This window comes from Peribacillus frigoritolerans, assembly GCF_030676415.1.
GTDB lineage: Bacteria > Bacillota > Bacilli > Bacillales > DSM-1321 > Peribacillus > Peribacillus frigoritolerans_A.
In genome coordinates, this window is the sequence record NZ_JAUUTW010000008.1 from 1 (window position 1) to 57,671 (window position 57,671).

Here is a 57,671-nt window from a genome sequence, read left to right on the forward strand (position 1 = left end):
CGTCCTGAGCCAGGATCAAACTCTCCGAAGAAATGTTTGACTTGCTCATTTTGCTTTTTTGATAGTGTGTGCTCACTTAAAATTTAACGTTGGCGCTTTGTTTTGTTCAGTTTTCAAAGAGCAATTTATGTCGTTCGTTTGGAAACGACTTTAATAATATATCAACTATATTATTTTTTGTCAACAACTTTATTCTCTCGATGTCGACTTAGTTATTATATCTAGTATCAGGAATAAAAGCAATAGTTATTTTAAAATAAATAATATACATGAATTCATAGAATGCAAATACTATGACTGCACCCCTAATCAAGAAGAAAAAGCCTAACTTTTAAGAGTGAAATTTTTCTTTAAACATTATAGTATTTCTTCAATATATAATTCCCGATTAAACCCTAAATTGATAATTTGCTCACTATCCATCACCTTTATGACCGGCTTGTTTGCGAGCCGGCATCAATAAAAAAGATTTCAGTGATGAATCCATTGTTCAGTTTGACCCTGCTTCCTATGGGAAAATTAGCGTAGCTTGATGACAAGGTTTTAACTACCCCAATATCAAATTTACCAAAGTCATCATGTAAGATCATTTCCAATACCTTAAACGGTGACTGTTTCTTTCTATATGTCCTTTCGGAAGTCATGGCGTGAAATACATTCGCAACAGCAATGATTTTTGAGAATAAGTTCTTGAGGTAGAATCTATCTTTATTATGATTAAAGACCTAAAAAAATGAATTTAATATTAGCATCATTATCTTAGGTTCTTCAAAATCGATAAGTCTTTTTGCTCATACCTGAACACTCTTGATATCAGTTTGAAATTCATCTTATGCGCAAAAGAAAGACCCAGCTTAATTGCCTGGGTCTTTTTTTTGGAAAGATTATTCTTCCGTATCTTTTTCAGTTTCTTCATTTGCTTCAATTACAGTAGGTTCAGAATCAGAATCCGTATCTAGAGTCGTGACCGTTTCTATATCATCCATGTCTTTTTCCTCTTCTTCTTCTTCTCTTCCTACGATGGCTACCGTCGAAACATATTCATTATCTGCGGATTCGAGTCGGATGAGCTTAACACCCTGCGTATTACGGCCCGTTTTAGAAATGCCTTCGACTTCCATTCGGATCAATACACCAGCTGCTGTAATCAGCATCAAATCTTCATCTACACCCGTAACTGTTTTCACGGCTATAAGTTCACCATTTTTCTCAGTGACGTTACATGTTTTTATTCCTTTGCCTCCACGGCTTTGAATACGGTATTCTTCCGCAGAGGTCCGTTTTCCATAGCCGTTTTTCGTAACGATCAGGACTTCTTCATCATCTTCAAGAATTTCCATTCCGACAACTTCATCATTCGTCCCTAAGGAAATCCCTTTGACTCCCGCTGCAGTACGTCCCATTGTCCGTACATCCGTCTCAGGGAAACGAATCATCATCCCGGCTTTCGTTCCAATTATGATCTGTTTCTCTCCATTCGTAAGACGGACAGAAATCAATTCATCATCTTCACGTAAACCTAGGGCAATTAAACCATTATTACGGATATTTGCAAAAGATGACAGAGGTGTACGCTTCGATATCCCATGTCTGGTCGTGAAGAATAAATACCAATCGTCAGCAAATTCCTTCACCGGTATGATTGCATTGACCCACTCGCCTTTATCGACTTCCAACAGGTTGATAAGCGGCAATCCCTTTGCCGTTCTACCATATTCAGGTATTTCATAACCTTTGGAACGATAGACTTTACCTTTGTTAGTGAAGAATAATAGAGTGTCATGAGTCGAAGTGGTTAACAAGTGACCGACAAAGTCATCTGTATTCGTTCCCATACCCTGGATTCCGCGCCCCCCGCGTTTTTGACTGCGGTATGTGGTTGCAGGCAAGCGTTTAATATAACCATTATGCGTAAGTGTCACGATTATATTTTCCTCTGGGATTAAATCTTCATCTTCCAGACTTTCAAAGCCCGCTAATGTGATTTCAGTTCTCCGTTTATCATCAAAACGTTCTTTAATTTCAAGAAGCTCTTCACGGATAATTTCAAGAACCTTTTCCTCATCAGCAAGAATTGCTTTATATTCTGCAATTATAGCCATTAATGCCTGATATTCATCTTCAATTTTTTCACGTTCCAGACCTGTCAAGCGTTGTAAACGCATATCAAGGATAGCTTGCGCCTGTTTTTCAGAAAGTGAGAATTGTGTCATTAAGCCTTCACGGGCAATTTCTGTCGTTTGGGAACCGCGGATTAACGAAATGACTGCGTCCAAATTATCAAGTGCAATGCGCAAACCTTCCAAAATATGGGCACGGGCTTCCGCTTTCCGTAAATCAAATTCAGTCCTGCGCCGTATGACTACCTGCTGATGCGCCAAGTAGTATTGCAGGCATTGTTTTAAATTCAGCACTTTAGGCTGACCGTCCACCAAAGCAAGCAGATTGATTCCGAAGGTGGTCTGCATCGCAGTATGCTTATACAGGTTGTTTAAAAGGACATTCGCATTAACATCCTTTCGAAGCTCCATGACAATACGCATGCCATTGCGATCCGATTCATCCCGTAAGTCGGTAATGCCTTCGATTTTCTTATCTCGAGCAAGTTCTGCAATTTTTTCAATCAATCTTGCTTTATTCACTTGATAAGGGATTTCCTTAACAAGGATTACCTGTTTACCATTGGGTTTCTCTTCAATCTCGACTTTCGCCCGTTGAATGATAGACCCTTTTCCGGTTTCATAGGCCTTTCTGATTCCACTTCTCCCTAAAATCAAACCGGCTGTCGGAAAGTCCGGACCAGGGATATATTCCATCAACTCTGGAATTGTAATTTCAGGATTCTTGCTTAAAGCCAATACGCCGTCAATTACCTCACCTAATTGATGGGGCGGAATATTGGTTGCCATCCCTACTGCTATTCCTGATGAACCATTCACCAACAAGTTCGGGAAACGGGCAGGCATAACGGCTGGTTCTCTTTCTGAACCATCGTAGTTATCCTGGAAATTAACCGTATCTTTATTTAAATCTCGGAGTAACTCCATCGAGATTTTTGACATTCTCGCTTCGGTATACCTCATTGCGGCAGCTTGGTCACCATCGACTGAACCGAAATTCCCATGACCATCTACAAGCATATAGCGATAGTTAAAAGGTTGCGCCATCCGTACCATCGTTTCATATACAGCCGAATCACCATGCGGGTGATATTTACCGATTACTTCCCCGACAATACGGGCTGATTTCTTAAATGGTTTATCCGAAGTCATTCCAAGGTCGTTCATTGCATAAAGAATTCTTCGGTGTACCGGTTTTAAACCGTCCCTTACATCAGGCAAAGCCCGTGACACGATAACGCTCATCGCATAATCCAAAAACGATGTTCGCATCTCGGTACTTATATTTATTTCTTTAACGCCTGATCTTTCATTTTCTGACATGGAGCCAACCTCCTATTAAAAGCTTATACTCTCATTTAATTTAACTGTTCCGTGCACTATTTAAAGAACAGGATGTAAAAAGCATCCTGTCAAAAATCAGATATCAAGATTTTTTACATAAATTGCATTTTCTTCAATGAAGTTACGTCGCGGTTCCACCTTGTCGCCCATCAGCATCTCGAAAGTTTCATCTGCCTCGGCAGCATCTTTCAAACTGACTTGAAGCAGCGTTCTCGTTTCAGGGTTCATGGTCGTTTCCCACAATTGCTCCGGATTCATTTCCCCCAGCCCTTTATAACGCTGCAGGTTAGGCTTTGGAGTACTTGGCAAACTCGCCATGATTTCTTCAAGCTGGCGGTCATTATAAGCATAATCCACTTTTTTCCCTTGCTGAATCTTGAAAAGTGGCGGCTGAGCAATATATATATATCCATACTCGATGATTTTTCGCATATACCGGTAGAAGAATGTCAACATCAGTGTTCTGATATGGGCACCATCCACATCCGCATCGGTCATGATAACAATTTTATGATATCTAGCTTTTTCAGTATTGAATTCATCACCAATGCCTGTTCCAAGTGCTGTGATGATCGTACCTATTTCTTCATTATGCAGGATTCTGTCCAATCGCGCTTTTTCAACATTAAGGATTTTACCCCTTAGCGGCAAGATAGCTTGGAAATGGCGGTCCCGCCCTTGTTTTGCCGATCCTCCCGCAGAGTTTCCTTCAACGATGTACAATTCGCTGATACTCGGGTCCTTGGAAGAACAATCTGCCAGTTTACCCGGTAGATTGGATACTTCCAAAGCACTTTTCCTTCGGGTCAATTCACGTGCTTTCTTCGCTGCCATACGGGCTCTCGCTGCCATTTGACCTTTATCTACAATTTTCCGGGCCACGGCAGGATTTTCGTATAAGAAGGCATCAAGCCTTTCCGAAAGAACGGAATCGGTAACAGTTCTTACTTCAGAGTTTCCAAGTTTGGTTTTCGTCTGACCTTCAAATTGTGGATCAGGATGCTTAATCGAAATGATTGCCGTCAATCCTTCCCGGACATCTTCACCTGAGAAATTGGAATCAGCTTCTTTTAAAAGACCATTTTTCCGCGCATAATCATTGATGACACGGGTTAATGCAGTCTTGAATCCTGATTCATGTGTACCGCCTTCATAGGTATGAATATTATTGGCAAAAGAAAAGACATTACTGATATAGCTGTCATTATATTGCAAGGCTAATTCAACAGAGATTCCATCTTTCTCGCCTTCCATGAAAATCGGTTCCTCATGCAATACCTCTTTAGAACGGTTCAAATGCTCAACATAAGATTTGATACCGCCCTCATAGTGGTAATCCCTGATTTTCTCTTCTTCTTCACGTTTATCTTCAATGATCAGTTTCAACCCTTTATTCAGGAATGCAAGCTCACGGATTCGTGTGGCTAATGTATCGAAATCATATTCCAAGGTTTCCGTGAAGATTTCACCATCGGGAATGAAGTGTACAGTCGTTCCAGTATGATCGGTTTCCCCGATAATTTTCAAATCTTCTTTAGGGATGCCGCGATTAAACTGCTGATAATGGATTTTACCTTCACGATGAACATAAACTTCCAATACCGTGGATAAGGCATTAACTACTGAAGCCCCCACACCATGAAGACCACCGGAGACCTTATAACCTCCGCCGCCAAATTTTCCGCCCGCATGAAGGACCGTCATGATTACTTCTACAGCTGGGCGTCCCATTTTTTCATGGATGCCTACCGGGATTCCCCGACCATTATCGACTACGGTAATGCTATTGTCTTCCTCGATCGTCACTTTGATTTCCGTACAGAAACCAGCTAGTGCCTCATCAATACTATTATCGACAATTTCCCAAACAAGATGGTGAAGTCCTTTTGCAGAGGTAGTACCGATATACATCCCCGGACGTTTACGAACTGCTTCTAAGCCTTCTAAAACCTGTATCTGATTCTCATCGTATGCCTGAGCTTGTACTTCTCTTTGTTCCATTGTCATACGTATCACCTACACTTTTCTTTTGGCATTTATCAATTTTCAGAAATAATTATAACGTTTAGCTACAATTCAAAGAATATCTATATCATCGATTAAGAGCGATGGCTGCAGTGAACGCTTTTTCAAAGTGGACGACGCAAGCGGTGAATAATATACCTGCTTATCCGTCACTACAATCGATTTAACCGAGTTTTTTGCTAAATGGTAAGTTACAGCAGACTTTTTCTCCAAAAATTCACTCATGATTGGAGAGGCCTGAAGCAGCTTTTTATCTAAAATGGCTATGACATCGTCCGTTTTCACAAGAATGTCTTCACCAATATGGAGATACATACATTCACCTCATCATTTAACCTTTTTTATACTTCCTTGACTAACATAAAAGGTGGACGCTTCTCTTAGGGTTTGATGATCGATTCCATCAACGGAGGGTGTCGTCACAAATGTTTGCACTTTCCCTTGGATCGTATTCAGTAAATGGGATTGACGGAAATCGTCAAGTTCCGATAACACATCATCCAATAATAAAATGGGATACTCGCCGATTTCTTCATGGATCAGCTCAATTTCGGCAAGTTTCAAAGACAGGGCAGTCGTACGCTGTTGTCCTTGTGAACCATATGTCTGGACATCACGGTCATTCACAAAAAAAACCAGGTCGTCTCGATGAGGACCTACCAGTGTAACACCCCGTTCAATTTCCCTTGTTTTTATTTTATCAAATTTTTCTGTGTATACTTCTATCATTTTCGTCAAATCCATAGATTCTGATACATCAAGCGACGGTTTATATTGGATTTTCAATACTTCTAGATTTCTGGAGATCCCCGAATGAATCGGCTCTGCCCATTGCTGGAGCTTTAAAAGAAACTCGTATCTTCTTTCGACAATTTTCGCTGCATACTGAATAAATTGATCAGTCAGCACGTCAAGCATCGTCGTATCCGTTTGTTTCCGGGTCTGCAGAAGCTTTAAGTAATGATTTCTTTGTTGAAGTATTTTATGATATTGGCTCATATCATGAAGGTATACGGGAGAAACCTGGCCAATTTCCATATCTATAAAACGGCGTCTGACTAGAGGACTCCCCTTTACAAGGTTAAGATCCTCAGGCGCAAACATGACCACATTCATATTTCCGACATATTGACTCAACTTTCTTTGTTCAATATGGTTGCATTTCGCCTTTTTCCCTTTTTTTGAAATGGTCAGCTCAAGTGGTATTGAGGTATTTCTCTTTCTAACTCTTCCTTCTATTTTAGCATACTCTTCATCCCAGCGAATAAGTTCTTTATCATTTGAGGTCCGATGGGATTTTGCCATTGCTAAAACAAAAATGGATTCCATGACATTTGTTTTTCCTTGAGCATTTTCGCCGAGGATTACATTGACTTTATTCTCAAAAGTCAGATTCAATTCGGTATAGTTGCGGTAATTTTTCAAACTTATATTTTCAATATACATATTCCGCTCTTCCCTTATGTTTTAGCTTGTAATTGTGTAGGTGCCAAATCCAGGAATCTCTATTTTATCACCTGATCTTAATTTTCTGCCTCTTCTCACGTCTAATTCGCCATTAATGTAAACCTCGTATTCACCTAAGAACCATTTCGCCATTCCGCCGCTTTGGATCAAATCGGCCAATTTCAAGAATTGTCCAAGCGTAATATATTCGGTACTGATTTTTATGGAGTCCATTTCATACCTCACTCATTTCTAAGTAGTCTTTAATATTTCATTTTACTAAATTAATCCCATTAAGACAAAGTATAGCTTTTTCAGTTCTTGTTTTTAGCAATTCAGGGTTCCGTACAGCATTAAAAAAACACTAAAAAACCTTTGGAAACCTATGTTTAAATATAAAAAAATTAAAGGCCTGCTATACAAGCCTTTAATTTTTTTGAAATATTATTTTAGCTTAATAAGTCCTTACCGGGAGAATTAATTGCAGCATGGAATCATCATGTAGCGGGCGAATGACAAACGGACGCATTGCACCTGTGAAATTAATTTTTATATCGGAACCTTCCAATGCTTTTAGAGCATCCATTACAAATTTGGCACTGAATGAGATTTTCAGGTCTTCACCTTCAATGGCTTCTGCCTGAACCTCTTCAATTACTTTACCAATTTCAGGAGTATTGGAAGAGACTTCGATTATACGGCCTTCCAGGGTCGTCAATTTGACGACATTATTTCTTCCTTCTCTCGCCAATAAAGAAGCCCTGTCGATCGCTTGAAGAAAATCCTTAGTGTGAACAGTCACATCCGTTTTGCTATCTGCTGGAATCAAGCGTGATGTATCAGGATAATTCCCTTCAAGCAGTCTTGAGAAGAATAATAAATTTTCAGCTTTGAAAAGTACTTGGTTTTCGGTAATGACGATTTCAATGAGTTCGTTTGTATCATCAAGGATTTTACTCAACTCATTCAGGCTTTTACCTGGGATTACAACGCTATAGGTCCCGTTAATTTTATTTTCTATTTTGGCTGTTCTCATTGCAAGCCTATGACTATCTGTTGCAATACAGGTCAATTCGTCATCTTGAACCTTTAAGTTTACACCTGTTAAGATGGGGCGTGTTTCTGACGTGGACACGGCAAAGCCAGTTTGACGGATAAGGGTCTTTAAAAGGTCCGTTGGCAGTTTGAAAATATTTTCTTCTTCAATGATCGGAAGATGTGGATATTCCTCAGGATCCAGTCCATTTAGATTAAATTCAGCTTTACCTGAGCGAATAATCGTTTGAAAGTTATTCTCCACTTCAATTTCAACAGTATCCATCGGCAGCTTTTTGACAATTTCACTGAAAAAACGGGCATTCAGGACAATACCGCCGCTACTTTTAACTTCAACGATCTCGTCTCCGTCAACCTCAGCCGGAATGAATGATTGGATGGAGATATCTGAATCACTTCCTGTTAAAGTGACACCCTCACTAGTAACGCTTATTTTTATCCCCGTTAGAATCGGAATCGTCGTCCTTGATGTGACTGCTTTCATTACTTCTTGGACACTATGAACTAATCGATCTCTTTGGATTATAAATCTCATGTTTCATCCTCCAATTTTTTATTGCCGAATAGGCATATTTATTAATAATTTTTATTAAAAAAGATAGTAGTAATAGTAGTAGGGCCTGTTGATATGTGGATAAGTCCACTCAACCTAAGGAAAAACAGTCTATCCACATGTGGACAGACTGTGTGTAAGTAGTCGTCAGTTATTCACATTATCCAGAATCCATTATACCCTCAGCTGGTCCTGGATTTCTTTAACCTGACGTTGTAGCTGGGTGTCCGTTTGCATGAGTTTGGAGATTTTTTCATGCGCATGGATAACGGTCGTATGATCGCGACCTCCAAATTCATCACCTATCTTGGGCAGGGATGAGTCCGTTAACTCCCTGGAAAGATACATGGCAATCTGTCTTGGAAAGGCTACGGATTTAGTCCGTTTTTTCGCCTTGAAATCCTCAAGTTTGACACTATAATGTTCACCGACCGTCTTCTGGATTTCCAAGATGGTGATTATTTTAGGTTTTGAGCTAGGGATGATGTCTTTTAATGCTTCAGCTGCCAAATCGGCATTTATATCTTTATTAATCAATGAAGAATAAGCGACGACACGAATAAGTGCACCCTCAAGCTCACGAATATTGGAATCGATTTGGTTGGCAATATAGAGCATGACTTCATTCGGGATATCAAGACCCTCAGCTTTTGCCTTTTTACGCAATATGGCAATCCGCGTTTCTAGATCAGGAGGTGTGATATCCGTGATCAAGCCCCACTCGAACCTTGAACGGAGGCGATCCTCGAGTGTAGGTATCTCTTTTGGCGGGCGGTCACTCGAGATGACGATCTGTTTGCTTTCTTCATGTAACGCATTGAATGTATGGAAAAACTCTTCTTGAGTTTGTTCTTTTCCCGCAAGAAATTGAATATCATCAATTAATAAAACATCCACGCTTCGGTATCTATCACGGAATTCCCCAGCTTTATTGTCCCGGATCGAGTTGATGAATTCATTCGTGAACTTTTCAGACGATAAATAAACGACCTTTGCATTCGGATTATGCTCAAGAACATAATGCCCGATTGCATGCATTAAATGAGTTTTTCCAAGACCTACGCCCCCGTATATGAATAAGGGATTATAGGCTTTGGCCGGAGCTTCTGCGACAGCGAGAGACGCGGCATGGGCAAAACGATTGCCGGAGCCGATGACAAATGTATCGAAGGTATTTTTCGCATTCAGCATATGCTGTGGAAATGCAGCATGCTCTTTATCCTGTTTTTTTATCTTTTTAGGCTGAACAGGAACGGTAAAATCATCATCTTCTTGATTGGGGGGAATGATGAATTTTGCTTCCAATTCCTCACCGGTAAGTTCAAACAATACATCGGAAATAAGATGGGAATAGCGTTCTTCAAGCCAATCCCTGGCAAATTCATTGGGAGCGGTGACTGTTAATGTATCACCTTGCAGTAAATAAGCCTTGGTTGATTTAAGCCAAGTTTCAAAGCTTGGTTTACTGATTTTTTTTTCGATTTTTCCGAGCGCCTGGTTCCAGAGGCTATCGATGTTATCCAAACTTATCCCTCCTTTGCAAAATATTTTTAATAATTGTATTTAAATGTATAGGCACAAATAAACTCATCGATTGCCGTCTTTATATTAATTTTGACAGCAAAGGTTCGGTGAGCTGTATAAGGGATTTTTGTGTTGTGTAATGTGAAGTGCCTAAAAACTATATCTTGCGCTGTACAACCTTTGTACAGACTACATCTGGTGAGCCAGTGTAGATTTGAATGTTTATTCATCAACAGGTATTTTAAGAAATATATAATAAAGAAGAAAAAAGGGTTTTCGACAATATCCACCATATGTGGACAGATTAATATACACAGGTCGGATAAACTATCCACAAGTTATACACAGTCTGTGGATAAACGTTACCTGTTGATAAAGTTATTCAGAGTGAAAACACAAATATAATATCAGAAATTCAGGCGTCTTGCAATGGGTTAGAAAACTTTATCCACAACTTACCGAGCTTGTGGGAAAAACTTTTCCACAGGCTATTGTTATGTGCAAAAGTCTATAAAATGGGTTGTGGATAGAAAAAAACATGTCGAATTTTATCCACAGACCGTGATTATAGGCTCGAATAATTTAACTTAAATCTAGTTGTTCAAGCCAGAAAACCTGCATGAGACAGATCTAAAGTGATTCAGGTTCATTTTTATTATTTGTCGAATGTTGTGTCGATCAAGGGAGGATTCTTCGCGAATCTCATATTTGTGCTAATGGATAAAATGATGGAAATTTCCCTTTCCCCAAAAATTTCTATATCAGTTCGGAGCAAAATCATTTACAATAGGCTAGGTAGTAAAAAAAGGCCTACTGGACATTGAGCATTAAAAAAGAAATATTTTTATGGATGAGGTTGACAAGTAGAAACCTCCATCTATATAATTGTAAAGACTGTCTTTAACTGTTATTCCTCAGGGAGGTGTCATATAATGAAAAGAACTTATCAACCGAATAACCGCAAACATAGTAAAGTTCACGGTTTCCGTGCACGTATGAGCACGAAAAACGGACGTAGAGTAATCGCTGCACGTCGCCGTAAGGGCAGAAAAGTATTATCTGCATAGACCACTGAAAAGTCTCAGTGGTCTTTTTTCGCAAAATAAGAGATTTGCTGAGACTCAATTCATGTAATGAAGGTGTAAAAATGAAAAAAAAGTTAAGGATTAAGAAAGAGGACGAATTTCAGCTTGTGTTTAAAAAAGGTGAATCTTCTGCTAATCGGCAATTCGTTGTCTATGTCCTTGAAAAGCCGGGTCAGGATTATTTTCGGATCGGCCTTTCAGTCAGTAAAAAAATCGGGAACGCCGTTGTTAGGAACCAAATTAAAAGATACATACGGCAAGCGTTTTTGGAATTGAAAGAAGATATAGAAGAGGGTAAGGATTATATTGTGATTGCTCGAAAACCAGCTGCGGAGATGGACTTTTTCCAGGTGAAAAGCAGTTTGATCCATGTCCTGAAACGTTCTAAATCACTAAACTTTAAAATGAAAAAACAATAAAGTCCCCTTAATATCGAATAAGCACTCCTCGGATCATGTGGTTACTTGAGAAAGATGACATAGAAAATTCCGATTGTAACTGTGGAAAAAGTAGATTGCTTTTCCTTGAAATCTTCTAATAAACAGTTCACAATTGTTTCAAAAAAGATTGATTGCAGTTAGGAGGAAATTACGGTTGAAAAAACGAATATTACTCATTATTGGACTAGCCTCGATAATGATGTTGTTAGCAGGGTGTACGGAAATTAAAGAACCTATTACTGCGGATAGTGAAGGTTTTTGGAATTCATACATTGTCTATCCATTATCAGCCCTGATCATTTGGCTTTCTGAAGCATTTGGTGAGAACTATGGTTTGGGAATCATCGGAGTTACACTAATCATTCGCTTTGCATTACTTCCATTAATGATCAAACAGGTGAAAAGCTCGAAAGCAATGCAGGCCATTCAGCCTGAAATGAAAGAACTTCAAGCTAAATACAGCTCAAAAGATGCTGCCACACAACAAAAACTACAGCAAGAAACAATGGCTCTATTTTCAAAATATAATGTGAATCCATTGGCGGGATGTTTGCCGATATTGGTACAAATGCCAATTTTGATCGGATTTTACCATGCAATCAGCCGTACGGAAGAAATTGCTTTACATAGTTTTCTTTGGTTTGATTTAGGTTCCCCGGATCCTTATTATATTTTACCGGTCGTTGCGGGTATCACGACTTTTATCCAGCAAAAGATGTCCATGGTTGGAATGAACTCCAATCCACAAATGGCTGCACAAATGACGATGATGCTTTACATCATGCCAATCATGATTGTTGTTTTTGCTATTAATTTCCCCGCTGCTCTTTCTCTTTACTGGGTAGTTGGTAACATTTTTGGTATCGTTCAAACATATTTCATCAAAGGTCCGGATCTTAGAAAAGCAGCTGCGGAAAACGCGGGAGGGGCAAAGAAAAAGTGAAAAAAGTAACTGCTACAGGACAATCTGTCGAAGAAGCAGTAAATTTAGCTTTAGCTCAACTGAACAGCACTAAGGATCGCGTGGAGATTGAAATAGAAGATGAAGGCAAAAAAGGATTTTTTGGTTTATTTGGTGCAAGGAAGGCAATTGTCCATGTGACATTGCCCGCCGATCCCATTGAAGAGACACTTGGATTTTTGAAGAATGTCAGCGTGGAAATGGGAGTCAATGCACAAATTGATGTCACCCGTAAAGGTAAGAACGTAACATTCCATTTATCAGGTGATAAAATTGCATTATTGATTGGAAAAAGGGGTCAAACACTAAATTCACTTCAGTATTTAGCGCAGCTGGTTGCAAATCGATATTCGAAGCAGTTTTTGAATATTACTGTAGATGCAGAAGATTATCGAAATCGCCGCAATGACACTTTAATCCAGTTGGCTGAAAGGATGGCAAATAAAGCCATGAAAACAGGTAAAGCTGTTTCACTGGAGCCGATGCCATCCTATGAACGTAAGGTCATCCATAATGCTCTCTTGGATTATCCAAAAATAAAAACAACTTCAAGTGGGACGGAGCCATATCGCCACTTGGTCATTACTCCACTTAAATGAACCTTCTGCTTTTAAGCAGGGGTTCTTTTTTTTGGTCATGATATCGTTGTGTGTCGAATATTTTTTTACCAAGTATCAATTCAACAAGAAGTGACATATTTCTTTATATATTCTCTTGATTCGTAAAGGCAATGAAAGAAAGGGAAGTGGGGGATATTTGTTATTCACATGTGGATAAGTTAGAATGGATGTTACAGAATATGGATTAATTGCATGTGGATAACTCTTGAGAGGTAGGAGTATCTACTTTTTTTCATGAATATACTGTGGTATTGTAGTAATTTAGGGATTCGACGATTTTATTATCAGAAAAAAATAGAAACATCAATATATAAGAGGTGAAAGCATGGAATTCGATACAATCACCGCTATCTCTACTCCCTTAGGGGAAGGGGCAATCGCCATCGTTAGGATCAGCGGTGATGAGGCCATAGAAATAGCCGATAGGATCTTTAGAGGACCAGGTGGAAAAGGATTGCTTGAAGTGAAATCACATACGATTCATTATGGCCACCTTATCCAGCCTAAAACAGGTGAAATCATAGAGGAAGTCATGGTTTCGGTCATGATGGGTCCAAAGACATTTACAAGGGAAGATGTAGTTGAAATAAATTGTCACGGTGGGATCGTTTCGGTCAATCGGGTATTGCAGCTTATTCTCTCACAAGGTGCTCGTTTAGCGGAACCTGGTGAATTTACGAAACGGGCTTTTTTGAATGGCAGGATCGATCTTTCTCAAGCTGAGGCCGTTATGGATTTAATCCGCGCTAAAACGGATAAAGCCATGAATGTTGCATTAGGTCAAATGGAAGGCCGGCTTTCAAAATTAATCCAAAACCTGCGTCAAGAAATTTTACAGACCCTCGCTCAAGTCGAGGTAAATATAGATTATCCGGAATATGATGATGTCGAAGAAATGACGCATCGTTTATTTTTGGAAAAGGGCAGTTATGTGAAGAATGAAATAGAGAAACTGCTTCACACGGCCCAACAGGGGAAAATACTTCGGGATGGGCTTGCGACCGTTATCATAGGGCGCCCTAATGTCGGAAAATCTTCTTTACTTAACAGCTTAGTTCATGAAAATAAAGCGATCGTCACTGATATTCCAGGTACAACACGTGACGTAATTGAAGAGTATGTCAATGTTCGCGGTGTACCGCTTAAACTTGTCGATACGGCAGGAATTCGCGAAACGGAAGATATCGTCGAACGAATTGGAGTTGAACGGTCCCGTGCAGTATTAAAAGAGGCTGATTTAATATTGCTTGTATTGAATTATTCCGATGATTTTACTACTGAAGATGAGAAACTATTTCAAGCGGTTGAGGGTATGGATGTTATCGTTATCATCAATAAAACCGACCTTCCACAAAAAATCGATATGGCAAAGGTTAAGGAAAAAGCGGCATCCCATAAAGTTGTTACGACTTCATTACTGGAGGATCGAGGGGTCGATGAATTGGAAGAAGCCATCGCTTCTTTATTTTTCGAGGGTTCTTTAGAAACGGGAGACCTGACCTATGTTTCCAATGCCAGGCATATAGCGTTACTGGGACAGGCATTACAGTCTATCGAAGACGCAATCGAAGCTATTGAAATGGGTACGCCGGTTGATTTGGTTCAAATCGATTTCACAAAAGCATGGGAGCTCCTTGGAGAAATCATTGGCGAAAGCGTTCAGGATAATTTAATCAACCAATTGTTCTCTCAATTTTGTTTAGGAAAATAAGCGTAAAAGGAGGAAAAGGATATGCAATACGAAGCAGGTAGCTATGATGTCATTGTTATTGGTGCCGGTCATGCTGGCAGTGAGGCAGGCCTTGCAGCTGCAAGAGTCGGAGCTAAGACGCTGATGATCACCATTAACTTGGATATGGTCGCCTTTATGCCATGCAATCCCTCCGTTGGTGGGCCGGCAAAAGGGATAGTCGTTAGGGAAATTGACGCTTTAGGCGGTGAAATGGGAAAAAATATCGACAAGACCCATATTCAAATGAGGATGCTCAATACGGCTAAAGGTCCGGCTGTTCGTGCGTTGCGGGCGCAGGCAGATAAATTTCTCTATCAACAAGAAATGAAAAAGACGATAGAAGACCAAGAAAATTTGACATTGATTCAAGGAATGGTAGAGGAATTAATTGTTGAAAACGACGTATGTACGGGTGTCATCACTAAAACAGGCGCGGTGTACCGTGCGAAAACTGTCGTCATCACGACGGGAACATATTTACGCGGTGAAATCATTTTAGGGGAACTGAAATATTCTAGCGGTCCTAATAATCAACAGCCTTCCATCAGGCTTTCTGAACATTTAGAGCAGTTAGGATTTGATTTGGTCCGTTTTAAAACAGGAACGCCGCCACGTGTAAATAGTTCTTCCATAGATTACAGCAAAACTGAAATTCAGCCTGGCGATGAAGTGCCGCGTGCATTTTCTTATGAAACAACAAAGTTCATAACGGATCAATTGCCATGCTGGTTAACGTACACGAATGAGGGGACACATCAGCTCATTGATGAGAATCTACACCGTTCACCAATGTATTCCGGAATGATAAAAGGAACTGGACCGCGTTATTGTCCATCGATAGAAGATAAAGTCGTACGTTTTAATGATAAACCACGGCATCAAATCTTCCTGGAACCTGAAGGTCGCAATACAAAGGAAGTTTATGTGCAAGGTTTATCCACCAGTCTGCCTGAAGATGTACAAGTGAAAATCCTGCAAACAATCCCAGGACTTGAAAAGGCGGAAATGATGCGTGCTGGATATGCAATTGAATATGATGCTATCGTTCCTACACAGCTATGGCCTACACTTGAAACGAAGAAAATCAAAAATCTCTATACTGCTGGTCAAATTAACGGGACATCCGGCTACGAGGAAGCAGCAGGACAAGGATTGATGGCCGGTATTAATGCAGGATTGAATGCAATGGGTAAAGAAGAACTGATTTTAAGCCGTTCGGATGCCTATATTGGTGTTCTCATTGATGACCTTGTAACGAAAGGCACGAATGAACCATACAGATTGCTGACTTCACGTGCAGAATATCGTTTATTATTGCGTCATGATAATGCCGATTTACGCTTAACGGAAATTGGATTCAACATCGGAATGATCAAAGAAGAACGCTACAATCGTTTCCTTATGAAAAAAGAAGCGGTTGAAATGGAAAAGGAACGACTGAAATCAAACTTCATCAAACCGACCAAAGAGGTACAAGAAGTCATTACTGCAAGTGGCGGCAGTGAGTTAAAGGATGGTATCCGTGCCTCCGATTTATTGAAACGGCCTGAAATGGATTACTCCCATATTCAGAAGTTGGCGCCAAGTGATGTCGAACTGAGTGATGAAGTGACGGAACAGGTCGAAATCCAGATCAAGTATGAAGGATATATCGAAAAATCCTTGCAGCAAGTCGATCGCCTGAAAAAAATGGAGAATAAAAAGATTCCAGAGAATATCGATTATGATGCAATTTCTGGTCTTGCAACGGAAGCACGTCAAAAATTAAAGCAGGTCCACCCGCTATCAGTAGCTCAGGCTTCAAGAATTTCCGGTGTGAATCCCGCTGATGTTTCCATTTTGCTTGTTTATTTGGAACAAGGTAAGATTGCCAGAGTATCTCAGTAGTGGAAATACCCGAAAAGGATTGAAGAAAACATGAATATTGAACAGTTCCAACAAGCACTGCTGGAGAAAGGGATCAAGCTTTCTCCTCAACAGCTTGATCAGTTTGACACTTATTATCGATTATTGGTGGAATGGAACGAAAAGATGAACTTAACAGCCATCACTGATAAAGAAGAAGTTTATCTTAAGCATTTTTATGATTCAATCAGTGCAGCCTTTTATTTTGACTTTAACAAAACGTATCGAATTTGCGATGTTGGGGCTGGAGCTGGATTTCCGAGTATTCCATTGAAGATTTGTTTCCCTGATATCCACGTCTCGATTGTGGATTCCTTGAATAAGCGAATTTCTTTTTTGAATCACCTTGCGGATTCCTTGCAATTAAAGGGAGTTTCCTTCTATCACGACCGGGCGGAAACCTTCGCCCAAAAACAGGAGCATCGCGAATCCTATGATATTGTCATGGCAAGGGCGGTAGCCAGGATGTCGGTTTTAAGTGAACTATGTTTGCCGCTCGTTAAACTGGATGGGACGTTCATTGCCATGAAAGCGGCTAGTGCACAAGATGAAATGGACACAGGGAAGAAGGCCGTTTTTACGTTAGGCGGAGAAATCGAAGAAATTCATCCTTTCACATTGCCAGAGGAAAATAGTGAAAGAAACATCATTACTGTAAAAAAAGTGAGGAAGACTCCTAAAAAGTACCCGAGAAAACCAGGGACACCGAATAAGCAGCCTATAGAATGACCTCTGCACGATGAGTATGTTTTCATAGTAATCGTAGATGATTCGGATATATGCTGGTACTGGCCCTTATTTTCTTTTACTATAAATGTATGACCTTATTCTTTTCACGCAATACTGCATTTGCCAACAAAAAGGCATTTTCGGTACATGTTAAAACGTGTGCCCTGTGCTGGCTGATTCAGGGAAATAATCTTGGGCAAGCCGGCCGATATTTATAATAACTGGCCAGCCATTCCTCATTATTGCCTTGATGGCGCCAGTCGACATGTTTTTTACAGTGAAGGGCCATATGTATAACCATGTCGGGAAATGTATGCAGGACTTGTCCTTTAAATAGAGAATATGTTATTTGGGAGTTTTAAAAGGTGGTGTAGGAAGATGAAGCATCCTTTTTCGCGGTTCTTTGGGTTTGGCGAAAAAGAAGAAGAGCAACTAGAGATGGAGACACCTAGCAATAATAATGAAGAGATAAGAAAAATTTCCATTTCTGATATTGTGCCTAATCGATTTCAACCAAGGACCGTTTTTAATGACGATAAAATTGCCGAATTGGCTCAAACGATCCATACACATGGGATCATTCAACCAATTGTAGTAAGGGCTCATGGTCAGGGGAAATATGAAATCATTGCAGGTGAGCGTCGTTTCCGGGCCATGCAAAAGCTTGGCTGGGAATTGGCACCTGCTATAATCAAAGATTTCACTGATACAGAAACGGCTTCCGTTGCGCTGATAGAGAACCTTCAGCGTGAAGAGCTGACACCGATCGAAGAAGCTTTGGCTTACGGAAAACTATTGGAGCTGCATAGTTTAACCCAAGAAGCTTTGGCACAAAGACTGGGAATAGGTCAATCTACCGTGGCGAATAAGCTTCGGCTGCTTAAGCTGCCCCAGGAGGTTCAGGATGCACTTCTTCAAAAGCAAATTACGGAACGTCATGCCCGCTCGTTGATACCGTTGAAGAGTCCTGAAAAGCAGCTAAAACTGCTTTTGGAAATCATCGAAAAAGGGTTAAACGTCAAGCAGACCGAAGAGCAGGTCGTCAAGCTCTTAACGGGTACTGTGCAAAAGCCGAAACCTAAACGAAAAGCGTTTAGTAAAGACATGAGGATTGCCGTGAATACCATACGCCAATCACTCAGTATGGTTACAGACAATGGAATAAATTTGGATGCAGAGGAAGAAGAATTCGAGGAGTATTATCAGTTCACGATTAAAATACCCAAGAAAAAAACTTGATTCCCTATCCTTAGCCCGCTTGGTAGTCTCTGATTACCAAGCTTTTTTTATTTGCTTTCCAAAACTGGTATGTCACCTTAAAAACATTCAGCTTTTCCCGAATTTTTAATGCTTTTAGATAAATTTCTAATTTTAAGAGGAATTTCAGAAAACGATTTCTTCCCGTAACATTCATGATAAAATAGAAAGAAATAAATGGATTTACGGTAAAATTCAATAGATATAGCATGATGAAGATAGTTGAAAGCAGGTGAATTCGTGGGTAAGATTCTCGCCATTGCCAATCAAAAGGGCGGTGTTGGAAAAACGACAACTTCTGTCAGTCTAAGTGCCTGTCTTGCATACATAGGACAGAAAGTCTTAATGGTCGATATTGACCCGCAGGGAAATGCGACAAGCGGTGCCGGTATTGACAAAGCAGATGTGGAACAATGTATTTATGATGTATTGGTTGATGATGTCGAGGCCAGTACCGTTATCATGGAAACAAAGGTAGAAAACCTATATGCTATACCTGCGACTATTCAACTTGCAGGTGCAGAAATTGAACTTGTTCCAACCATCTCAAGGGAAGTCCGATTAAAAAGGGCGTTAGAAGAGGTGCAAGGCCAATATGATTACATTGTGATTGACTGTCCTCCATCATTGGGTTTGCTTACGCTTAATGCCTTAACGGCCGCTGATGCAGTTTTGATTCCGGTACAATGTGAATATTATGCATTGGAGGGTTTGAGTCAACTATTGAATACGGTCCGCCTCGTCCAAAAGCATTTGAATCATGATTTGAAAATTGAGGGTGTGCTATTGACGATGTTGGATGCAAGAACAAATTTAGGTCTCCAGGTCATAGAAGAAGTCAAAAAATACTTCCAGGATAAAGTCTATCAAACCATCATTCCCCGCAATGTCCGTTTGAGTGAAGCACCGAGTCATGGAGAACCGATAATTATATATGATCCAAAGTCACGAGGAGCGGAGGTCTATCTAGAACTGGCAAAGGAAGTGGTATCAAATGGCTAAAGGGCTTGGCAAAGGACTTAACGCACTTTTCAATAGTGGGGAGATCAGTAAAGATGAAATCGTGCGCGAAATCAAATTAAGGGAATTAAGGCCAAATCCTTATCAGCCCCGAAAGAGTTTTCGGCTTGAAGCTATAGAGGAATTAAAGCAATCCATCTTGGAACACGGGATATTACAGCCGATTATTGCCCGGAAAAGTATTAAGGGATATGAAATCGTGGCTGGGGAAAGGCGTTATCGTGCTGCCAAGGAAGCTGGGTTGAAGACAGTTCCGGTCGTTGTGAGGGAATTGAGTGAACAGCAAATGATGGAACTGGCGATTTTGGAAAACCTGCAACGGGAAGATTTGAATCCGATCGAGGAAGCTGCCGCTTATCAAACGCTTCTTGAAAAATTGGAGTTTACCCAGGAGCAGTTGGCCAATCGACTGGGTAAAAGTCGACCCCATATAGCAAACCATGTTAGATTACTATCTTTGCCTGAAGGGATTAGGAGATATATCTCTGATGGGGAAATTTCCATGGGGCATGGCCGGGCATTGCTAGGTTTAAAGAAAAAAGAGATGCTTAAGCCGGTAGCGGATAAAATCCTTAGAGAAGGTATGAATGTCAGACAGCTAGAGCAATATATACATCAATTGAATGATACCGTTTCACGTGAAACCAAAACTAAAAAACAAGAGAAAAAAGATATCTTCATAAAGCAACGGGAGACAAGTCTGCGTGAAAGACTAGGAACGAGCGTAACGATAAAACAAAGCAAGAAAAAAGGAAAAATAGAAATAGAATTCTTTTCAAAAGAAGATTTAGAGAGAATTTTGAACTTGATCGATCAAGAGAACCTTTCCTCTTAGATCCCCTTTATGAAAAGATCGTCACGACATATGCAGAAAATTAGGTGGATGAGATGGTATTATTAGGGGCTTTGGTGAATGGTGCCTGCATTTTAATCGGCTCGATTTTAGGAAGGTTTTTACAACATATACCTGAAAAGATAAAAGAAACGGTCATGAGCGGTATCGGTTTAGCCGTGATGGTCTTAGGTTTGCAGATGGGGTTTAAAAGCGATAATTTCCTTGTTGTCATTTTAAGTATTGTCGGAGGGGCTGTCCTGGGTGAATGGATGAATCTTGAGGGCAGGCTTAATTCTTTAGGCAATTGGATTGAACGCAGGATGAAAGCGAAGGAAGGAACCTCGATATCCCAGGGGTTTGTAACGGCTACGCTCATATTTGGCATTGGGGCAATGGCCATTATCGGTGCCCTGGATAGCGGTATCCGGAATGATCATGATGTTTTGATAACAAAAGCGATCATCGATGGATTTACAGCACTGGTCCTCGCCAGCACGCTAGGCATAGGTGTACTTTTTTCAGCATTTCCGATCATTCTTTATGAGGGATTCCTGGCGGTTTTTTCAAGGCAGATCAATACGATGATCCCAACTGCTTTAATGGATTCCTTCATATTGGAAATGACGGCAACTGGGGGAGTCATGATTTTGGCGATTGGTTTGAATATTATCGGTGTCACCAAAATCAGGGTGGCGAATCTGCTTCCGGGCATAATGATCACTGCCATTCTGGTTACTTTCATGTATTATGTATAAAAAAGAAGGAAGGGGATGGCCCCTTCCTTCTTTTTTATGATAAGTAAAACCGATCAAAGGGTTTTTTCTTGCTCGAATGACCATGTGAAAGGAGTGATGGAAGGTTTTATTGGATAATGATTTTGTGCTTCATAAATTCCCTGGGCAATGGTTTTGGCCATTTTTAGCACAAGATTAAGACGCGTGTTCTGCAAGACCATGAACTCCATGAATCCACTTACATTCACGATTCCTGTAATATGGGCATTTCCAACGGAAGGAAGATCTTTATTGACCCCGGCACCTGGCTTTACTGGTCCCTGGCCGATTTGAACGATGCCGACACTTTTCATTTTCCCTAAGCAAGCATCGATTCCGACTATAAAGGGATTGGCATGAATCTTTTTAATTTCATTTAATTTCTCCTGTAAATTCATCGCATGTATAGGGTCATCCAGAGTGCCATAAACATGGAATGAAGAAGAACTGTTTTCAGCTTTTTCACTAAGCAGAGTGCCGACAAGTGGTCCGAGTGAATCGCCTGTGGAACGGTCTGTGCCTATACAGACGATGACGATTGGTTGAAGCTTTCCGGTTGGTAGGAGGTTGATTAATTCCTGGGAAATTTGTTTGGATGCATCCGTATCTTCATGCAGGATGCGACTCAATCTATTTTTATTATTATTAAATAGACTAGAATTCAGATTCATCGGCTCAACTCCTTTACTTTATTTGGTATTACAGTATACGGATAAAAAGGGAAAAATATACGGTATTTAACATGATGGATGAGGGATTTTTTTGTAGAACATGCAAACAGGTGAAGGGGAAATGAATCGACGTTCTTCCTCTACCAATTGCTTTCATTTATACTTTCTAGTAAATAATTACTTGAATATCTGGGGGAAACCTTCTAATTCTTTTACCTATATACCCATAATTTTTTTGTACAGAAACCATTATTTATTGATAAAATAGAGAAAATCTCTCTAACTCATGGTTATCTCAATGCATGATGGGTAGAGGAATACGTCTATATGGGAAAAAATCATATAGAAGATATAGAAGTTTTGCAGTTATTTGCATGAGGCAGGAGGAAAATATGGATCGCATTTATGATAACGTTTCAAAAGAGATATTGGATGAGAAGATATGGCTGCTGATGGGCGAGGGCATTATTAAAATCTTCCTTGTTCTGTTGTTATCGCGTATTATTATTACAATAGGAAAGACTATTCTGAATAAATTTTTCAAAGCACGTTTAAGAAGTCCCATTCGGGTATCGGAGCGCAGGGAAGCGACACTCATTAAATTGCTGGAAAATATCATTACCTATGTCTTCAATTTCATTGCCTTGTTGATGATTCTGGAGATTCTTGGTCTTCATGTAATGCCATTACTCGCTGGTGCCGGTGTTCTCGGTTTGGCCATTGGTTTTGGCGCACAAAGTTTGGTCAAGGATATAATTACCGGGTTTTTCGTTATTTTTGAAGATCATTTCTCGGTTGGGGATTATATTAAAATCAATACTTTTGAAGGGGAAGTCATTGAAATCGGGCTTCGTACGACGAAAATTAAAAGCGGTGCAGGGGAATTGCACTTCATACCCAACGGCAGCATCATCCAGGTTACGAATTATTCCATTTTAAACAGTGTGGCTGTGGTTGACGTGACCATACCTAACGATGGATCGGTCGAGCGTGCTGAGAAGGTGCTGATTGATCTTTTAAACAGTATGGAAGGTAAATACGAAGCCTTGATCAAAGCACCTGAATTTTTGGGAATTGAAAAAATCAGTCCTGAAGAAATCGTCTTTCGGATTAAAGCGGAAACAAAGCCGATGCATCACATTGAAATCAGTAGGATATTAAGAAAAGAAATAAGTGCTGCGCTTGATTCAAGTGGGATTAAATCTACGTACAATGGCAGCGAGTCATAGGAATTAGGGGGCTCATGGTTATGGAAGAAAAGGAATTTGCACTTAAGGATATTGTGGAAATGAAGAAACCACATCCCTGTGGAGTGAATAAGTGGAGAATTATACGGCTCGGTATGGATATCCGGATAAAATGTGAAGGGTGCGGTCATAGCGTGATGCTGCCTCGACGTGAATTCGCGAAGAAAATGAAAAAAGTTCTGCAAAAGCATGAGGAGTGATCATGCTTTTTTTTCGGAGTGAAAGCAGTCCTGTCATCTCAATGATTTACTTGTCTTTTTAGGAAGCGAAATCTATAATTGGGAAAGGTTTAGGTAATTGGATGGTCTTTATAGAAGATCAGTTCTTTTCCCATATGTACGAATCATCTTGAAGGAGTGAAATATAAATGGCTTTAACAGCTGGTATAGTCGGTTTGCCTAACGTAGGTAAATCCACTTTATTTAATGCAATTACTCAGGCAGGTGCGGAATCTGCCAACTATCCTTTCTGTACGATCGACCCAAATGTCGGGATTGTGGAAGTGCCAGATCACCGTCTGCAAAAATTGACTGAATTGGTAAAACCGAAAAAGACGGTTCCGACAGCATTTGAATTCACGGATATCGCCGGGATTGTAAAAGGAGCAAGTAAAGGAGAAGGATTGGGTAATAAATTCCTTTCCCATATCCGTCAAGTGGATGCAATTTGTCAAGTCGTCCGTTGTTTTGCAGACGATAACATTACCCATGTTTCAGGAAAAGTAAATCCAATCGATGATATCGAAGTCATCAACCTAGAATTGATCCTTGCCGATTTGGAATCTGTTGTCAAACGCATCGACCGTGTCGGAAAAATGGCCAAGCAAAAAGATAAAGCCGCTGTGGCAGAACATGAAATCCTTGTGGCTTTAAAAGAAGCATTGGAAGATGAAAAGCCTGCACGTTCCGTCGAGTTTACTGAAGAGCAGCAAAAAATCGTGAAGGGCATGCATTTACTTACAGCGAAGCCGACGCTTTACGTGGCGAACGTGAGCGAAGATGAAGTGGCCAATGCTGATGATAATGAATATGTACAGCAAGTTCGTGAATATGCTGCTAAGGAAAATGCCGAAGTAATCGTGATTTGTGCCAAAATCGAAGAAGAAATTGCAGAGCTTGAAGGTGAAGAAAAGGAAATGTTCCTATCTGAACTTGGCATCGAGGAGTCAGGCCTTGATCAGTTGATCCGTGCATCTTATAATCTGCTTGGATTGGCAACATACTTTACAGCTGGTGTACAGGAAGTGCGTGCTTGGACATTCCGCAAAGGAATGAAAGCCCCTCAATGTGCCGGCGTCATTCACACGGACTTCGAACGTGGTTTCATCCGTGCCGAAACGGTTTCTTATACCGATTTACTTGAAGCGGGCAGCCATGGTGCTGCAAAAGAAGCGGGGAAAGTCCGTTTGGAAGGAAAAGAATACATCGTTAATGATGGCGATGTTATCCATTTCCGTTTTAACGTGTAAGATTCAAAGACCCTACCATTCCATGTAGGGTCTTTTTTTGAGACTTTAATTATTGGATTACAATTAATTGTAATAAGTCGATCAGTTCGTTGCAAAGCCTCTTTAACTATGCTATAATTTTATCTTGTGAGTAATTATAAATAATTGCTCCTTGCCCAATTGGGCCGCTTAGACCAAAAGGAGGTGACAGTGATGAGAAAATACGAAATTATGTATATCATCCGTCCAAACATTGAGGAAGAAGCTAAAAAAGCTTTAGTTGAACGTTTCAACACAATCCTTTCTGATAATGGTGCGGAAGTAGAAGCAAAAGAATGGGGTAAACGCCGTCTTGCATACGAAATCAATGATTTCCGTGATGGTTACTACATGCTTCTTAAAGTTAACGCTGAAAGTGCTGCGATTCAAGAATTCGATCGTCTTGCTAAAATCAGTGAAGACATTATTCGCCACATGGCTACTAGAGAAGAAGTATAATTCGATATTTAATATAAATTCTAATCTTGTTTCACATGGAACAAGCTTGAAACCTAGGGGTTGATTCTGATGATGAATCGCGTAGTTTTGGTAGGACGCTTAACTAAAGATCCTGAATTACGATATACACCTAATGGAGTTCCCGTAGCTACCTTTACTTTAGCTGTGAACCGTAGTTTTACGAATCAGCAGGGTGAACGTGAAGCGGATTTCATTAACTGTGTAGTTTGGCGTAAACCGGCAGAAAATGTAGCTAACTTCTTGAAAAAGGGCAGTTTAGCTGGCGTGGATGGACGTGTCCAAACACGTAATTATGAAGGACAAGACGGCAAACGCGTATATGTGACGGAGATTCTGGCTGAGAGCGTTCAATTCCTTGAACCACGAAGCAGTTCAGCGGGTGAAAGAAATGAAGGCGGTTCTTACGGTGGGGGTCAAAGAAGTTATGGCAATAATAACGGAAATGACAACAATTCGTATGGACAAAATCCTAATCAGAATCAACGGAGCAATAACAACTACACTCGTGTAGATGATGATCCATTTGCAAATGACGGTAAAACAATCGACATTTCAGATGACGATCTTCCATTTTAAACAGCCGTTTAAAATGAAAATTTAAAAAGCAGGGAGGGAAATTTATTATGGCAATGGGTGGACGTAAAGGACGCGGTAAGCGTAAAAAGGTTTGTTATTTCACATCTAACGGAATCACTAAAATTGATTACAAAGATGTAGATCTTCTTAAAAAATTCGTCTCAGAACGCGGTAAAATTTTACCACGTCGTGTAACTGGCACAAGCGCTAAATATCAACGTAAATTAACGATTGCTATTAAACGCTCACGTACTATGGCATTACTACCATATGTATCTGGTGAATAATAAATTGGCACATTGAGGAGTTATCCTTAATGTGCCTTTTTTATAAGTTGTCACTTATGATTGAAAACCGCTGAATTGCGGTTTTTTTATTTCAAAAGGAAGTTATCCGGACGTTTTCCTCAGAAAAAATAATCATATCCTAAAAAAGAATGTGATGTTTGAAATATCCTGGCCGTAACGGATACAATATAAAGATGGAGATAAGACATCAATCATAACAGGGGGTGAAATAAAGATGAATAGCGGGAGACGAATTGCCGAGGGCGGAGCACTTCTGGCACTATATTGCATTTTATTGTTCATCACCATTCAAGTCCCACTATTGGGTATTTTCACTACTTTCTTTTTACCCATTCCATTCATACTGGTCACAATCAAACAAAAGTTATCGTGGAGCCTTGGTTACTTATTTGTAGCCTCGTTATTGTCGATTCTCATCGGGACGATATTGTCTGTTCCGCTGACCTTGCTCATGGGGGCGACGGGAATTGCGATCGGCCATTTTTTGAAAAAGGACAAACCGATGGCACCTATGTTCATAAGCGCAGTCCTTGTCTTCCTGGGAGGCATTTTATTAATATATGCAGCTTCAGTGTTGATAACGGATGTTAATTACATAGAAGAATCGATGAACATGGCTGAGGGGTCCCTCGAAAATACAATCGGCATCATGGATTCCTTTGGACAGGCACCGACGGAACAAGTCAAAAAGCGGATGTATGAATCAATCGATATGATAAATACGTTGATGCCCAGTTTGTTCGTCTTGATGTCCGTCATCATGGTTTTATTAATTTTCTTTGCGGCCCATCCCATTTTGAAAAGATTCAGTGATAAGGCGTTAAAATGGCCCCATTTTCGAGATCTGCGACTCCCGAAAAGCCTTTTATGGTATTATTTAATTACGATGCTTCTTGCTCTTTTTGTGAATACGGACAAGAACAGTTTTGTATATATGGCCATAACGAACCTATTTTTCATACTGCAGTTCTTCATTTTATTACAAGGATATTCCCTGATATTCTATATCGCTCATGTTAAGTCATGGGCTAAGGCCATACCTGTTTTAATCGTGGTTTTTTCTTTGCTTCTGCCGATTCCGATTATTACGACGGCCGTCCGATTTTTAGGTATAATAGATTTAGGCTTTCCTTTTAGGGAGACAATCAAGAAAAAGGAATAGAAGACTTTTTTGTAAAACAGATGCTTTTAGGAGCTGAAACTATGCCATCTTATTTGAAAGAATACTCGATTAAGTCCCCATTGTATGGGGTGCTGGCCGCGGTCGTTTTCCTTTTGGGCGTACTGGCTTATTATAATTGGGTTATTGCACTTGTTGGACTATTGATTCTTGCTGGTTTATTTTATTTAACATTAAGAATGGTAGAAAAAAAGCAACGGAAGACCGAAGAGTATATAACGACTTTATCCTACCGTTTAAAGAAGGTGGGCGAGGAAGCGTTATTGGAAATGCCGATTGGGATCATGCTCTTTAATGAGGATTTTTACATTGAATGGACCAATCCATTCCTGGCTTCTTGTTTTAGTGAAGACTCCTTGGCAGGAAGATCGCTATACGATGTTGCGGACTCGATAGTACCGTTAATCAAGCAAGAGATCGAGACAGAGACACTTACGCTCCACGATCGGAAATTCAAGGTGGTCCATAAGCGTGATGAAAGGCTTCTTTACTTTTTTGATGTGACGGAGCAAGTGGAAATTGAGAAATTATATGAAGATGAGCGAACGGCAATTGCGATCATTCTTCTTGATAACTATGATGATTTGACACAGGGTATGGATGATCAGCGTAAAAGCAGCATTAACAGCTTGGTTACCTCACTTCTTGATAAATGGGCAAGGGATAATGGCGTTTTCTTTAAACGGGTTTCCTCGGAACGATTCATCGCTGTCTTTAATGAGCATATCCTTCAGCAGCTTGAGAAGGGGAAATTCTCGATTTTGGATGAAATCAGGGAAACGACTGCCAAGCAAAATGTACCATTGACCCTGAGCATCGGTGTCGGTTCGGCCGTGTCATCCTTGCCGGAACTAGGTACGCTTGCACAGTCTAGCTTGGATCTCGCTTTAGGACGTGGCGGTGACCAGGTAGCCATAAAGCAAGCGAATGGAAAAGTGAAATTCTATGGCGGCAAAACCAATCCGATGGAAAAACGCACCAGGGTCCGTGCCCGTGTGATTTCCCATGCATTGAAGGATATAGTCCTTGATAGCGATAAAGTCATTGTCATGGGCCATAAAAACCCGGATATGGACGCAATCGGTTCAGCGATCGGCATCTTGAAAGTTGCCCAGATGAATGAACGTGAAGGCTATATTGTCATTAACACCCAGCAGCTCGATAGCAGTGTCCTTCGTTTGATGGAAGAGATTAAAAATAAAGAAGAGCTGTATGCCCGGTTCATAACACCTGATGATGCATTTGAAATGATTACGGATGAGACCTTGCTGGTTGTGGTCGATACACATAAACCTTCCATGGTAATTGAAGAGCGGTTATTGAATAGGATCGATAAGGTTGTAGTCATCGACCATCATCGCCGGGGTGAGGAGTTCATCAAGAATTCATTGCTCGTCTATATGGAGCCCTATGCATCTTCAACAGCAGAACTTGTAACCGAACTGCTTGAATATCAGCCGAAACGCTCAAAGATTGATATGCTGGAGTCGACGGCGCTTCTTGCAGGTATCATCGTCGATACGAAAAGCTTCACCTTAAGAACAGGTTCACGTACTTTCGATGCAGCCTCTTATCTAAGGGCGCATGGAGCTGATACGGTACTTGTCCAGAAATTCTTAAAAGAAGACGTGGACACCTATATCAAACGTTCGAAGCTCATTGAAGAAGTCATCTTTTATAAAAAGGGAATTGCCATTGCCGCGGCAAAAACCGATCAGGTTCATAATCAGGTGCTCATTGCTCAGGCTGCGGACACCCTATTGACCATGGATGGCGTTGTCGCTTCCTTTGTAATGGCTAAGCGATCTGATGATACAGTTGGCATAAGTGCGCGTTCTCTTGGTGATATCAATGTACAGGTGATCATGGAAATGTTGAATGGAGGCGGACATCTAACAAATGCCGCCACTCAACAGGTATGCTCCATTGATGAAGCCGAAAGTCGATTAAAATCAGCTATTGATGAATATTTAGAAGGGGGACAAAAAGAATGAAAGTAATATTTCTAAAAGACGTTAAAGGTAAAGGGAAAAAAGGGGAAGTTAAAAATGTTGCAGATGGTTATGCACATAATTTCCTGCTTAAACAAGGATTGGCCGTTGAAGCAAATAATACAAATGTAAAAACTTTGGAAGCTCAGAAAAATAAAGAAGAATCACTTGCAGCAGAAGAGCTGCAGCATGCTGAAGAATTGAAGGTGCAGCTGGAGAAATTAACGGTTGAACTATCTGCCAAAGCCGGTGAGGGCGGGCGTTTATTCGGTTCCATCACGACTAAACAAATTGCATCAGAGCTTCAGAAAAAAAACGGTATCAAGGTTGATAAACGTAAAATGGAGCTTGCTGACGGCATCCGTTCTTTAGGGCATACCAAGGTTCCAGTCAAGCTTCATCCTGAAGTCACTGCTACACTGACTGTACATGTGAAAGAAATTAACTAATTTTAGCTGTTTCATATCTGTGAAAAATTGATAAAATAGAGATAGACGAAAAATGTGATTGGGCATGTTGTCCTTTCACTTTTTTCTTTTTTACTAGAAACATATAAAAGGTATCCTCTTAGATTGGGAGGTTTTAAGATATGATAGAACAATTTCAGGATAGGATTCCCCCTCAAAATATAGAAGCCGAACAGGCTGTACTGGGAGCCATTTTTCTAGAGCCCTCTTCATTGACCGTTACATCGGAAGTTTTGATTCCGGAGGACTTTTACAGAAGCTCTCATCAAAAGATTTTTAATGTGATGCTTAAATTGAATGACGAAGGAAAAGCTGTCGATTTGATTACGGTGACAGAGGAACTGGCTGCGACAAAAAACCTTGAAGAAGTTGGCGGTGTTTCTTATTTAAGTGAATTGGCCGGATCGGTGCCTACCGCGGCCAATATTGAATATTATGCCCGCATCGTCGAGGAGAAGTCATTGCTGCGTCGTTTGATCAGGACAGCGACCAACATCGCTCAGGAAGGCTACAGTCGCGAGGACGAGGTCGAGGAGCTGCTCGGGGAAGCAGAAAAAACGATCATGGAAGTGGCCCAGCGTAAAAATTCCGGGTCTTTTCAAAATATTAAAGATGTATTGGTTGCGACGTACGATAACATAGAAATTTTGACTACCCGTAAAGGGGATGTCACGGGAATACCGACAGGGTTTGCTGAACTGGATCGAATGACAGCGGGGTTCCAACGTAATGACCTCATTATAGTGGGTGCCCGTCCTTCGGTTGGTAAAACCGCTTTTGCATTGAATATCGCTCAAAACGTTGCGACCAAAACGGAGGAGAATGTAGCGATTTTCAGTCTTGAAATGGGTGCAGAGCAACTCGTTATGCGTATGCTCTGTGCTGAAGGGAATATCAACGCTCAGAATTTACGGACAGGTTCCTTAACTGATGAGGATTGGCGTAAACTGACGATGGCGATGGGAAGCTTGTCGAATGCCGGCATTTATATCGATGATACGCCAGGTGTGAGGATTGGTGAAATCCGTTCAAAATGCCGTCGTTTGAAGCAGGAACATGGCCTTGGCATGATATTGATCGATTACCTGCAGTTGATTCAAGGCGATGGCCGTTCAGGCGACAACCGTCAGCAAGAGGTATCCGAGATTTCACGTTCACTCAAAGCGCTCGCTCGTGAACTTAAAGTGCCCGTCATCGCCCTTTCCCAGCTATCGCGGGGAGTGGAGCAGCGTCAGGATAAGCGCCCGATGATGTCTGATATCCGGGAATCCGGGAGTATCGAGCAAGATGCAGATATCGTCGCATTCTTATACCGTGATGATTATTATGATAAAGAATCCGAGAACAAAAATATCATTGAAATCATTATAGCGAAACAGCGTAATGGTCCAGTAGGCACGGTTTCGCTTGCATTCGTAAAAGAATATAATAAATTCGTTAACCTCGAACGCCGCTTCGATGATGATTCGATGTCTCCCGGCGCATAGGGAACTGCCTGCCATTCATGCAATGGCGGGCTTTCTTTGTTTTGGGTAAAAGAAAGGGCGTTATGATAATAGAAAAAGAAAACAAAGGGTACAATAATGATTGACAATCCAAAACCCAATGTAAAATCGGAAAGAATTTTCTCATATTTACGAACAAAGCATTTATTGAAAAGTGTATTGTTCGGATTTTGTATTGACTTCCAGTTTGGATTATTGATAAAATAGGTTTGTTTGATAAGAACCGGTTAATGACCGGTATTACGTGAACCTTTGGAGGTGCTTTATTCAGATGTCATCAGTTGTAGTAGTCGGTACACAATGGGGAGACGAAGGTAAAGGTAAAATTACAGATTTTCTATCCCAGAATGCGGAAGCCATCGCTCGTTATCAAGGTGGGAATAATGCAGGGCATACAATAAAATTTAACGGCGTTACCTATAAACTGCATTTAATTCCGTCAGGGATTTTTTATAGTGATAAGATTTGTGTCATTGGAAATGGTATGGTGGTTGATCCAAAAGCTCTTGTAGAGGAGCTTGCTTATTTACATAGCCATGGGGTGAGTACGGATAATCTTCGTATCTCGAACCGTGCACATGTCATTCTTCCTTACCATATCAAATTGGATGAAGTCGAAGAAGACCGTAAAGGCGCCAACAAAATTGGAACGACTAAAAAGGGAATCGGCCCTGCATATATGGACAAAGCTGCTCGTAACGGAATCCGTATGGCAGACCTTTTGGACCGTGAAATTTTCGAGGAAAAATTGTCTCAAAATCTTGTCGAAAAAAACCGTATGTTTGAACGTTTCTATGAAACGGAAGGTTTTAAAATCGAAGATATCTTGGAAGAATACTATGAGTACGGACAACAAGTGCAGAAATATGTTTGTGATACATCCGTTGTATTGAATGACGCACTTGATGAAGGAAAACGGGTATTATTCGAGGGGGCACAAGGTGTTATGCTTGATATCGATCAAGGAACATACCCATTCGTCACTTCATCTAACCCGGTTGCAGGTGGAGTTACGATCGGTTCTGGTGTAGGTCCTACGAAAATCAACCATGTTGTTGGAGTATGTAAAGCATATACAAGCCGTGTGGGCGATGGTCCTTTCCCTACAGAATTGCATGATGAAGTCGGCAACCAAATCCGGGAAATTGGCCGTGAATATGGTACAACTACAGGCAGACCGCGCCGTGTAGGCTGGTTTGACGCTGTTGTCGTTCGCCATGCTCGCCGTGTCAGCGGGATTACCGATTTATCATTGAACTCAATTGACGTATTATCAGGTCTTGATACGGTCAAAATTTGTGTGGCTTATGAATACAAAGGCGAGATCATTCATGAGGTTCCAGCGACTTTGAAAGCGATTGGCGAATGTAAACCAGTCTATGAAGAGCTACCAGGCTGGTCAGAAGACATCACAGGTTGCAAATCATTGGATGAGCTTCCAGAGAACGCTCGCCACTATGTAGAGCGCGTATCTCAATTGGTAGGCATTCCTTTGACTACTTTCTCTGTCGGTCCTGACCGTAACCAAACAAATATCGTGAGAAGCCCTTGGCGTCTAGCATAATTCATGAAAAAGGAGCTGGCTTTTTTGCCGGCTCTTCTTTCGTTATTAACATCTATGCATTAAATGTCACGTTCGGGATACCGAATGAATGGATTAAACTGTAGGGAAAATGAAAAAGATATGAAAAAAAATAATTTTATTTCAAAAAACTATTGCCTAAACTATATTAACCATGATATTATCAAAAGCGTCGTCACAATAGAACAAGCCATTAACAAGCTGCAGATGTTAAGTTTACATTCTGCAAAGAAACATTTCATTAGAACGAGCCATTAGCTCAGTTGGTAGAGCATCTGACTTTTAATCAGAGGGTCGAAGGTTCGAATCCTTCATGGCTCACCATTTTTTCCGGCCCATTGGTCAAGCGGTTAAGACACCGCCCTTTCACGGCGGTAACACGGGTTCGAATCCCGTATGGGTCACTTCTTTATATAAATGTTTTACTGGTCCCGTGGTGTAGCGGTTAACATGCCTGCCTGTCACGCAGGAGATCGCGGGTTCGATTCCCGTCGGGACCGCCATTTTATTTTTATTCTAAAATAGAATATTTGGCTCAGTAGCTCAGTCGGTAGAGCAAAGGACTGAAAATCCTTGTGTCGGCGGTTCGATTCCGTCCTGAGCCATCCTTTTATAAACGTCTTTCTTTTAGGGCGTTTTTTTGTTTTGCATCCAGATTGTATTTTGAATGAAATCTTGTTAATAGATTGTTAACGATTTGTAACATACCAATTTCGACCAATTTGATATATGACTCGCTTTTAACCATACTGGGCTTAGGCCCACTCCTTTTTCCGCAGTTTATTGAACTTTCCCCATTACCATATTTATTGGTACATGTTGTCACCATTTATACAGTTCTATTACATTATGAAGTCTGTTTCTTGTTTTTTTTCCTAATATGGTAGAGTTATGAGTGATAAAAATCATTATAGAAATCAGTCATAAGCATATGGATATTTAAATTGGACTAATAAATCTCAAAATAAATTTGATTAGTTTCTTAATTGGTGACTGAGCCGTTAAGGAGGACAATATATGTTTAGCTCAAAAGGTAAGGGGATCATCCTGTTGATGGTTTCCATCATTTTAGTGCTTGCAGGAAATCGGGCAATTGCTGCTGGGATATCGGAAACTACAACCATACAGCATGTTTATCTTAACGATGAGTTCGTCGGAAGTGTGACGGATGAAAAGGAAATCGAAAAGATCGTAGCCGATAAGGTAGAAAAAGCCCAGGAAGATTATCCTGACTTTACATTCGATAAGGAGACACAGCTGACGTTTGTACCTGAAGAGGTATTCGATGAAGAGGTAAAAGAGGATCAGGCTGTTAAGGGAATTCAAGATCAGTTGAATGTGAAGGCAGAGGCGTATGAAATCGACATTGATAATCAGGCGGTCGCTTATGTTGCGTCAAAGGAAGATGCCGAGGATGTTCTGGAGAAAATCACTTTGTTATATGTAAATGAAGAGCAATACGCTGAATACGAATCAGGTAAAAAAGAAAGTGAAAAAGATGTGGACCCGTTAAAAGAGCCAGGAAGTAGAATTCTGGACATCGAATTTTCACTTCCCGTTACGTTTAAAGAGACAATGGTAGATCCAGACGAAATCAAGAGCGTCGATAAAACCCTTTCCTTGATAGAAGAAGGAAAGGAAGAAACGACGATCTATGAGGCTAAGGAAGATGAGGATCTTGAAGCCATTGCCACTAGGCATGATATGGACCTGGATCAACTGCTGGAGCTAAATCCGGGACAGGATGAGTACAAAGGTGTTAAAGAGGGCGAGCGTCTCTATGTGACCCAGCGTACCCCCTATGTGAAGGTAATGGTAGAAAGAGAAGTATTAAAAGAAGAGAGGATTCCTTTTGAAAAGAAAGTGAAGGAGGATGACGAACTTCCAAAGGGCGAACTCATTACTGAACAAGTGGGGAATGAGGGGATTCTTGCATTCACCTATAATGTATCTGAAACAAACGGAAAGAAAATCAGTGAAACGATCGTAAAGAAAGAAGTCACGGAAAAAGCCAAAACAGAAATCACCAGAAAAGGCACCAAGGTCATTCCTTCACAGGGCAGCGGTACATATTCATGGCCTGCAGATGGGGGCTATATTTCCAGTAAGCAGGGCCAGCGCTGGGGGAAACTTCATAAAGGTATTGATATTGCCCGGCCAACCACCAGGACCATAACGGCAGCAGATCATGGGATAATCGAAACTGCCGGAAACTCCGGAGGATATGGAAATAAGATAACGATCAATCATAATAATGGATATAAGACAGTGTATGCCCATTTGGATTCAATAGATGTAACAGCAGGACAAAAGATTGAAAAAGGCATGAAAATCGGCATGATGGGTTCAACAGGGCACTCGACTGGTGTCCACCTCCATTTTGAAATATATAAAAATGGGTCTCTCGTTAATCCGCTAAACTTTATAAGTCAGTAACCGGTGGAAGTCTTCGAAAAATATTCGAAGACTTCTTCTGCTTCGTACATAGATGAGAATAATAGGAAAAAGGTGATTTAATGCCTATAAAATGATAAAGTAGAATAGAGACAATTTGCTTTCATTCCGGTGTTCAGCCCCTTTTATTGGGTATATATATGTAACTTTGCTGAATTAGGTCGCCAGCTTGGTGCAAGCAGAAGGAAAAGTGAATAAGGTCCCGGATAAGGACACGGTTTTTAATAGATTCAGTTCAGTTATTAAAAAGGAGATAAGTACATGGATAAAAAGATTCTGGTAGTGGATGACGAAAAGCCAATTGCTGATATATTACAATTCAATCTAAAAAAAGAAGGCTATGAAGTTTTTTGTGCTTATGATGGCAATGAAGCCCTCAAAATGGTAGAAGAACGGCAACCTGATTTGATTTTACTTGATATCATGCTGCCGCAGCGTGATGGGATGGAAGTTTGCAGGGAAGTAAGGAAGAAGTATGAAACGCCGATCATCATGTTAACGGCAAAAGATTCAGAGATAGATAAGGTCCTAGGATTGGAGCTTGGTGCAGACGACTATGTGACAAAGCCATTTAGTACCCGGGAAATAATTGCCCGCGTTAAGGCGAACCTAAGACGTCAGCAAGCTGTTCCGGTTCCCGATCAAGAAAATGAACCGAAGGAAATTACGATAGGAACGCTCACCATCCATCCGGATGCCTATGTGGTATCCAAGCGGGGCGATACGATTGAATTGACGCATCGCGAATTTGAGTTGCTTCATTACTTAGCGAAGCACATCGGTCAGGTCATGACAAGGGAGCACTTATTGCAAACTGTGTGGGGTTATGATTATTTCGGGGATGTACGGACGGTCGATGTAACGGTCAGACGTCTTCGTGAGAAGATTGAAGACAATCCTAGCCATCCTGGCTGGATTGTAACTAGAAGAGGGGTCGGTTATTACCTGCGTAACCCTGAACAGGAGTAGTTTCTATGAAAAAGGTTGGTTTTTTTCGCTCAATCCATTTTAAATTTGTTCTGATTTATGTTTTGCTCATTTTCGTAGCAATGCAAATAATCGGGGTATATTTTGTTGGGGAATTGGAAGAAAATCTTGTTGGGAACTTTACGAAATCAATAAAAGGCCACGTTAACCTGCTTACCTACAGCATTGGTGAAGAAATGGAAAAAGAGAGGGGAGAGGAAGATCCAACCCTCGAAGAAGCGATTGATACGATATTGAGAGACCGGGATAATTCATCGAATGATATTTCGGAAGTACGTGTCATCGACACCCGCAGCAGACGCGTGATCGGAACTTCAGCCCCAGGTAACCAGGATATTGTAGGGAAGAAGACAACAGAGGTCCTTATTAAGAATACGCTCACTTTTGGAAAAGAAGTTAGTGATGTATTTCGGGATCAGAAAATAGGCAGGCGGCTCTGGGTCCTTTCGACACCCATTGAAGCAAATGGGGAGGTCATTGGCGCCGTCTATGTAATAGCAGAGATGGAAAATGTCTTTGAGCAGATGGATGAAATCAATAGCATCTTCATGACGGGTACGGCCATCGCCTTAGTCATTACGGCCATCTTGGGAATCCTGCTCGCACGAACGATCACCAGACCCATGTCTGATATGAGAAAACAGGCCCTGGTGATGGCGAAAGGGAATTTCTCCAGAAAAGTCAGGGTATATGGCGATGATGAAATAGGCCAGCTTGCCGTCACTTTCAATAATTTGACCAAAAAGCTTCAAGAGTCGCAATCAAGTACAGAAGGAGAGCGGCGTAAGCTATCATCTGTCCTTGCCAATATGACGGATGGCGTAATTTCAACGGACAGGCGCGGTCGGGTGAACTTGATTAATGAACCGGCGGCACAATTATTGAATGTCTCGAGTGAAACCGTCATGAACCAACCGATCATTGAGGTTTTGGGTCTTGAAGAAGAATATAAATTTGAGGATTTACTGGAAGAGCGAGAATCCATTATCCTTGATTACAGCAAAAAAAATCGGCCTTTCGTTTTGAGGGGGAACTTTTCGGTCATTCAAAAGGAAACGGGATTCGTTAATGGTTTGATTACCGTTTTGCATGATATAACAGAGCAGGAAAAAATCGAGAGTGAACGCAGGGAATTTGTTGCCAATGTATCACATGAACTGCGAACTCCGTTAACGACGATGAGAAGTTACCTGGAAGCATTGGCTGAAGGGGCATGGAAGGACGAGGAAATCGCTCCATCCTTTTTAAGTGTGACCCAAAATGAAACGGAGCGAATGATCAGGCTTGTTAATGATCTGTTACAGCTTTCGAAAATGGACAGTAAAGATTACAGGCTTAAAACGGGCTGGGTGAATTTCAATAAATTCTATGACCATATCATCGATCGTTTTGAAATGACGAAAAATGATGACATCACGTTTAAGCGTGATTTGCCGAAGGAAGCTTATTTTGTGGATATTGATGAAGATAAAATCACCCAGGTTCTCTATAATGTAATCTCCAACTCATTAAAGTACTCACCTGAAGGGGGTCAAGTGACTTTCCGCGTCAGGGCATCTGATGGCATTATCATTGTGAGCATTACAGATCAAGGAGTGGGTATCCCGAAAAACGTCATTGATAAAATATTCGACCGCTTCTACCGTGTGGATAAAGCAAGGGCCCGTAACTTAGGCGGGACAGGGCTTGGTTTAGCGATTGCAAAAGAGATGGTCGTGGCGCATGGCGGGAAAATATGGGCGGAAAGTGTGGATGGAAAAGGAACTACCGTGTTCTTTACACTTCCTTACGAACAGGAAGAAGAGGATGATTGGTCATGAATTTTGAACGTGCAAAAAGTATCATACTGATTATTTTGGTTGGGACAAGCATTTTTTTGACATGGAGCATTTGGACGTACGAGCCTGAATATGATCTATTTGAACAATCGTCGGAATTTATAAAGATTAAGAGCGATGTCCAGATTGTCAGTGATGTCATTAAACCAGTCAGTATCCTTTTCCATGGCAATGGGCAGCATTTCCAGACTTCCAATCCGGCAGAAATGAATGAAATGGAAAAAGAATTTTCGCAATGGCGTTTCAGAGGCATAAAAGAGGTATCCGTAAACAGGCTGCAAAGGAAATTTGACGATTTTGTCCATGAAGATGGGTCGATTGAAATCGAATTTTCCGATGATATTCCCATTGCCCTTTATAAAACCGTATTGAATATAACGGATAAGGAAGTGCCTAAATTTTCGTTTGATCGAATCATCATTAAACAAAAGGACATCAGCGGTAATGAATCTGCCGTTTATTTTGTTTCCTACGATCAAGGGAAGATTTATCAAGGCATGGTCGACTCTAAAAAACTAAGGAATTTCATGGATTCATTTTATCGGGGTTCTTACGATAAGCACCCTGAATACACGGCCGAGACCATAAACAGCAAAAGGACGCTGTTCGTTCCGGAAAAACCAGTGGAGATCAACAAACTTGAATATTATATTGACTATTTGGATATTGGAAACTTGAAAAATGCATTATTTACTTATCCGAAGTTCGTACGTCAGGAACCCGTTTCGGTCGGTGAGGAATACACGGATGGAACAAGACTGATGACGGTCAATAAAGACAATTACCTAATTTCTTATATCAATCCGGCACAAAAGAGCAAGTTATTTGGCAGTTCCAGTGACCTTTTGCAAAAAAGCATTAATTTCATCAATGATCATGACGGTTGGGAAGATAACAATTACCGCTTTGCCTATATGTCGGAGGATGAGCAACGAGTGGTATTCCGCTTATTCGTAAATGGTTATCCGACCTTCAATGAATCTGGAATGACGGAAATCGAGCAAATTTGGGGGAAAGAAGAAATTTATAGCTATGACCGCCCATACTTTTCACTTGACTCAGTCCTCCCGTCAGAAGGATCGCCAAAGACTTTACAAAGCGGTAAAGAAGTAGTGAATCAGCTGAAATCGAAAGATAATATCGATTTCAAAAGTGTGGAGGACATCTCGATTGGCTATAAACTGAATAAATCCCTGGATTCCAAACTTGTAACTCTAGTTACACTTGAGCCCACTTGGTATTATCGTATCGGCGATAAATGGTTTATTGTGCCTTTTGATGAAGATACGGGAGGCGATCAAAGTGGATTGGAATAATACAAAGTCGATTTTCATCATGGTTTTCTTCGTTTTGAATATTTTTCTTCTTTATCAATTCCTGGAAAAGATTAATGACTCCCAATATGAAAGTTTAACGGAGTCCTCTACAGATGAACTGTTGAAAGAAGATGAGATTTCAATAGAAACCCCACTTCCGAAACAAAAGACGGATCAATTCCTGATTGCCAAAAGCAAGACTTTCGAGAAGAAAGATATTCAGTACCTGAAAGATCAAAAAGCAAAAATCATCGATGATAAGAAGCTTGTGGGTACATTTAAAACACCGATTGGCATGAAATCGGAAATTCAGGCTGCAGACCTTGATATATTCCTGAAGGAGTATATATTAAATGGAAATGAATATCATTTTTGGAGCTATGATGAAATCAGCCAGACCATCACCTGCTATCAAGTGGCAGATAAAAAGATGTTTTATAATAATAGTAAAGGGAAGGTCACTTTATATCTGAACAAGAAGGGTGAAATCGTTTCCTATGAACAGATGTATTTAGAGGAGATCGAAAAATTCAATAAACCTAAAGAATTGACATCTGCTTTAAATGCTATCGGAGCATTGTTTCAGAATGGTGATATTGATCCCAAAAGCGACATCACGAATGTAAAATTGGGATATTACAATTCGCTGCAGACGACATCTGTGTCACATTTACTTGTACCAACTTGGTGGGTGGTCATTGATGACGAAACGGATCTCTTCGTGAATGCTTTTGATGGAGAGGTCATTGAATTGAATACAGAAGAAAAAATATTGGAGTGAGTATAAGATGACAATGCATTTTAGTGTTCTCGCAAGCGGGAGTACAGGAAATGCCTTTTTCGTGGAAACGGAGGATCAATCATTCCTTGTCGATGCCGGCTTAAGCGGTAAAGCCCTGGAAGCATTGTTTCAGGATATAGGCCGTGATATGTCGAAGCTGTCCGGTATCCTTGTTACCCATGAACACAGCGACCATATTAAAGGTCTTGGCGTGGTTGCCAGAAAACATAAACTCCCGATATATGCGAATGCAAAAACATGGGATGCCATGGATCGATCAATCGGTGAAATTGCAGCCGAACAAAAATTCACATTTGAAATGGAACAGGTCAAAACGTTCGGCAGTCTTGATATAGAATCTTTTGGCGTTTCACATGATGCAGCAGAGCCGATGTTTTACGTCTTTCATCATGAAGATAAGAAACTTGTGGTCATTACCGATACAGGGTACGTAAGTGATCGGATGAAAGGAATCATCTCGAATGCCGATGCTTATGTATTTGAAAGTAACCATGATGTGTCCATGCTGAGGATGGGAAAATATCCATGGAGCATCAAGCGCCGGATTTTAAGTGATGTCGGACATGTTTGTAATGAAGACGCTGCCCTCGCAATGAGTGAAGTGGCCGGTGATAAGACCAAGCGTATTTACTTGGCCCACTTAAGCCTTGATAACAATATGAAGGATTTAGCAAGAATGTCGGTGGAACAGACGTTAAAGACAAAGGGGATCATCGTTGGTGAACAATTTTCCTTATACGATACTGACCCGAAAAGACCAACGGAACTTGTTACGTTATAAATAAAAGGAATGGATGAGGGATACCTTGTTCATTCCTTTTTATTTTTAAAAATTTCGATTCGTAAGTTACGGATCGGATTAAAAGGGGTATCGTTTGGTTAGAACTGTATAGGTAAAAGGAAAATGGCTGATACTAGTCCATTTTATGTTGCCCCTTAAATTAAGCATGCATTTTTTTAGAAAAATTTCGGTAATTGAGTATAATTGAGGGAGGATACCAAACAATAGAATTGCTATAATTCATTCCTAAAATGAGAGGATGGGGCGGTCTTGGGTTATTATGATCAGAATGATGAGAACCAGAATAAACGGAAAAAAAGCCATACGAGCTATTTTCTAGCAGGCTTGGGGGGCGCCATCATCGGGGCCTTACTTATTTTATTAGCCTTTCCGGGAAGTGGACTGTTAAATAACGATGAAAACGAAATTACAACGGAAAAATCAACCGAGAGAGAGACCACGGAGCAGTCCCAGCAAAACCTTACTCTTGATGTAACAAGTGCCGTCACCAATGCCGTTGATAAAGCCAGCGACGCAGTGGTCGGCATCACTAACATTCAGGAAACGAACTTCTGGGGTCAAGGGAGCAACGCCGAGGACAGTTCGGCAGAAGCCGGCACTGGTTCTGGAGTAGTCTACAAGAAAGATGGCGGCAAGGCCTATATCGTCACGAATAATCACGTCATTGAAGGCGCTAATGAACTTGAAGTGACATTAAGTGATGGCACTAAATTGCCAGCTGAACTACAAGGCAGTGACCCATGGACAGATTTAGCGGTCATTGTCGTGAATGGTGAAAAAATCAAAACCATTGCTGAATTCGGAAACTCCGGCAAATTGAAACCTGGTGAGCCCGTCATTGCCATTGGTAATCCATTAGGCCTTCAATTCTCTGGGTCGATTACACAAGGGATCATCTCCGGTTTGGAGCGCACGATAGAGGTGGATATCAATGAGGACGGACAAGTGGATTGGAATGCGGAGGTCATCCAGACCGACGCGGCGATTAATCCAGGTAACAGCGGAGGGGCACTCGTTAATATGTCTGGGCAGGTCATCGGAATAAATTCGATGAAGATTGCAGAAAATGCAGTGGAAGGAATCGGTCTTTCCATTCCGATCGATTCAGTTATCCCGATTATTAATGATATAGAGGAATTTGGTGAAGTGAAACGTGCTTTCTTAGGTGTGAACCTGGCATCTGTTGAAGAAATTTCCCAATATCATCAACAAAATACATTAAAGCTGCCAAGGAAAGTTACTTCTGGCGTTGCAATAACAGGCGTTCAAAGCAATTCTCCAGCATCCAAAGCAGGATTGAAGGAATTTGACGTCGTAGTTGGAATGGATAATGAAAAAATCCATGACGTCGTGGAATTACGAAAATATCTTTACAATGAAAAGAAAATCGGTGATAAAGTTAAAATCATTTATTACCGTGACGGAAAGAAAGAAACTACGGAAGTCACGCTTTCTAGCAGCGAAATTTAAAAAGCACAAAAGGACAGGGGGAAAAATGCCTCCTGTCCTTTCTATTTCCTTGCGATTTTCTTATTTTTTGTTACGATTACCTGTGGATATATACTGAAATTAAAGATCTCAAGTAACTTGTGGATAATTGGGAATGGAAGTACTGGGAATAATGAGTGGGAAAGGAGATATGAAAGATGAAATTATATTGCTGTCAGGAACACGTGGACATGGCGCTGGATGAAGTGGTATACGAATGTGAAACCTATCCTGTTTTAACGCTGGTTCCCGAAGAAAATCAGTTATCAACAACCTGTGAATATTGTCGAAACGTGGCAATATATCTAGTAGGGAACTAATATTCCCATACAAGATGTGGATAGTTTTTGTGGATATGTGGATAACTTTTGTGGATAACCTGTTCGTAACCTGTTCTTAACCTGTTCTTAACATTTTCCGGAGATGAAAGCGCGGGTGGAACGGTTTAGATTGAAGCTTTTGGCTGTACGAATAATCATCACAATTATTTATCGGATCTGAACTATGTCCATCCCAATTTCTTCAATAAACATTAAAAAATAATGAAAGTTACCGTTGCCGCTTTCATGGCAGCGGTTTTTATTTTAAAAACATTAAAAATTGGAAAGGATATGCTTGTTTTGCTTATAGGACACTGTAAGGTATGATAATAGGTAGGCAAATCCAACAATTGATAGTAAAAACATAATGAAAGCTAGAGGATATATATGAAAATAACGATTATTACTGTTGGCAAGCTAAAGGAAAAATACTTAAAGCAAGGAATTGCTGAATATACAAAAAGGTTAAGCGCCTATGCTAATATAGAACTTGTCGAAGTACCGGATGAAAAGGCTCCGGAGAACCTGAGTGCAGCGGACATGGACATTGTAAAGCAAAAGGAGGGTGAACGAATCCTGGCGAAAGTCAGCCCGGACACCTACGTAATAACGCTTGAGATCAATGGAAAACAGCTTACTTCAGAGCAGCTGGCCACTCATATGGATCAGCTCGCCACTTATGGAAAGAGCAAAATTGCCTTTATTATTGGCGGGTCGCTTGGGCTTGGCACTGAGGTGTTATCAAGAAGTGATTATGCCCTTTCCTTCTCGAAAATGACCTTTCCGCATCAATTAATGAAACTGGTTCTAGTGGAGCAAATATATCGGGCTTTTCGGATAAATAGAAATGAACCATATCATAAATGAAAGAACTGATTCCGGGGGAAATACCCAGAATGGTAATAGGGTAAAATATTAAATCTTAATGTAATGAAAAGAGGGTAACGAATGAATAAAAAGTCCATTTATGGTTTAACATTCGAACAATTGACAGCATGGCTTTTGGACCATGGCCATAAAAAATTCAGAGCTTCCCAAGTCTGGGAGTGGCTTTATAGAACACGTGTGACGAATTTCTCTGAAATGACAGATGTTAATAAAGAGTGCATACAATTACTTGAAGAGCACTTTGTCATCCAGACTTTGACCGAGCACGTTAAGCAAGAATCAGCGGATGGTACGATCAAGTTCTTGTTTAAATTACAGGATGGAAACCTTATCGAAACGGTTATGATGAGACATAAATACGGAATTTCGGTTTGTGTCACCACCCAAGTGGGCTGCAATATTGGCTGCAGTTTCTGTGCCAGTGGATTATTGGCCAAAAGCCGTGATTTATCCAGCGGGGAAATAGTGGAACAAATCATGAACGTTCAACTGCATCTGGATAAATTGGAACAAGAGGATGTTGTAAGCCATGTTGTTGTAATGGGGATTGGTGAGCCGTTCGATAACTTTGAAAATATGATAGACTTTTTGAAGGTGCTCATGGACCATAAGGGTCTTGCTATCGCTGCTAGGCGGATTACTGTTTCGACGAGCGGTCTTGCCAATAAGATTTATGAATTCACAGATACCCAATTACAGGTGAATCTGGCCATCTCATTACATGCGCCGAATAATGAACTCAGGACACGAATCATGAAAATAAACCGAGGTATTCCGATAGAAAAATTAATGAAATCTCTTGATTATTATTTAGAGAAAACGAATAGGAGAATTACGATAGAATATATCCTATTGAAAGATGTCAATGACCATCAAGAAGAAGCCGAGCAACTCGCCAATCTTCTTGAGGACAAAAAACATCGGCTCTATGTCAACCTGATTCCATATAATCCTGTAGATGAGCATAGTCAATACCAAAGAAGTGAAAAAGAGTCCGTTCTCTCGTTTTATGATACGCTGAAAAAGAGGGGCGTAAATTGTAAAATCCGCCAAGAACATGGAACGGATATTGATGCGGCATGCGGCCAGCTTAGAAGCAAACAAATCAAGAAAGCTGAAGCCCAGTAATTCACTAAGAGAAAAAACAAAAAGAGGTCGCATATATCGCGGCCTCTTTTTGGCGTGATTTTATTATTTAGCTATTTCCTTTACCGAGGCGACTTCATACGTTGTAAGCTCGCTGCCTAGAATTGGAGATTCTTTTTTTGCACCCGAACCTTGTTCAGGCCGTTTATGTGCAGCTTTGAATGCATCGCTATTTCTCCAGGCAGTAAAGTTATCAAGGTTTTCCCAGTACATATTAACGCTCAGTTCATCGTGGTCCGACAAATTCTGCGTTAATAATACTTCAACTTTTACGAAGCCTTCCGTAGTATCAAGTGGACCTGGTGCAGTAAATCCTGGGGCCATGACTGCACCCATCCCTTTTTTGACTCTGATTCTATTCGTTACGATTATCATAAATCAGCACTCCTTTTGGACATCGGTTTAGAAGCTACACCCTATTTCGGCTTTTATATCATACATATTTTAGCATATTGAAAGAAGCAGGGTCCATTTTGATTAACTCAGATCATGATATCCTGATGACCATTGTTTTAATGAAGACGGACGTTTCATTATATTGAAATAAGGCAATTGAATTTGGTTATTACAAGGTTTATCGGTGCATATCGCGTATAATAGAACCTTGTATAAGGAAATTACGATTATGGAAACAATAAAGTAACATACTAAACAACAAAAGAGGCTGTTATATGAATGAATTGAGTTTTACTGATTATACATTAAGCGATGAAATTGTAAGGGCATTAGAAAGCTTGGGATATCAACGTCCAACCGAAGTACAGCGTGAAGTGATTCCAGTGGCGCTGAAAAAGCGGGATCTTGTCGTTAAATCCCAAACGGGAAGTGGCAAGACCGCTTCATTCGGCATACCGATCTGCGAAATGGTCGATTGGGAGGAGAATAAGCCTCAGGCGCTTATTTTAACACCGACACGTGAGCTTGCTGTACAGGTAAAAGAAGATATTACGAATATAGGCAGATTTAAAAGGATAAAGGCTACTGCGGTTTATGGAAAACATCCATTCGCATTGCAAAAAGCTGAATTAAAACAAAAAAGCCATGTAGTCGTTGGAACCCCGGGGCGTGTTCTGGATCATATCGAGAAAGGGACATTCGCCTTGGAACGCTTAACTCATTTAGTTATTGATGAAGCGGATGAAATGCTGAATATGGGCTTCATTGAACAAGTGGAAGCCATTATTAAAGAGCTTCCGAAAGATCGAGTAACCATGCTGTTCTCTGCTACGTTACCTGAGAGTATAAAAAAGCTATGCAAGCAATATATGAAAGATCCTTTGGATATTGAAATCAAAGCAAAGGGGGTAACGACGGAGAAAATAGAACATGCTCTTATTGAAGTGAAAGAAGATGATAAGTTTTCCCTGCTTAGAGACGTCACCATAACGGAAAACCCCGATAGCTGCATCATTTTCTGTCGGACAAAAGATAGGGTTGACCAAGTATGTGAACAGCTGCTGGAACTGGAATATCCGTGTGATATGATTCACGGCGGCATGCTTCAGGAAGATCGCCTTGCCGTGATGAATGAATTCAGAAGAGGTGAATTCCGCTATTTGGTTGCGACAGATGTTGCTGCACGTGGAATTGACATCGACAATATAACCCATGTGATTAACTATGACCTGCCATTGGAAAAGGAAAGTTACGTACATCGAACTGGAAGAACGGGCCGTGCCGGTAAAAAAGGAAAAGCCATTACTTTTGTGACGCCGTACGAAGACAAATTCCTTTCTGAGATTCAAGGATATATCGGTTTTGAAATCTCTAAGATGATTGTTCCTTCAAAAGAGGAAGTCGCCAATAAAAAAATGGAATTCGAAGCCAAACTGGAAGCTCGTCCAAAGATCAAAAAAGATAAAAGTGAACAATTGAATAAACAAATCATGAAGCTGTATTTTAATGGCGGAAAGAAAAAGAAACTAAGGGCTGTGGATTTTGTCGGAACCATTGCTAAGATTGATGGGGTGAATGCAGAGGACATCGGGATCATTACGATCCAGGATAATGTTTCTTATGTGGAAATATTGAATGAAAAGGGACCGCTTGTCTTGAAAGTGATGAAAAATACAAAAGTAAAAGGCAAACTTTTGAAGGTTTCAGAGGCCTTTAAGAACTAAAGGTGTTGAATGAAAAAGAAGCGGGAAGACCAAAAATTGGTCTTCCCGCTTCTTTTTTATATGTTTTTCTACCCGTCCCCAGTGTTTCAAAACTGGGGGACGGGTAGAATTCGACCCATCCGGAAATAATTCGACCTGCGCCAGGATATTTCGACCCATTCGGAAATAATTCGACCTCCCCCCGAAATAATCAGTCCTCACTGTAATAACCTTTTTTGTTTCATGAGGACGTGAGATTCTTTTTCTGAATTCTGTTTATCCGTCAAAATAGAGTGGTATATGAGGAAGGATAACGCAATTATTTCGAATAAAGAAAATACATACAGCACGATTTAATCTGAAATCTTAGATATGGAGGGGAATGAAAAGGGATGAAAAAAGCAAATGAAAGCGGTAGAATCGATGAGCAAAGTAAGCAGCGGCAGTTGGATCAATATCGAGTGGACGATATTGGGAAAAAGATGACGACTAACCAAGGTTTGCGTATTTCTGAGGATGAGCATTCTTTGAAAGCGGGAACCCGTGGTCCAACTTTGATGGAGGATTTTCATTTCCGTGAAAAAATGACTCATTTTGACCATGAGCGTATTCCTGAGCGGATTGTCCATGCCCGTGGATCTGGAGCACATGGATATTTTCAGGTATATGAACCGATGACCGAATATACAAAAGCCAAGTTTCTTCAAGACCCTTCAGTCAAGACACCAGTATTCGTTCGTTACTCCACGGTAGCAGGTTCCCGCGGGTCGGCAGACTCGGTCCGTGATGTAAGGGGATTCTCTACAAAGTTTTATACTGAGGAAGGAAACTATGATTTGGTAGGAAATAATATTCCGGTATTTTTTATTCAGGATGCCATTAAGTTCCCGGATTTAATTCATGCGGTTAAACCGGAGCCTCATAATGAAATACCTCAGGCCGCGTCTGCCCATGATACTTTTTGGGATTTCGTCGCCAACAATGAAGAAACGGCACATATGATCATGTGGCATCTTTCTGATAGGGCCATACCGAGAAGTTTCCGAATGATGGAAGGGTTTGGTGTCCACACATTCCGTTTTGTAAATGAACAAGGCGTGGCTCATTTCGTTAAATTCCATTGGAAGCCTGTACTGGGAGTTAAATCCCTTGTATGGGATGAGGCACAGAAAATTGCAGGGAAGAATCCTGATTTTCACCGCCAAGATCTGTGGGAAGCGATAGATACCGGAAATTATCCTGAATTTGAATTTGGCGTGCAAATGATTAAGGAAGAAGATGAATTCAAATTCGATTTTGATATCCTCGATCCTACTAAACTATGGCCGGAAGAACAAATTCCGGTGAAAATAATCGGAAAAATGGTTTTGAATCAAAATACGGATAACTTTTTTGCAGAGACGGAACAGATAGCTTTCCATCCGGGGCATGTTGTTCCGGGTATTGATTTTTCAAATGATCCGCTGCTTCAGGGACGTTTATTCTCATACACGGATACCCAGCTATCCCGATTAGGAGGACCGAACTTCCATGAGCTTCCGATTAATAGGTCGGTTGCCCCCGTTCATAATAATCAGCGCGATGGTATGCACCGGATGTCAATAAATCCAGGGCAGGCCAGCTACCACAAAAATTCCCTTGCAGGCAACTCTCCTGAACCTGCTTCGGAAGAGGAAGGCGGCTATGCACATTACCAGGAAAAAGTTGATGGCAGGAAGGTCCGGCAACGCAGTGAAAGCTTTAAGGATCATTACAGCCAGGCTAAACTATTTTGGAATAGCATGACGGAAGTGGAGAAGGAGCATATTATTCAGGCTTTCCACTTTGAAGTGGGAAAAGTGAAAAGTAAGGACGTTCAACAGCAAATTGTCGAGATGTTCAGCAATGTGGATGTCGAACTGGCCAAAACAATCGCTAGTGGAGTGGGCGTGAATCCTCCAGCCAACAAGAGTGAGGTCAAAATGGATTTGGCTTCTCCGGCCTTAAGCCAGGAGCAAATGAAAGTGAACACGGCGGCAACAAGAAAAGTGGCAATCCTGGCTGCAGATGGTTTCAACGGTTCAGAGGTTAATCAAGTTTTGGAATCATTTAAATCGGCAGGTATAACGGCTGAAATCATCAGTAATAATCGTGGAGTGCTTACAGGCTCTGAAGGCCAGCAGGTTGAGGTGAATCAGACATTCCTGACAGCCGATTCGGTACTTTTCGACGCTGTATATGTGGCAGGAGGCCAGGAGAGTGTCGATGCTCTAAAGGCATCCAAGGAACCCATTTACTTTGTTGATGAAGCCTACAATCATTTCAAAGCGATTGGTGCGGGAAAAGAAGGAGCCGAGATCTTATCGAAGGCAGGCATCGTTTCCAATGATCCAGCCTCAGGGATTGTAGCTGTTACGGATAAAAATAGTGGTTCTGCCTTTATCGAGGCAATTGCCAAGCACCGTCACTGGAAACGCGCTTAATATTGGATGAAAAACCCCCAGACTTGGAGTCGGGGGTTTTGGTTTTTCAGTAAAGACATCAAGCTACTTTGCTTTTTCTTCAAAAAGCGATGCAATGCCAACGATCACCTTAGTGGCCAGGATCATATTATCGACGGAAATAAATTCATATTTGCCATGAAAGTTCTCCCCGCCCGTAAAGATGTTGGGTGTTGGCAGGCCCATATACGATAATTGGGAACCGTCCGTACCACCTCGTATTGGTGAGATTTTCGGTTTTATATCGAGTCTCTCCATTGCTTCATGGGCAATATCCACGATTTCCTTCACGGGCTCTATTTTTTCTTTCATGTTGAAGTATTGGTCGTGTAATTCAAGCTGGATACGGTTTTGCCCATATTTTTCTTTTAAATCTTCGATTACTTTTGTGATATATTCCTTGCGGTCATTAAATTTTTGGCGGTCGAAATCCCTGATGATGTAAGAAAGCTTGGTCTCTTCCACATCACCGTGAAATGAAAGCAGATGATAAAATCCTTCATAACCCTCCGTATATTCCGGTGCTTCTGCCACTGGGAGCTTATTATGGAATTCCATGGCGATTTTTGTCGAGTTCACCATTTTCCCTTTAGCTGTACCAGGGTGAATATTCGTCCCTTTGATCAGGATTTTGGCCGATGCTGCATTGAAGCTCTCATATTCAAGTTCTCCAAGTGGGCCACCGTCCACGGTGTAAGCAAATTGGGCATCAAAAGCATCTACATCAAACTTATGGGGTCCCCTGCCGATTTCCTCATCGGGAGTAAAAGCAACACGGATTTTTCCATGTTTGATTTCCGGATGCTGGATCAAATAATCCATGGCAGTCATGATTTCGGCAATTCCAGCCTTATTATCTGCTCCCAACAGGGTTGTCCCATCCGTTGTAATCAAGGTATGCCCTATATAGTTCTTAAGCGAAGGAAAATCATCAGGTGAAAGAATGACATCCAATTTTTCATGTAAAGTAAGATCTTTGCCATCATAGTTGTCAACGATTTGCGGTTTTACTTCTTTTCCTGTGAAATCCGTTGCTGTATCGACATGCGCCAAGAAACCGATTGTCGGGACATCCTTATTTGAATTGGCTGGCAAGGTTGCCATGACATATCCGTTCTGATCAATTGTCACTTCCTTCATCCCAATGGATTGAAGTTCCTTGACCAATGCATTTGCCAAGGTCAACTGTCCGGGTGTAGAGGGGCATGAGGGATTTTCCTCATTCGATTGGGTATCCACTTTCACATAAGAAGTGAATCTTTCAATGATTTCATTTTTCATTTTTCCTTCAACTCCTTTTTCCCTTATCTTACCATGATTGATTGGAATGGAAAAATTATCTTTCTCTATGAGACATAAAGACTTATTTCCAATTCTTCATAGGTGTGTCATCAGCAAAGAACAGCATATCTGCAAACGACATGCCGTTCTTTGCCATCTCTCTTTAGAGTGGATTATTCAAGGCCCATACGGATACGCTTTTCCCATGAACGGGGAATGTCGCGAAACCATCTTCTTCAATGGTAATGTGGTCATCTCTATGACAAGTTAAATCACTCCAGATTTCGCCAGCACGATGTTCACCGACGAACATCCTTTTTTCACTGTTGTGATCTCCATTCGAGATAATGACGGCACACCCCGAGCCTTCTAGCTCTTCAACTCCGTGCCGGACCCAGCCTATCGTATTTGGATCATCGAAGTAGTCCGTCTGTTCTCCGTAAGCTTTTTCATACCTAGCATATAATAGGCGATCTAGAATATCCTTTTTCCCAGGCACTGGAGAAGGTCCGCCGATTCCATAATAATCCCCGTAAAAGACACACGGATAACCGCAAAGTCTAAGTAAAGTAAGTGCATATGCCGATGGTTTGAACCAGTCCTTTACCCAAGATTCCAATGATTCATGAGGCTGGGAGTCATGGTTGTCGACAAAAGTGACGGCCTGTGCCGGATTGGTTTGGACGAGGGTATCATCAAAGATGGTTGAGAGGTCGAAGTCTGTTCCTGCTTTTGAGGCCTCATGAAATTTATAATGCAGGGAAACATCGAACAAGTTGAGGTCATGATTGGTTTGCTCTAAGTATGTTTGACAAGCTTTAACATCCGCCTTCCAAAATTCGCCGACCATGAAGAAATGTTCCTTTGTATAGGGAATGAGTTCTTGGAGAAATTCATTGATGAATTCATAATCGATATGTTTAACGGCGTCCAAACGAAAACCATCACACTTTAACGTATCAACCATCCATTTTCCCCAACTAATCATTTCCTGACGAACCTCCGGCAGGCTGTAATCGATATTGGCAAACATTAAATAATCATAGTTTCCGAATTCATCGATGACATGCTTATTCCAGTGCTTATTTTCGCCTGTGATTCGATAGACACCCATTTTGTCGTTTTCGGCATCATAGTCTGTACCATTAAAATGAGTATGGTTCCACTTAAAATCAGAGTATTTATTTTTACGGCCTGGAAAATCGAATTTAGTCCAGCCTTCCATTTCAAATGGTTCTGAGATATCTTCCATACGATTTTCTGGATTGACTTCAATGACTTCAAATTTTTCGGTTCCATCAGCTCCTGCTTTATGGTTCATGACTAAATCGATATAAACGCAAAGTCCGTAGTTATGACAGGTGGCTATTGCTTGCAGCAATTCATCTTTGGTCCCGTACTTGGTGCGAACTGTTCCTTTTTGGTCAAATTCCCCCAAATCGTATCCGTCATATATTCCATATCCATTATCCCCAACGGATTGCCCTTTGGTAACTGGCGGAAGCCAAACGCAGTCAATTCCTATATCCTTCAACTTGGAGGCTGCATATTTCAATCTGTCCCAATGAGAACCATCTGCCTCAAGATGCCACTCAAAAAATTGCATCATCGTATGATTTCTTTTCATCCGTTCCCCCCCTGACACCGACCCGTTTTTAACAAAAGTGAAACTGTACGATCGGATAAAGTAATAATGAAAATCTTTACCCCCTAAATTCAAATGATAAACAAGTGAATAACCCTCTAGATTGAGGTTCATTTACCTCTCTATATTACTATTTTATACCAAATAAGGGTATTTTATATTGATTAGCAGCTAAAAATTATTCAAATGTTGAGGAATAACCCGGAAGGCTTAAGCTAAATCATAAAAAAGGCATCCCGAATATTTTGGGATACCTCAGACTCATAGATAACTCGAAAAATCAGTTTGCTTACAGTTTTCTTTAAAAAAGGTTCCAGGTGTTTTCAGACATTCGCTCCCTTTCCGCCGACTGTCTGCCAAGCCTTGCCGCAAGCGCCTTTGGTGTTATGGCTAGCCAGTTATTCGGCAGGAGTGTCGCAAATTTTTTCAATCCAGTGAGGGTTTCAAAAAACAGTAAAAACCATTAGTATACCCTAGCCTTAATCATGTTTCGGAATGGGACCATTCCTAACCTATTGGAGGGGGATAGTCTATTTTCCTTTTTTACCTCTTCGTTTAAAGAAGTGGGCGAAAGCCATTGCACCCAATAATAAGATTAGGAGCACGGAAGATAGAATAATCATATCTTTGGAGGAGCTGCCGTTACCTGCCCCCTTCTCGTCGTCACCCATAACGCTTTCTGTCTCGGCTTCCACAAACTTTTTTATATTTAATAGATAAATAGAGAATAGGCCCCAGTTTTAACCTTTTCTTAATTTTATTGGAATTTACTAGAAGAAAAATGAGTGGATTTACTCATTGAGAATAATTATCATTATCAGTAAAATAAGATTCATGATAATGATAATTATTCTCAATTAATTCAATACATGGAGGTTCACTATGGTAACGAACATGCTTACAAAAAATGATCAACTACTGGAACAACAAAATACAAGGGAATCAAATGCCCGATCTTATCCTAGAAGATTACCCATGGCGATCGATCAAGCGGAGGGAATTTACCTAACAGACATGGATGGAAAACGATATATTGATTTTCTTGCCGGGGCTGGAACATTAGCGCTCGGACACAATCATCCGGCAGTGCTTGAAGCAATGGAAAAAGTTCTTAAGGATAAACGCCCTTTACATACATTGGACTTTACGACGCCGATCAAAGAGCAGTTCGTTGATGAAATTTTTGAATGCCTGCCAGAGGAGTTCAGGAAAAATGCAAAAATTCAATTCTGTGGTCCTACTGGCGGAGATGCCATTGAGGCAGCTCTTAAACTGGTTAAAACAGCGACAGGCAATAGAAGCATTTTATCCTTCCAAGGAGCTTACCACGGGGCAACGCATGCAACCATGTCAATCAGCGGCAATACAAAACCAAAGGAAAAAATACAAGGGTTAATGCCAGATGTACAATTCCTGCCGTATCCCTATCAATATCGCTGCCCCTTTGGAATAGGCGGAGAAGAAAGCCATAAAATCAGCAGCCAGTATATCGAAAATCTATTGAATGATCCCGAATCAGGATTATTGGCACCTGCAGGAATGATTTTGGAGGCAGTACAAGGCGAGGGAGGTTCCATTCCAGCTCCAATTCCATGGCTTAAGGAAATCAGAAGAATAACAAAAGAGAAGGGCATTCCGCTAATTATCGACGAAGTTCAATCAGGTATCGGCCGTACAGGGAAAATGTTTGCCTTTGAACATGCAGGAATCGTTCCGGATGTTCTTGTCCTATCTAAAGCAATAGGCGGAAGTCTTCCATTATCGGTGGTGATTTATAACAAAGAGCTGGACCTATGGTCACCGGGTGCACATATCGGTACGTTCCGCGGAAATCAAATGGCGATGGCAGCAGGAACAGCAACTTTAAAATACATGAAAGAGACGAATCTTGTGGAGCATTCCGCTAAAATGGGAGAAATCTTAAAGGATATTCTTAAAGATTTGCAAAAAGATATTAAGCAGATCGGTGATGTCAGAGGCCGGGGATTGATGGTCGGTGTCGAAATGATCAATCATGAAGAACCGCAAAATGCGAATGGAAGCCATCCTGCTGATTCGCAACTTGCCAGTGCCATTCAACAGGAGTGTTTTCAAAGAGGGTTGATACTGGAAGTTGGCGGCAGACATGGAAGTGTAGTGAGGTTCTTGCCTCCATTGATCGTAACGGAATCCCAGCTTCGCGAAGCCACTGCAATTTTTGAACAAGCTGTTCGTGCAGCTGTTGCAAGAGGGTGAATGATCAATGATCGAAATGATAAATAAAACTGATTTTGCTTATTCTCCATTGTTCTTGAATAACGAAGAAGGTTTCAATAACTATAGCCAGTCATTAAAAATCATTGAAAAGAAGCTGACGGCCTTTTTAAAAGGGAACGATTCACCATACTCTGGGAAAAATCCGCATGAAATCGAAGCAAGATTAAACGAGCTGACCCTCGCTTCTTTAAAAGGGGAGGCAATGGAAGCAGTAGCGGCTGAGCTGGCGGAGTTTGTTATTAATGACAGCATCAATGTACACAGCCCTGCTTGTATCGGGCATTTGCATTGCCCTACACTAATTCCTGCCGTTGCTGCCGAAATGATTATCGGTACGTTGAATCAATCCATGGATTCATGGGACCAAAGCTCGACGGCGACCTTCGTTGAAGAGCGTTTAATAGATTGGCTGTGCAGTCAGGTTGGATTACCGGAACAAGCGGATGGGATTTTCACAAGCGGTGGTACCCAATCTAATTATATGGGACTTCTATTGGCGAGGGACGCTTATTGTAAGCGTTTCTGGGATGTGGACGTTCAACAGCATGGCTTGCCAGTCGAGGCGAAAAAATTGCGGATCTTATGCTCCGAGGCTGCCCACTTTACGGTTCGTAAATCAGCGGCACAGCTAGGGCTTGGTGAACAGGCGGTTATCACGATTAAAACGGATGCAAATCATCGTCTGTCCATGGATGAATTAAATCATCAGTTGCTGCTTTTGAAGGAACAGGATTTACATCCATTTGCTATCGTTGCAACTTGTGGAACGACGGATTTTGGTTCAATCGATCCATTACATGAATTGTCCGAAGCTGCAAGGAAGAATGGGATATGGCTCCATGTGGACGCTGCATATGGCGGCGCAATGATTCTAAGCAAGGATTACAAAGAGTTAATCAGCGGAATTGAACGGGCCGACTCGATTACGGTTGATTTTCACAAATTATTCTATCAACCCATCAGTTGTGGTGCTTTTCTTGTCTCTGACAGCAACTCATTTCAATATATCCAGCATCATGCCGATTACTTGAATCCACAGGAAGATGAAGCGGAGGGCATGGTTCATTTAGTCAATAAATCGGTTCAAACGACGAGAAGGTTCGACGCACTGAAACTCTGGATGTCATTGAAGGTCGTTGGACTGGATACCTTTGCTGAAATGATCGACTATACTTGTCATCTTGCACGTGAAGTGGCTATGAAGATCGATAAAGAGGAAGGGTTCACTGTATTAAACAAAGATCCTGAATTGAATGCGGTTGTATTCCGTTATAATCCCGAGGGAGAAAGTGATCAGCTAATAAATCTATTAAATAAACAGATTCAGCAAGAATTACTCAAAAGCGGACGGGCATTTTTAGCAAAAACGCGTTTTGACGGACAGGTGTATTTAAAAATGACACTATTGAATCCAATGACAAAGCTTGAACATATAGAGGGAATTTTAGACGAAATTCGAGTATTGGGTGAAATGTTCAAGATGATGGAGGAATGAAGATGAATGGTAAGCAGATAGCTGAAAGGGCGACGATGCAAAGCTTTCTGAATTGTTATTTCCGGGAAACCGGGAATTGCAGTTTGGAGGAAACGAAGAACTGGCCTGATTTGGAGGGTTCCATTCCGGGTTCTTTATTAGTCAGTAATCTCATATCCCAAGATATTGCATTGCTTGTTCCGCTTAAATATTGGTCGGAAACGGGGCGTCATATTTTCAACTTCCCGATTTACTATCAAACGGCATCCAAACAAGTGCATGAATTAGATTACGTGACAATGGTCTCGATTGTTTCTAAGGAATTATTGAATGAGCAGGGCCGAACGGATAGTGAAGATGAATTGATGCTGCGTGTCATCCTAAGCAGCCAAAATATTCAACGGTATGTTGAAGCCAGGACGGAAGACATTGATGCACTTCAAAGTCCTGATTTCACCTACATCGAAGCAGAGCAGTCGCTTTTATTCGGGCACCTGTTCCATCCGACACCGAAAAGCAAGCAAGGCATTTCAGAAAAAGATGAATGGATCTATTCACCCGAATTAAAAGGGGAGTTTCAGCTGCACTACTTCCTGGCAGAGCCTTCGATTGTCATCCAGGATTCCAGTGAAGTCCGATCGGCAAGTGAGATCATAAAACAGGAATTAGCAGGTGACTCAGAGATTTCCAGTGAATTCAGAGGAACGTATTGCCAAAAGGAAAGCCGATATATCATCATCCCGGCACACCCGCTCCAGGCAAAAGTGCTCATCGAAAAAGAAGAGGTCAAGAGGCTAATCGAGCAAGGGACACTAGTTTATGCAGGACCGCTTGGGAAAAAATTCACGGCCACATCTTCATTTAGAACGGTATATAGTGCCACATCGAGATATATGTACAAATTTTCCGTTCCGGTTAAAATAACGAATTCCTTACGTGCAAATCTGCAAAAAGAATTAGATCGTGGTGTGGAAATTGCAAAATTAATAGATTCTAAAGTGGGCGACGATCTAAAAGAACGGCACCCCTCCTTCCGTATCATCAAGGACCCTGCTTACCTAACGATCAAAACAACCGAGCAAGAATCGGGATTCGATGTTGATATCCGGGAAAATCCTTTTTATGAAAACGATAAACAAGCAAGCCTGATTGCCGGCTTATGTCAGGATAATGCCTATGGTGCACCATCAAGACTTGGAGCGATCATCCGCAAATTATCAGCTGATGAAAACCGCAGTACCGAAGAAGTAAGTAAGGATTGGTTCAAAACCTATCTGTCAATGACATTGAAACCGATGCTTTGGCTATTTGAAGAGTATGGAATTGTGTTAGAAGCCCATCAGCAAAATTCCATCATTCAACTTCAAGATGGGTATCCAGCCACTTTTTATTATCGTGATAATCAAGGGTATTACTATTGTGAATCCAAAGTGGACAGGCTGCAGAAGATCCTGCCTGAACTAAGTGAAAAAAGCTT

Annotated in this window: 48 protein-coding genes and 4 tRNA genes (1 of these 52 running past the window's edge); 41 read left to right on the forward strand and 11 right to left on the reverse strand. The window is 41.0% G+C overall.

What is annotated here, in order from left to right:
- Positions 1–884: 884 nt before the first annotated feature.
- From gyrA to dnaA, 7 genes are all read right to left on the reverse strand, one after another.
- Positions 885–3,443 (reverse strand): DNA gyrase subunit A, encoded by a 2,559-nt coding sequence (gene gyrA / locus Q8G36_RS09780; protein ID WP_305159987.1) that lies wholly within the window; start codon positions 3,441–3,443, stop codon positions 885–887.
- Positions 3,444–3,539: 96 nt separating this feature from the next.
- Complete coding sequence (gyrB, locus tag Q8G36_RS09785) at positions 3,540–5,465, reverse strand: DNA topoisomerase (ATP-hydrolyzing) subunit B (RefSeq protein WP_305159996.1); 1,926 nt, start codon at positions 5,463–5,465, stop codon at positions 3,540–3,542.
- A gap of 75 nt (positions 5,466–5,540) precedes the next feature.
- On the reverse strand, positions 5,541–5,804 hold the full coding sequence (remB, locus tag Q8G36_RS09790) for an extracellular matrix regulator RemB (RefSeq protein ID WP_305159986.1): 264 nt from the start codon (positions 5,802–5,804) through the stop codon (positions 5,541–5,543).
- A 12-nt stretch (positions 5,805–5,816) separates the two neighbouring features.
- Positions 5,817–6,935 carry a DNA replication/repair protein RecF gene (gene recF / locus Q8G36_RS09795; protein ID WP_048687943.1) on the reverse strand — a complete coding sequence of 373 codons (1,119 nt, stop codon included), beginning with the start codon at positions 6,933–6,935 and terminating at the stop codon, positions 5,817–5,819.
- 21 nt (positions 6,936–6,956) lie between these two features.
- Positions 6,957–7,169, reverse strand: coding sequence for a S4 domain-containing protein YaaA (gene yaaA / locus Q8G36_RS09800; protein WP_305159985.1), 213 nt, complete (start codon positions 7,167–7,169; stop codon positions 6,957–6,959).
- A gap of 220 nt (positions 7,170–7,389) precedes the next feature.
- Positions 7,390–8,526, reverse strand: coding sequence for a DNA polymerase III subunit beta (dnaN, locus tag Q8G36_RS09805; protein ID WP_305159984.1), 1,137 nt, complete (start codon positions 8,524–8,526; stop codon positions 7,390–7,392).
- A 192-nt stretch (positions 8,527–8,718) separates the two neighbouring features.
- Entirely contained in the window at positions 8,719–10,068 is a 1,350-nt protein-coding gene (gene dnaA, locus Q8G36_RS09810; protein WP_057914144.1) for a chromosomal replication initiator protein DnaA, read from the reverse strand.
- Positions 10,069–11,000: 932 nt separating this feature from the next.
- Between dnaA and rpmH the strand changes: the two genes are divergently transcribed.
- The 11 genes from rpmH (at position 11,001) to Q8G36_RS09865 (ending at position 21,407) form a co-directional block, all read left to right on the forward strand.
- Positions 11,001–11,135, forward strand: coding sequence for a 50S ribosomal protein L34 (rpmH, locus tag Q8G36_RS09815; RefSeq protein ID WP_034316183.1), 135 nt, complete (start codon positions 11,001–11,003; stop codon positions 11,133–11,135).
- A gap of 80 nt (positions 11,136–11,215) precedes the next feature.
- Complete coding sequence (rnpA, locus tag Q8G36_RS09820; protein WP_063234313.1) at positions 11,216–11,572, forward strand: ribonuclease P protein component; 357 nt, start codon at positions 11,216–11,218, stop codon at positions 11,570–11,572.
- 175 nt (positions 11,573–11,747) lie between these two features.
- The gene (gene spoIIIJ, locus Q8G36_RS09825) at positions 11,748–12,536 is read left to right on the forward strand and encodes a YidC family membrane integrase SpoIIIJ (RefSeq protein WP_305159983.1); all 789 of its coding nucleotides are present in this window, start codon (positions 11,748–11,750) and stop codon (positions 12,534–12,536) included.
- On the forward strand, positions 12,533–13,153 hold the full coding sequence (jag, locus tag Q8G36_RS09830; RefSeq protein ID WP_137020458.1) for an RNA-binding cell elongation regulator Jag/EloR: 621 nt from the start codon (positions 12,533–12,535) through the stop codon (positions 13,151–13,153). The genes spoIIIJ and jag overlap by 4 nt, the downstream gene beginning before the upstream one ends.
- Positions 13,154–13,499: 346 nt before the next feature.
- Positions 13,500–14,885, forward strand: a complete 1,386-nt coding sequence (gene mnmE / locus Q8G36_RS09835) for a tRNA uridine-5-carboxymethylaminomethyl(34) synthesis GTPase MnmE (RefSeq protein ID WP_305159982.1) — start codon at positions 13,500–13,502, stop codon at positions 14,883–14,885.
- 21 nt (positions 14,886–14,906) lie between these two features.
- Positions 14,907–16,793 (forward strand): tRNA uridine-5-carboxymethylaminomethyl(34) synthesis enzyme MnmG, encoded by a 1,887-nt coding sequence (gene mnmG, locus Q8G36_RS09840; protein WP_305159981.1) that lies wholly within the window; start codon positions 14,907–14,909, stop codon positions 16,791–16,793.
- A 30-nt stretch (positions 16,794–16,823) separates the two neighbouring features.
- Positions 16,824–17,540 (forward strand): 16S rRNA (guanine(527)-N(7))-methyltransferase RsmG, encoded by a 717-nt coding sequence (rsmG, locus tag Q8G36_RS09845; RefSeq protein WP_305159980.1) that lies wholly within the window; start codon positions 16,824–16,826, stop codon positions 17,538–17,540.
- Positions 17,541–17,918: 378 nt separating this feature from the next.
- Positions 17,919–18,779 (forward strand): nucleoid occlusion protein, encoded by an 861-nt coding sequence (noc, locus tag Q8G36_RS09850; RefSeq protein ID WP_305159979.1) that lies wholly within the window; start codon positions 17,919–17,921, stop codon positions 18,777–18,779.
- Positions 18,780–19,037: 258 nt separating this feature from the next.
- Positions 19,038–19,799 carry a ParA family protein gene (locus tag Q8G36_RS09855; RefSeq protein WP_076368556.1) on the forward strand — a complete coding sequence of 254 codons (762 nt, stop codon included), beginning with the start codon at positions 19,038–19,040 and terminating at the stop codon, positions 19,797–19,799.
- A complete protein-coding gene (locus Q8G36_RS09860; protein ID WP_305159978.1) occupies positions 19,792–20,652 on the forward strand; it encodes a ParB/RepB/Spo0J family partition protein in 861 nt (286 codons plus the stop codon). Before Q8G36_RS09855 ends, Q8G36_RS09860 begins: the two co-directional genes overlap by 8 nt.
- A 53-nt stretch (positions 20,653–20,705) precedes the next feature.
- Complete coding sequence (locus Q8G36_RS09865; RefSeq protein ID WP_289351446.1) at positions 20,706–21,407, forward strand: DUF554 domain-containing protein; 702 nt, start codon at positions 20,706–20,708, stop codon at positions 21,405–21,407.
- Positions 21,408–21,460: 53 nt separating this feature from the next.
- Here the strand turns inward: Q8G36_RS09865 and yyaC are convergent, their stop codons facing one another.
- Positions 21,461–22,096, reverse strand: a complete 636-nt coding sequence (yyaC, locus tag Q8G36_RS09870) for a spore protease YyaC (RefSeq protein WP_305159977.1) — start codon at positions 22,094–22,096, stop codon at positions 21,461–21,463.
- 392 nt (positions 22,097–22,488) lie between these two features.
- On the opposite strand from yyaC, the gene Q8G36_RS09875 reads away from it, so the two are divergent.
- The 25 genes from Q8G36_RS09875 (at position 22,489) to rlmN (ending at position 44,941) form a co-directional block, all read left to right on the forward strand.
- Positions 22,489–23,325, forward strand: a complete 837-nt coding sequence (locus Q8G36_RS09875; RefSeq protein WP_305159976.1) for a mechanosensitive ion channel family protein — start codon at positions 22,489–22,491, stop codon at positions 23,323–23,325.
- A gap of 20 nt (positions 23,326–23,345) precedes the next feature.
- A complete protein-coding gene (locus Q8G36_RS09880; protein ID WP_034316158.1) occupies positions 23,346–23,543 on the forward strand; it encodes a DUF951 domain-containing protein in 198 nt (65 codons plus the stop codon).
- A 167-nt stretch (positions 23,544–23,710) separates the two neighbouring features.
- Entirely contained in the window at positions 23,711–24,811 is a 1,101-nt protein-coding gene (gene ychF / locus Q8G36_RS09885) for a redox-regulated ATPase YchF (RefSeq protein ID WP_034316156.1), read from the forward strand.
- A 192-nt stretch (positions 24,812–25,003) separates the two neighbouring features.
- Positions 25,004–25,288, forward strand: a complete 285-nt coding sequence (rpsF, locus tag Q8G36_RS09890; RefSeq protein WP_034316153.1) for a 30S ribosomal protein S6 — start codon at positions 25,004–25,006, stop codon at positions 25,286–25,288.
- Positions 25,289–25,357: 69 nt separating this feature from the next.
- Positions 25,358–25,885, forward strand: a complete 528-nt coding sequence (gene ssb / locus Q8G36_RS09895) for a single-stranded DNA-binding protein (protein ID WP_034316149.1) — start codon at positions 25,358–25,360, stop codon at positions 25,883–25,885.
- 47 nt (positions 25,886–25,932) lie between these two features.
- On the forward strand, positions 25,933–26,172 hold the full coding sequence (gene rpsR / locus Q8G36_RS09900) for a 30S ribosomal protein S18 (RefSeq protein ID WP_034316147.1): 240 nt from the start codon (positions 25,933–25,935) through the stop codon (positions 26,170–26,172).
- A 235-nt stretch (positions 26,173–26,407) separates the two neighbouring features.
- Positions 26,408–27,355 carry a YybS family protein gene (locus Q8G36_RS09905; RefSeq protein WP_305159974.1) on the forward strand — a complete coding sequence of 316 codons (948 nt, stop codon included), beginning with the start codon at positions 26,408–26,410 and terminating at the stop codon, positions 27,353–27,355.
- Positions 27,356–27,396: 41 nt separating this feature from the next.
- Positions 27,397–29,367, forward strand: coding sequence for a DHH family phosphoesterase (locus Q8G36_RS09910; RefSeq protein ID WP_305159973.1), 1,971 nt, complete (start codon positions 27,397–27,399; stop codon positions 29,365–29,367).
- On the forward strand, positions 29,364–29,813 hold the full coding sequence (gene rplI, locus Q8G36_RS09915; RefSeq protein WP_305159972.1) for a 50S ribosomal protein L9: 450 nt from the start codon (positions 29,364–29,366) through the stop codon (positions 29,811–29,813). Before Q8G36_RS09910 ends, rplI begins: the two co-directional genes overlap by 4 nt.
- 140 nt (positions 29,814–29,953) lie before the next feature.
- Positions 29,954–31,318 carry a replicative DNA helicase gene (gene dnaB, locus Q8G36_RS09920; RefSeq protein WP_034316139.1) on the forward strand — a complete coding sequence of 455 codons (1,365 nt, stop codon included), beginning with the start codon at positions 29,954–29,956 and terminating at the stop codon, positions 31,316–31,318.
- A gap of 289 nt (positions 31,319–31,607) precedes the next feature.
- Positions 31,608–32,900, forward strand: a complete 1,293-nt coding sequence (locus Q8G36_RS09925) for an adenylosuccinate synthase (protein ID WP_241636714.1) — start codon at positions 31,608–31,610, stop codon at positions 32,898–32,900.
- 266 nt (positions 32,901–33,166) lie between these two features.
- Positions 33,167–33,242, forward strand: a tRNA-Lys gene (locus tag Q8G36_RS09930).
- A gap of 8 nt (positions 33,243–33,250) precedes the next feature.
- A tRNA-Glu gene (locus Q8G36_RS09935) sits at positions 33,251–33,322 on the forward strand.
- 23 nt (positions 33,323–33,345) lie between these two features.
- Positions 33,346–33,421, forward strand: a tRNA-Asp gene (locus Q8G36_RS09940).
- Positions 33,422–33,450: 29 nt separating this feature from the next.
- Positions 33,451–33,523 (forward strand) — tRNA-Phe (locus Q8G36_RS09945).
- A gap of 412 nt (positions 33,524–33,935) precedes the next feature.
- Entirely contained in the window at positions 33,936–35,354 is a 1,419-nt protein-coding gene (locus Q8G36_RS09950) for a peptidoglycan DD-metalloendopeptidase family protein (protein ID WP_305159971.1), read from the forward strand.
- Between the two features lie 279 nt (positions 35,355–35,633).
- The gene (gene yycF, locus Q8G36_RS09955) at positions 35,634–36,341 is read left to right on the forward strand and encodes a response regulator YycF (protein ID WP_034316131.1); all 708 of its coding nucleotides are present in this window, start codon (positions 35,634–35,636) and stop codon (positions 36,339–36,341) included.
- 5 nt (positions 36,342–36,346) lie between these two features.
- Positions 36,347–38,179 (forward strand): cell wall metabolism sensor histidine kinase WalK, encoded by a 1,833-nt coding sequence (gene walK, locus Q8G36_RS09960; RefSeq protein WP_305159970.1) that lies wholly within the window; start codon positions 36,347–36,349, stop codon positions 38,177–38,179.
- Entirely contained in the window at positions 38,176–39,513 is a 1,338-nt protein-coding gene (locus tag Q8G36_RS09965; RefSeq protein ID WP_305159969.1) for a YycH family regulatory protein, read from the forward strand. The genes walK and Q8G36_RS09965 overlap by 4 nt, the downstream gene beginning before the upstream one ends.
- Entirely contained in the window at positions 39,500–40,294 is a 795-nt protein-coding gene (locus Q8G36_RS09970) for a two-component system regulatory protein YycI (RefSeq protein WP_305159968.1), read from the forward strand. Before Q8G36_RS09965 ends, Q8G36_RS09970 begins: the two co-directional genes overlap by 14 nt.
- Before the next feature lie 7 nt (positions 40,295–40,301).
- Positions 40,302–41,096, forward strand: coding sequence for an MBL fold metallo-hydrolase (locus tag Q8G36_RS09975; protein ID WP_305159967.1), 795 nt, complete (start codon positions 40,302–40,304; stop codon positions 41,094–41,096).
- Positions 41,097–41,366: 270 nt separating this feature from the next.
- The gene (locus Q8G36_RS09980) at positions 41,367–42,587 is read left to right on the forward strand and encodes a S1C family serine protease (protein ID WP_305159966.1); all 1,221 of its coding nucleotides are present in this window, start codon (positions 41,367–41,369) and stop codon (positions 42,585–42,587) included.
- A gap of 176 nt (positions 42,588–42,763) precedes the next feature.
- Positions 42,764–42,925 (forward strand): CxxH/CxxC protein, encoded by a 162-nt coding sequence (locus Q8G36_RS09985; protein WP_065310847.1) that lies wholly within the window; start codon positions 42,764–42,766, stop codon positions 42,923–42,925.
- A gap of 387 nt (positions 42,926–43,312) precedes the next feature.
- Positions 43,313–43,792, forward strand: a complete 480-nt coding sequence (gene rlmH, locus Q8G36_RS09990) for a 23S rRNA (pseudouridine(1915)-N(3))-methyltransferase RlmH (protein ID WP_063234290.1) — start codon at positions 43,313–43,315, stop codon at positions 43,790–43,792.
- 81 nt (positions 43,793–43,873) lie between these two features.
- Positions 43,874–44,941: a 23S rRNA (adenine(2503)-C(2))-methyltransferase RlmN gene (gene rlmN / locus Q8G36_RS09995; protein ID WP_305159965.1), complete on the forward strand. Its 1,068-nt coding sequence runs from the start codon at positions 43,874–43,876 to the stop codon at positions 44,939–44,941.
- 63 nt (positions 44,942–45,004) lie between these two features.
- On the opposite strand, the gene Q8G36_RS10000 is transcribed toward rlmN, so the two are convergent.
- Positions 45,005–45,334 carry a heme oxygenase gene (locus Q8G36_RS10000; protein ID WP_305159964.1) on the reverse strand — a complete coding sequence of 110 codons (330 nt, stop codon included), beginning with the start codon at positions 45,332–45,334 and terminating at the stop codon, positions 45,005–45,007.
- Between the two features lie 296 nt (positions 45,335–45,630).
- Between Q8G36_RS10000 and Q8G36_RS10005 the strand changes: the two genes are divergently transcribed.
- On the forward strand, positions 45,631–47,079 hold the full coding sequence (locus Q8G36_RS10005; RefSeq protein ID WP_305159962.1) for a DEAD/DEAH box helicase: 1,449 nt from the start codon (positions 45,631–45,633) through the stop codon (positions 47,077–47,079).
- Positions 47,080–47,450: 371 nt separating this feature from the next.
- Complete coding sequence (locus tag Q8G36_RS10010; RefSeq protein WP_305159961.1) at positions 47,451–49,520, forward strand: catalase; 2,070 nt, start codon at positions 47,451–47,453, stop codon at positions 49,518–49,520.
- A 63-nt stretch (positions 49,521–49,583) separates the two neighbouring features.
- On the opposite strand, the gene pepT is transcribed toward Q8G36_RS10010, so the two are convergent.
- Both pepT and Q8G36_RS10020 read right to left on the reverse strand, forming a co-directional pair.
- On the reverse strand, positions 49,584–50,819 hold the full coding sequence (pepT, locus tag Q8G36_RS10015) for a peptidase T (protein ID WP_305159960.1): 1,236 nt from the start codon (positions 50,817–50,819) through the stop codon (positions 49,584–49,586).
- Between the two features lie 163 nt (positions 50,820–50,982).
- Positions 50,983–52,446 carry an alpha-amylase gene (locus tag Q8G36_RS10020; protein ID WP_305159959.1) on the reverse strand — a complete coding sequence of 488 codons (1,464 nt, stop codon included), beginning with the start codon at positions 52,444–52,446 and terminating at the stop codon, positions 50,983–50,985.
- 900 nt (positions 52,447–53,346) lie between these two features.
- Here Q8G36_RS10020 and Q8G36_RS10025 point away from each other — a divergent pair.
- The 3 genes in view from Q8G36_RS10025 to Q8G36_RS10035 are tightly spaced (at most 7 nt apart) and all read left to right on the forward strand, a layout consistent with a single transcriptional unit that may run on beyond the window.
- On the forward strand, positions 53,347–54,699 hold the full coding sequence (locus Q8G36_RS10025; RefSeq protein ID WP_305159958.1) for an aspartate aminotransferase family protein: 1,353 nt from the start codon (positions 53,347–53,349) through the stop codon (positions 54,697–54,699).
- A 7-nt stretch (positions 54,700–54,706) separates the two neighbouring features.
- Positions 54,707–56,215: a pyridoxal phosphate-dependent decarboxylase family protein gene (locus Q8G36_RS10030; RefSeq protein WP_305159957.1), complete on the forward strand. Its 1,509-nt coding sequence runs from the start codon at positions 54,707–54,709 to the stop codon at positions 56,213–56,215.
- 2 nt (positions 56,216–56,217) lie between these two features.
- On the forward strand, positions 56,218–57,671 hold the 5' portion of the coding sequence (locus Q8G36_RS10035; protein ID WP_305159956.1) for an IucA/IucC family protein. Its footprint extends 349 nt past the window's final position; the window shows 1,454 of its 1,803 coding nt (coding positions 1–1,454); it begins with the start codon at positions 56,218–56,220; its stop codon lies beyond the right edge, outside the window.

Excerpts from the sequence above, each read along its gene's own strand:
- gyrA (WP_305159987.1), bottom strand. The coding sequence starts at position 3,443 with ATGTCAGAAAATGAAAGATCAGGCGTTAAAGAAATAAATATAAGTACC.
- gyrB (WP_305159996.1), bottom strand. The coding sequence starts at position 5,465 with ATGGAACAAAGAGAAGTACAAGCTCAGGCATACGATGAGAATCAGATA.
- remB (WP_305159986.1), bottom strand. The coding sequence starts at position 5,804 with ATGTATCTCCATATTGGTGAAGACATTCTTGTGAAAACGGACGATGTC.
- recF (WP_048687943.1), bottom strand. The coding sequence starts at position 6,935 with ATGTATATTGAAAATATAAGTTTGAAAAATTACCGCAACTATACCGAA.
- yaaA (WP_305159985.1), bottom strand. The coding sequence starts at position 7,169 with ATGGACTCCATAAAAATCAGTACCGAATATATTACGCTTGGACAATTC.
- dnaN (WP_305159984.1), bottom strand. The coding sequence starts at position 8,526 with ATGAGATTTATAATCCAAAGAGATCGATTAGTTCATAGTGTCCAAGAA.
- rpmH (WP_034316183.1), top strand. The coding sequence starts at position 11,001 with ATGAAAAGAACTTATCAACCGAATAACCGCAAACATAGTAAAGTTCAC.
- rnpA (WP_063234313.1), top strand. The coding sequence starts at position 11,216 with ATGAAAAAAAAGTTAAGGATTAAGAAAGAGGACGAATTTCAGCTTGTG.
- mnmE (WP_305159982.1), top strand. The coding sequence starts at position 13,500 with ATGGAATTCGATACAATCACCGCTATCTCTACTCCCTTAGGGGAAGGG.
- mnmG (WP_305159981.1), top strand. The coding sequence starts at position 14,907 with ATGCAATACGAAGCAGGTAGCTATGATGTCATTGTTATTGGTGCCGGT.
- rsmG (WP_305159980.1), top strand. The coding sequence starts at position 16,824 with ATGAATATTGAACAGTTCCAACAAGCACTGCTGGAGAAAGGGATCAAG.
- noc (WP_305159979.1), top strand. The coding sequence starts at position 17,919 with ATGAAGCATCCTTTTTCGCGGTTCTTTGGGTTTGGCGAAAAAGAAGAA.
- Q8G36_RS09860 (WP_305159978.1), top strand. The coding sequence starts at position 19,792 with ATGGCTAAAGGGCTTGGCAAAGGACTTAACGCACTTTTCAATAGTGGG.
- Q8G36_RS09865 (WP_289351446.1), top strand. The coding sequence starts at position 20,706 with ATGGTATTATTAGGGGCTTTGGTGAATGGTGCCTGCATTTTAATCGGC.
- yyaC (WP_305159977.1), bottom strand. The coding sequence starts at position 22,096 with ATGAATCTGAATTCTAGTCTATTTAATAATAATAAAAATAGATTGAGT.
- Q8G36_RS09875 (WP_305159976.1), top strand. The coding sequence starts at position 22,489 with ATGGATCGCATTTATGATAACGTTTCAAAAGAGATATTGGATGAGAAG.
- Q8G36_RS09880 (WP_034316158.1), top strand. The coding sequence starts at position 23,346 with ATGGAAGAAAAGGAATTTGCACTTAAGGATATTGTGGAAATGAAGAAA.
- ychF (WP_034316156.1), top strand. The coding sequence starts at position 23,711 with ATGGCTTTAACAGCTGGTATAGTCGGTTTGCCTAACGTAGGTAAATCC.
- rpsF (WP_034316153.1), top strand. The coding sequence starts at position 25,004 with ATGAGAAAATACGAAATTATGTATATCATCCGTCCAAACATTGAGGAA.
- ssb (WP_034316149.1), top strand. The coding sequence starts at position 25,358 with ATGATGAATCGCGTAGTTTTGGTAGGACGCTTAACTAAAGATCCTGAA.
- rpsR (WP_034316147.1), top strand. The coding sequence starts at position 25,933 with ATGGCAATGGGTGGACGTAAAGGACGCGGTAAGCGTAAAAAGGTTTGT.
- Q8G36_RS09905 (WP_305159974.1), top strand. The coding sequence starts at position 26,408 with ATGAATAGCGGGAGACGAATTGCCGAGGGCGGAGCACTTCTGGCACTA.
- Q8G36_RS09910 (WP_305159973.1), top strand. The coding sequence starts at position 27,397 with ATGCCATCTTATTTGAAAGAATACTCGATTAAGTCCCCATTGTATGGG.
- rplI (WP_305159972.1), top strand. The coding sequence starts at position 29,364 with ATGAAAGTAATATTTCTAAAAGACGTTAAAGGTAAAGGGAAAAAAGGG.
- dnaB (WP_034316139.1), top strand. The coding sequence starts at position 29,954 with ATGATAGAACAATTTCAGGATAGGATTCCCCCTCAAAATATAGAAGCC.
- Q8G36_RS09925 (WP_241636714.1), top strand. The coding sequence starts at position 31,608 with ATGTCATCAGTTGTAGTAGTCGGTACACAATGGGGAGACGAAGGTAAA.
- Q8G36_RS09950 (WP_305159971.1), top strand. The coding sequence starts at position 33,936 with ATGTTTAGCTCAAAAGGTAAGGGGATCATCCTGTTGATGGTTTCCATC.
- yycF (WP_034316131.1), top strand. The coding sequence starts at position 35,634 with ATGGATAAAAAGATTCTGGTAGTGGATGACGAAAAGCCAATTGCTGAT.
- walK (WP_305159970.1), top strand. The coding sequence starts at position 36,347 with ATGAAAAAGGTTGGTTTTTTTCGCTCAATCCATTTTAAATTTGTTCTG.
- Q8G36_RS09965 (WP_305159969.1), top strand. The coding sequence starts at position 38,176 with ATGAATTTTGAACGTGCAAAAAGTATCATACTGATTATTTTGGTTGGG.
- Q8G36_RS09975 (WP_305159967.1), top strand. The coding sequence starts at position 40,302 with ATGACAATGCATTTTAGTGTTCTCGCAAGCGGGAGTACAGGAAATGCC.
- Q8G36_RS09985 (WP_065310847.1), top strand. The coding sequence starts at position 42,764 with ATGAAATTATATTGCTGTCAGGAACACGTGGACATGGCGCTGGATGAA.
- rlmH (WP_063234290.1), top strand. The coding sequence starts at position 43,313 with ATGAAAATAACGATTATTACTGTTGGCAAGCTAAAGGAAAAATACTTA.
- rlmN (WP_305159965.1), top strand. The coding sequence starts at position 43,874 with ATGAATAAAAAGTCCATTTATGGTTTAACATTCGAACAATTGACAGCA.
- Q8G36_RS10000 (WP_305159964.1), bottom strand. The coding sequence starts at position 45,334 with ATGATAATCGTAACGAATAGAATCAGAGTCAAAAAAGGGATGGGTGCA.
- Q8G36_RS10005 (WP_305159962.1), top strand. The coding sequence starts at position 45,631 with ATGAATGAATTGAGTTTTACTGATTATACATTAAGCGATGAAATTGTA.
- Q8G36_RS10010 (WP_305159961.1), top strand. The coding sequence starts at position 47,451 with ATGAAAAAAGCAAATGAAAGCGGTAGAATCGATGAGCAAAGTAAGCAG.
- pepT (WP_305159960.1), bottom strand. The coding sequence starts at position 50,819 with ATGAAAAATGAAATCATTGAAAGATTCACTTCTTATGTGAAAGTGGAT.
- Q8G36_RS10020 (WP_305159959.1), bottom strand. The coding sequence starts at position 52,446 with ATGAAAAGAAATCATACGATGATGCAATTTTTTGAGTGGCATCTTGAG.
- Q8G36_RS10025 (WP_305159958.1), top strand. The coding sequence starts at position 53,347 with ATGGTAACGAACATGCTTACAAAAAATGATCAACTACTGGAACAACAA.
- Q8G36_RS10030 (WP_305159957.1), top strand. The coding sequence starts at position 54,707 with ATGATCGAAATGATAAATAAAACTGATTTTGCTTATTCTCCATTGTTC.